The organism is Cryobacterium sp. PH31-O1 (genome assembly GCF_030063455.1).
Classification (GTDB): domain Bacteria; phylum Actinomycetota; class Actinomycetes; order Actinomycetales; family Microbacteriaceae; genus Cryobacterium.
The window spans coordinates 378,927-421,034 of sequence record NZ_JASITB010000003.1 but is presented as its reverse complement, the minus strand read 5'-3'; the positions used below and the strand labels follow the sequence as shown (position 1 = coordinate 421,034).

Below are 42,108 nucleotides of genomic sequence, written 5' to 3'. Positions count from 1 at the left end.
GTCCGTTCTTGAGGATGGCAGCCGCACGAGAAATCTCGGCGCGCGACAGCGGATCGAGGGGGTGTGCGCCGACAACGGTCTGAGTGTCAATACTGATGGTCATGGTTCTCTCCTTCGGTTGTTCTATACGGGTAAGACAGTAAAATTGAGGGTGGTTAGTTGGCCAGCAACCAATCAGACGCCGCTTTGCGGTAGTGGATGATGCCCTTGTACTCGGCCATATCGTTCGGGAGCTCGGCCAGCACACGGCCCATGTTCTCCCGCCAGACCGGTACCCGGGCGATGTCCCTGAGCGGCAACAAATAGCTTCGGATCATGAACAGCACGGCCCCGGAGTGCGGGAGACGAATCATGTGCTGAATTTCTACCCGCAGGTGGAGCCTGTCCGGCAGGGCCGGATCGTCGGCAATGGTGACACGGTCATGGGCCCAGTTGGGGTAGGTCTCGGTGGAGGTATCCAAACGCCGGTCTATGGTCAGGGTCCAGTTGGTTCGGCGATACTTTTCCCCCGGCTGGAGCCGCATCAAGAACTGCTCGGCCCGGCTGGCGATCTTCTCTTCCGTCACCCGGGGAACGGGGTGGTGGACTTCCATGAATTTCATGCCGACGTCGAAGCCGACCGACCAGTCGGCCGCGAAGGTGACCACGCCAGCGTCGAGCCACAACGAATCCTGGCGCTGATCAAGAAAGACCAGATCGTCCTGAATCTGGCTGCCCAAGAACCGCAATGGTCCCATCGGAAGCGAATCGTCGTCGCCGAACGTGAATTCCACGTCGAGGTCTTGCAGGGAGTTCCGCCACCGACAGATGTTTCCTTCCCGGTCGAAAGACATCGTGTCCGGGTATTCCTCGGCCAGGGCGGGCAGCAGGGTGGAGATGGCATCCCATACGGCGGGTCGCATGTGGGGGAGTACCTGGAGACGGGAAGGATCCCGATCCAGCACCTCATCACGATCCTTGAGTTCTGCGAGATAGTGCTCGTCGACGTGGAGCAGCCGGCCACCCCAGGCGCCGGCTTCGGTCGTGACGACCTTGCCGCACGGTTCCACATTGGCGCTGTAGCGGTAGATGTCTCCGGAAAACGGAAAGGGAAAGTGCTTGATCCGTTCGGGAAGCACGTCGGTGTCACGAACTTTGTCATTGACGGCAGTACTCACAGGTCCAGCTCCAATTCTTTGTCCAGGCTGCGTGACACGCAGCACATGATCGTGGTGTTGTCGGCTTTTTCCTGGTCGGTCAGGTACAGATCCCGATGCTGCGGCGCCCCACGAAGCACGGGAGCGGCACATTCGCCGCAAATACCCTTACGGCACATGTTCGGAATGTTCAGCCCGGCACTTTCGAGGGTTTCCAACAGAGAAACACCAGCCGGAACATCCAATTTGACTCCGCTGCGAACCAGGTTCACCGCGAACGGTTGGCCGTCGTCCAGCGCCGCCGCAGAAAACGCTTCGGAATGCAGCAAACCCTTGGGCCAGCCGAGATCACGGGCCTGCTCGAGCACACTGTCCATGAAATCGGTCGGCCCGCAGACGTAGAGGTGAGTTCCGAGTTTCTGCGTCGTGAGTTTCGTGGTGAGAACCTCCCGAAAACTGTTGCGATCTGTACATTCCGTCAGATCAGATCCCAACAGTTCCCGCGCATCCTCGACGTGCGCCCCCGTTCCGGGACGGTGCACGTAGATCAGCGAAGCGGATGCGCCCCATTCGGCAGCGTACCGAGCGTGGGACAGTACCGGTGTGATGCCGATTCCCGCCGCAATGAGCAGATGATGTTTCGCCGTTGCCGCCGGAGCGAAGGCGCTGCGGGGCCGCGAAACCTGCACCCGGTCACCCACGGAGAGTGCGTGCATGGCCAGAGATCCACCAGCACCGTCTTCAACGCGCAGCACGGAGATGGTGTATTCCGTGGGGGCGCTGCCCGCACCGGTAAGCGAATAGGAATTTGCGCCGGTTCCGTACTGCACGACGAGGTGGCTCCCCGGTACATAGCTCGGCAGCTGTTCTCCCAGCGGATGACCAAACGAGATGCTCGTGATCGAATTCGTTTGAGCTCTGACGCTTGTCACCTCTAGCAGAAGGGATCCTTCCAGCGCCGGATGGACTTTGGTCTGGAGGGCCGTCGCGGTCATGCTGCTTCCTCAGCGTGCGCTGAGAATCCCAGGTACCCGCCAACACGGCGGGAGAAGTGGTCAGTGAAGGTCAGGGTGGTGGCGCAACCTTGACAAACCACGTCGGTACCGATCGCGTGATCGGTTGTGGTGGAGGTGTGGCAGTGTCCGCAGAAAATTACACGGGGTCCGACCTCGTCGCACAGGATGGTTATCTCCTCGTCCACCAGGCCGCACACCGCGACAGCGGATGCTGCTGCATGCACGTCGGCCGGTGGGCCGGCGAGCACGAGACGAACTCCGACGCGCGAATGTGCGAGCACTGACCTGAGGTTTGCGAGGGCTTCCGGGTTCGCGGAAGCGAAACGGAGGTCCTGCCTGGAGACGCCGTCGGCGTCGTGATCCGCGCTAGCATCTGCTGCGCCGAACGACACACTGATGACGCCGCGAAATCCGGGTTCGCCGCCGGTGCCTGTTGCCGGCGACTGGGATGCGGTACGCATGGTGGCTTTAGGGCGCGAAGGTGCGGTCGCCGGCGAAGAAGCCGAGGGCGTAGTCGGGTGTTTCGAACTTGACGGTGGTGCCCTTGGGAAAGAAGAGTACGTCGCGCTCGGTGGCGCGTGTTGTTTCTCCGGTGGCCTGGTCGGTGAGGATGAATTCACCCTTGATGACGACCTTCATCTCGTCGTACGTGTAGGTGTAGACGAGGGGCTCTGAGGCCTTGAGCTCGAAGAATCCGGCGCTCATGACCGATCCTTCGGGGTTGGAGAGGGAGTCTCCAATGGCGCCATCGGAGCCGGGTTCGTTCATCTTCGGCAGGTCGAGGTAACCGCCTACGACCTTGTGAATAGCGCCGGCCTTGCTGAGGGTGCCCAATACGGTTTCCATGATCTCTCCTATGAGTTGTGAAAGGTGTCAGAACTGTTCAACGGTGAAACTTTGACGAACCGATTCTCTAATTTCAGAGGTCCAACTGAGCTCTACTCCGAGCTTCAGTGGTGAAAATGTAAGTCGCGCGTTCGCCTCGGATGCCAAGCTACGGCACTTAATTCATATAGTCCAGTCTTTTTTACAAATATCTATATCGCACTGGAGTTTTCGCCGCTAGCGAAGGGGCGGGCAAGAAATATCCAGAAAAAAGCCGGTCGCAACCGATTGAGTTTTCGTGCCTGGGCGACCGGGGCCAGCGCGGGCCAACGGGCCGCAGTCATCCCAATCTTTGTCGCACAGCCCTTGTAATGACGCCTTCTCGCGGCAATACGAGCGCCGCCAACGGATGCTGCGTAGTGCGCGACCAGCGGGCCTGCCAGGTCCATGATCAGCAGGTACGCCGTTGCCTAGAACCGGTGTTCAGCCCGAATGTCACGCAGGGAAGATGGCGGCAAAAGGATCTCGCGGTGGCGCCAGGATGCTCGAGTGCATCTGTCGCGCCTAGCTCAGGCACGCACAATTCATTTAGTTCAGTTCTTTTAGAAATCCTGTCGCAAACCGTCAAGAGGAGCGTATGCGCTCAACAAACCTGGCCGTATGCTCCCACGCGAAGGTGTGGAGGGGCAGGCCACGCTTTGGCCGGCCTGCCCCTGTCTCAGCTGGATACTTCTACTGAGGGTGTGAGCCGATCGTCGCCGTCGGCATCGAGATCTGAAGCAGCCGCAGTGGCTGCCCTGTTTTTCGAGCGACGCGATTCGTGTTGGGAATAGAACCAGATGGGAATATAAAGCGCCAGCACGATGAAGCCGACCCAGGTTGAGGCCCAGCCGATTTCCAGGCTGTTCAGATAGACCACCCCGACGAGACCCAGAGGCACATTGAAGAGCCCAAAAAACATGGCGACTCTCTTCCAGTTCTTCGGCGCTTTGAAGGGGCGTTCCAGGTCAGCGAAGTTCGGGTGTGACTTAGCCCTGACGTAGGCGAACAAGCTGATGCCGTTGGCCAGGGTGTAGCCGATCGCTGAGGCCGCAAGGATTGCGGCGGCATTTCCCATGGAAATCAGTACCAGGTTAAAGATTCCGATGACCAACATGGCCACAAACGGGGTTCCGTGGCGATTGGTCTTGCCGAGAACTCTAGGAAGGTTGCCTTCCGTTGCCATGGAGTGCATGGCGCGGGAAGATCCCAGATATGCCGTTTGGATGATCAGAATCATGGCGAAGATCAACATCATGATGGTGACCAGGGCACCTGCTTCGCCAAAGACGGCCTGGGCGACGGGAATGAGGGGCGAGACAGGCTCGGCTAGTACGCCGTCAACGCCAAGCACACCGATCACGGCAGTTTGAACCAGTACAAACAAGAGAAAGCAGATGATGCCGACGGCAAGCAGTGCTTTGGGCACGTCTTTGGACGGGTTCTTGTATTCCGGGCCGTAGATGGCGGCCGTCTCCCACGCACAGGCACTCCACTGCGCGATCGCGAAGATGCCGAGGAGAATCAAAATGTGGTGCAGATCCCAGGCCCAGTCAGCTGGCAGCCAGTTGCCGGTGATGTTATTCAGGTCAACGTGTCCGGTGGCAAAGGGTGCCACGGTCAGGACGATCAGCGGGATCAGGGCGAGAGCCGCCAGAATGTAGCCCAGCATGGCGCCGTCTTTGAGGCCGAACCAGTTCACCGCGAACACTCCGCTGAAAATCACCACGCCCGAGATCAACGCGAGCTGGTACTCGGTGAATGTCTCACCAAGCACCGGAAACAAACCGTGCAGGTAGCCGCCCACCAGAATCGCGAAGATCGCCAGAATCGGGCTCCAACCAAACCAGTAGCTCCACGCGGTGAAGCCGCCGATCAGCTTGCCTTTGTCGTACTTGCCCTTGTAGTTTTCGTTGCGAAAGATGTGCTGCGCAAAACCTGGCAGACCAGAAACCTTGGGAAAGGTGGTGGCCATTTCGGCATAGGCGGCGCTCTGCATGAAGCCCTGAATGACCGACAGGCCCCAGACCACGATTGCAGCGGCAGACATGTACAGCGGAAGGTAGCCCAGGGAGGGCAGAATCAACAAGGGCACTCCCAGCGCGATGGCCATCCCTTGCTTCCAGTCGATCGACCTTTTCAGATGGCCGACTTCTTCCAAACGATTTTCACTCATAACAATCTCCCTTAACTTCACTGTTGGGGGTTCATGGGCGTCGAGTACCCAGTTCTGTTCAGGAAAGACGCAGTCCGGATTGAACTGGAGGCGCGAAATGGGGGACGACGGGGTGTGTCAAATCGAGGAAGTGCGTTTTCAAAATCGGGGGGTTTTGAAGGACTTCCAACCATTTCGGCATGTCCGGTGAATCAGATAGTTACAGAGGCTACAGGCTTAAAGATGAATTCCGGTAGTTTTTTATTTATCTATTTTTGATGGTCTCGCGCCAAGCCCATGTTGGTAGGGGCATCGAAGAATCTGGCGGCACGCTGACCGAGGTTCGTCGATCATCGTGCCCATACAAACCAGATCGCCGGCGCAGCAGCGTCGCGAAGATCTATCTTCTGCTTCGCGCCTCTAAGACCGGGGAGTGTAGATCAGTGAGAGCCCCAGGTGGGGAACATCCAGCGCCAGTCGATGTTGGTTGGGAGATTCGGACTTGATCCGCTCGCCAACCAGGTACATGCCGGAGTTGCCGAGAATGACACGGTTGCTCGCGTTGATGAGGGCTGCGTGGCTTTGGATGAGACGCAGATTGGGCATGATGAGCGGTTCCAGATCCCTGAGTCGGATGTCGCATCCCGCCACCCCCATGAAGTTTCCATGGACGTAGAACGGTGCCGAGAAGGTCAGAACGTATTCCTCGGTGCCGAGATAGTCGATATATGGCCCCCAGACGGTCTGCTCGCCCGTGGAAGCGGCAGTCGAAAAGAATGGCAGCTTCTCGTAGTCGTAGAAACGATCACTGCCAGGGGTCAGGTCGAACTTGAGCCTGCCGATGGCACCGGATGGGTTGCGGGACCACCATTCCGGAGGCAGGCCGCCCTCCTCAACCGAGTCGGCAGCGAAGAACGTGCCGGCGCCGACGGCGAAAGAGTTCTTCGTTAGGAACTCCCGTGAGAGTCCGTCCAATCCGACCAGGGCAGCCTTGCTGACCTTGAACTTGCCGACAAGACTGCGTTCAAGTACCGTGGCAACGTTTTGGGAGAGTTCCTTGATTTCGGTGGCGACGCCATTGAACCACGGAGTGATCGCATTGGCGGCCTGGACGGTTTCATTCATGGGCATCCTGATTTGATCGGGCGTAACCGAGGGCGAGCTTCGTGTCAATCAGGTGAAAGATGTTTCGCCTGATGTGTTCAAGGACGAGGTGTCCGGCCTTGGCTGGTTGGTCCTGGGCAACGGCCCGAACGAGCTCCAAGTGTTCCGCAGTGGCCGGCTCGGGGTCAAACACAACGGCGAGGGGGGTCCACAGCTGCTGGACTGTTTCCTCCTGAAGCCGTATTTCGGCCCTGGCCAGCCTCGGTGATTGCGCGGATACCGCCAACTCAATGTGGAATCGGCTGTCAGCCAGTGCACGCACTTCAGGGCTCGTGGCCAGAACCAACGCCCGCGCCAGTTCCTCAAGACGATCGACATCGTGAGCTTCCGCACGCTCACAGGCCAAACGGATGATTGCGGCGGCGACAGCGGCATGTTCGTCTCCGATGTCGCGTATTTCCGAAATAGACGTCGCCAGAAACCAATCCCGTATGTTGTCGGTCTGGGTCCGAGGCTGATTTACGACGAAGGTTCCCCCGCTCCGGCCTCGACGGGTCTCGACGATGCCCTGCTCGCGCAGTTCCGCCAGCGCTTCGCGGAGGGTCGCGCCCCCGACCCCAAACATTTCGGAAAGTGCAGCTTCGGGGGGTAGGCGCTCTCCAACTTTGAGTAGCCCGAGGGTGATGGCCTTTGTAATTCGGCCGACGATTGCATCGGCCCTCTCAATTTCAGGCAGTGATCGATATATCTGCGACTGGAAAAGGGTCGGCATGGCCAAAGGTCTGCGCTCCGAAATGGGCTACGGATGGGGTCAGATCACGCATTCCGGGCAGTGCTGGAAGGCTGTGATCCTCTATCAGAGTCTAGGCAATAAAACCTTCAGCACCATTGTTTTGAAGCGCGCATCTCAGCGCAGCGAAAAGGGCGCTATCCGAAGGTGTAGGCAGAACCGTCAGAAAACAGTGTTACCCCCGCCCGTTCGCTTAGTGATTATGAATAACAACAAGAAGGCCAATGCGGCCGCTACCGACCAAGTGACCGAAACGAAGGGGACAATCGTGAATCCGACAGCAAATGCAACACGAACCGGGCACACCACCGCAGATGACATTGCGCGCAACCTGACACTCGTCAGGGACGAGATCGCTGACACAACGGCGAAGATCAACGAACAGCAGGTGGCCGAGCTGGCCAGCCTCCTCAGCCAGCCGGGTCGCATATTCGTCGCCGGTGCTGGTCGAAGCGGCCTGGTTTTGCGCATGGCAGGCATGCGGCTGATGCACCTGGGACTCACGGTCCACATCGCCGGTGACACCACCACCCCGGCCATCAGCGCCGGCGACCTGCTCTTGGTCGCCTCCGGATCGGGAACGACCTCGGGAGTGGTCAAGGCCGCAGAAACAGCGGCGAAGGCTGGAGCGCGCATTGCCGCGTTCACCACCAATGCGGACTCACCGCTCGCTGCGCTCTCCGACGCCCTGGTGATCATTCCCGCCGCCCAGAAGACCGACCACGGCTCCAATGTTTCCCGCCAGTACTCCGGTTCCCTGTTTGAACAGGTGCTCTTCATCGCTACCGAGGCCGTCTTCCAGTCCCTGTGGGATAAAGCCGACGAGCCGGCCGAACAGCTCTGGCTCAGGCACGCCAATCTCGAATAGTCGAGTCCTCAAATTTTCCGACCCCACCGCAATTCCCAACAGAAAGTAGACAACATCATGAAGCTCCAAGTTGCAATGGACCTGCTCACCATCGACGACGCCCTCACGCTTGCCGGCCAGGTTGCCGAGTACGTCGACATCATTGAGCTCGGCACCCCGCTGATCAAGGCCGCCGGCCTTGCCGTCGTCACGGCCGTCAAAAATGCTCACCCGGACAAGCTTGTCTTCGCTGACATGAAGACCATGGACGCTGGAGAGCTCGAGGCCGACATCGCCTTCAAGGCTGGCGCTGACCTCGTTTCCGTGCTCGGCACCGCCGATGACTCCACCATCGCCGGTGCAGTCAAGGCTGCAAAGGCTCACAACAAGGGCATCGTCGTCGACCTCATCGGTGTGGAAGACAAGGTCACCCGCGCCAAGGAAGCCCGCACCCTCGGCGCCAAGTTCGTTGAGATGCACGCTGGCCTCGACGAGCAGGCCAAGCCCGGTTATGACCTGACCGGTCTGCTCCGCGCGGGCGAGGAAGCCCGCGTTCCGTTCTCTGTGGCTGGCGGCGTGAACCTGCGTACCATCGAGGCCGTCCAGCGTGCCGGCGCCGAAGTTGCCGTCGTTGGCGGCTCCATCTACAGCGCAGCCGACCCGGCACAGGCAGCCAAGGACCTCCGCGATGCCATCGCCGGCTCGCTCGCAGCCGTCGGCTAGTCAGCTCATAACGCGTGGCGACTCGTAGCCTCACCGAAACGGGACGCCACCACGGCGCAGCCCCACGCAATTCGGGGGTCGTGCACTTTCCTTACCGTACTGCCCGCGGAGAAACTCTTCGCGGGCAGTACAACAATCACGCGAACAACCCAAGACACAGCACGCCCTCAACGATGAGGGGTTGACATATTCGGGTCCATCGAAACCGGGAAGAAGGCTGTTCATCATGCAAAGTACGACCACCGAGATTTTGGAAGTCTTCGTCACTACCCCGGGCCGACTGGACGAGATGCTCGACCGTGCAGAGGCCGAGCTCCGGCAGATACCCCAACGGTGTGCCGGAATCCTAGTCACCCGTCACGACTTTGTTCGGTACACGCTCGCGCTCAGCGATGCCGTCCCCTTCGGGGAGACCCGCGAGCAGATTCTGTCGGAACCGTCCGACGCGCACCACACTGCCATGTCGAAAGATAGAAACAACGATGTCAACTGCTCCCGTTGAAACGAGTGTGAGGTCCGGGTCCAATCCACTTCGGGATTCACGCGACCGGCGCATGTCCCGGGTGGCGGGTCCATCGTCACTGGTGCTCTTCGGCGTTACCGGGGACTTGGCCCGCAAGAAACTGATGCCCGCCATGTACGACCTCGCAAACAGGGGGCTCCTGCCGCCAAGTTTCGCGTTGGTTGGTTTTGGCCGCCGCCAGTGGAGTCACTCGGACTTCGCCGCCGAGGTCAAGGAAACCGTCAAGGCCTACGCCCGCACTCCCTTCGAGGAGACGGTCTGGAACCAATTCGCCGAGGGCATCCGCTTTGTGCAGGGTGAGTTCGACGACGACGATGCGTTCCAGCGGCTGGGTAAAACCATCGACGAACTCGACGAACAGCGGGGAACGCAGGGCAATCACGCGTTCTACCTGTCCATCCCGCCGAAGGCGTTCGAGCAGGTCTGCCGGCAGCTTTCAAAGCACGGCTTGGCGCAGGCCGAGGGTGATAACTGGCGGCGCGTAGTGATAGAGAAGCCGTTCGGGCATGACCTGGAGTCAGCCCGGCGGCTTAACGACGTTGTGGAGTCCGTCTTTCCGCCGAACGCGGTGTTCCGGATCGACCATTACCTGGGTAAAGAAACGGTGCAGAATATTCTGGCGCTGCGCTTTGCCAACCAGCTGTTTGAACCGCTGTGGAACGCCAACTATGTGGACCACGTGCAGATCACCATGGCCGAGGACATCGGTACGGGCGGCCGGGCCGGGTATTACGACGGTGTAGGAGCAGCACGGGATGTCATCCAGAACCACCTGTTGCAGCTGCTGGCCCTTACGGCGATGGAGGAACCCATCTCTTTTAACGCCGATGACCTGCGCGCGGAGAAAGAAAAGGTTTTGGCGGCGGTCAAATTGCCGGCGGACCTGTCCACCCACTCGGCGCGCGGGCAATTCACCGGCGGCTGGCAGGGCGGTGAAAAGGTGGTCGGCTTCCTTGAAGAGGACGGCATCCCGGCCGGATCCACGACTGAAACCTACGCCGCAGTCCGAGTCGATATCCACACTCGTCGCTGGGCCGGTGTGCCCTTCTACCTGCGGGCGGGAAAGCGGCTGGGGCGCCGTGTCACCGAAATCGCCGTCGTTTTCAAGCGCGCCCCCAACCTCCTGTTCCGCGACCACGGTGAAGACGACTTCTGCCAGAATGCCGTGGTGATCCGGGTGCAGCCCGATGAGGGGGCAACGATCCGGTTCGGTTCGAAGGTTCCGGGAACGCAGATGGAAGTCCGCGACGTGACGATGGACTTCGGCTACGGGCACTCGTTCACCGAATCCAGCCCCGAAGCCTACGAGCGGCTCATCCTCGACGTGCTGCTGGGCGAACCACCGCTGTTCCCGCGGCACCAGGAAGTCGAACACTCTTGGAACATCCTGGACCCATTCGAAAAGTACTGGGCAAGCCTGGGCGAACAGCCCGAGGCCTACGCCCCCGGAAGTTGGGGACCCGCCTCGGCCGATGCAATGCTTGCCCGCGACGGAAGAACCTGGAGAAGGCCATGATCGTAGATCTTCCCGACACCACAACCTCCAAGATTTCCAAGAGGCTCATGTCCCTGCGCGAGCAGGGAGGAGTGATCGCACTGGGCCGCGTGCTCACCCTGGTTGTTGTGACCAAGTCCGGCCTCGAGGAAGAGGCGATCGAAGCGGCCAACGACGCCAGCCGGGAACACCCGTGTCGGATCATCGTTCTCGCCAACGCCGGTGCCGACGCGCCCACCCGGTTGGACGCCCAGATTCGTGTGGGCGGCGACGCGGGCGCGTCCGAAGTGATCGTCCTGCGTGGTTCTGGTGAGCTCTCCGAAGAGAACGAATCTCTGGTGGCCGCGCTACTCCTTCCGGATGCACCCATTGTGGCCTGGTGGCCGTACGGCGCGCCCAAGAATGCGGGTGAGACGTCCATCGGACGAATGGCGCACCGCCGGATCACCGACTCGGCCAACGAGGAAGACCCGCAGCAGGCGCTGGAAAATATTCGAATGACCTACCAGGCGGGGGACACCGACCTGGCGTGGACCCGCCTGACCACTTGGCGGATCCAGCTGGCTGCCGTACTGGACCAGGTAGATTCCTCACCCATCACGGCCGTCACCGTCGAAGGCGCTTCCGATTCCCCCAGCACCCTGCTGCTCGCGGCCTGGCTCGAAGTGTCGCTGAAAGTTTCGGTTCGGCTGGTGGCTACGCGGGCCGGGGGGGGAATTCGCAGTGTGCGGCTCTGCCGTGACGCTGGGGACATTCTGCTGTCTCGGCCCGGTCAGACGGTGGCTGAACTCACCCAACCCGGGCAGCCAGCGCAGCGTATCTCCCTGCCGCGCCGCACCCTGCGACTGTGTCTGGCTGAGGAACTGCGACGTTTGGATCCCGATGAGGTCTTCGGCGAAACAGTTCGGAGTTTGGGTACCTCCACCGCGTACCTAGAACGCCAGGTGGCGTCGACCGGCGGACTGAACCCGACAAGTGACCGTTCAGTACTGATCGCAATTTAGCCTGTCCGGGCGCTGGTCACGCCAGCGCCCCACAGCGCATCCCGAAGGCCTCCATCCGGGAACGCCTGCTGGCGTTTCCTGCTGGCACGGTTGTGCGCACGGAGCACAGTAAGCATCCGCTGCCCCCGCCGACGAATGGCCGTACTCATCTTCTGAGTACGGCCATTCGTCGGCGGGACGTGCTGTGCGTTACCTCGCGGCCAGGACCTCGTCGACAGCGCCGGCCGAACTGGCGTCCACTTCCTGGGAGGGGCCGTTCAAATACCGCTCCATGGAATCATCCATAGCGTTGAGCCAGCGGGTGTGGTGCTTGGTGGCCATGGTGCCGGTGACGACGGATCGGTGCAGCATGTCCCGGTATCCCAAGATGTCTGTTTCCTTGTGGTGCATCCAGTCCTTGAACAACTGGGAAACTGCGTTCAGGTCGAAGGGCGGGTAGTCCGTAGCGGCAATGAGCTCCCGCAGGTACTCCGTCTGAAAGTCGGCTTCAGCATTGTGATCCGGCACAGCAGCCAGACGCTCGATCCAGAGTTGGATGTTCGCTTCGCGCTCCGCCTGGGACGGCAGGGTGATCACTCCGGTCATGGCGTCGCGGGCGTACCACGCTTGAGCGTCAAACATGTTGAAGGTGTAGTACTGGTCCTGCGCTCCCAGATAGAACAGGTTGGTGTTCTGCTGCCAGACCACTCCTTTATATAGGTTGGCCGGATACAGCACGTTTGCCGACTTCAGCGACAGCTCGCTGGGCAGGAACGGGTACTTGTGCTGGTATCCGGTGCAGAGCACGACCGCGTCGAAGTCACCCTGGGTGCCGTCGCTGAAGTACGCGGTGCGGCCCTCGAAGTGGGTGACGAGCGGGCGCTCCACCGTGTTCCCCGGCCAGTCATAGCCCATCGGCATTGAGCGGTAGCTGAACGTGATGGAGGCGGCGCCCATTTTGTGGGCCTGCATGCCAATATCCTCAGCGGAATAGCTGCTGCCGATCATGAGCAGGTTCTTGCCGTCGAAGCGCTCGGCTCCGCGAAAGTCGTGGGCGTGCAAGACCTCGCCCGGGAAGGTCTTAATGCCCTTGAACTCGGGAACTGTCGGTACGGAGAAGTGGCCGGTAGCCACCACGAGCTTGTCGAATACATGGGTCTCGGTGAGGTTGGTTTTGAGGTCCTCAACCGTCAGCGTGAATTCCTGAGTGGCCTCGTTGTAACTGGTGTGGCGGGCAACGCTGTTGAACCGAACGTACTTGCGCACGTCGGACTTCTCTACGCGGCCTTTGATGTAGTCGAAGAGCACCTCGCGAGACGGAAAGGATGAAATGGCACGGCCGAAATGCTCGTCAAAGGAGTAGTCCGAGAACTCGAGGCACTCCTTGGGCCCGTTCGACCACAGGTGGCGATACATGCTCGAATGCACCGGCTCGCCATGGCCATCCAGGCCGATCCGCCAGCCGCTGTTCCACTGCCCGCCCCAGTCGTCCTGCTTCTCAAAGCACATGATCTCGGGGATCGCGGCGCCCTTTTGGCGCGCTGATTCAAACGCTCGTAGTTGTGCCATCCCGCTGGGGCCCGCACCAATGATTCCAACTCGAAGTGTCATGCTGTTCTCCTAATCCGATGGATAGCTGGGTCGCTGGGGCGACGCAATGAGTGACGCTACATATGACGCAAACGACCGATCTGATGCCGCCGTGCGGTAGCGGATGATACTTGTGCAGCTGGCCCAGACACCGTCGATGCGGCGGAAAATGGGTCAGCGATTGTAGGCAAGAGTGAGCGTCCAGTCGGCGCGTCAAGGCGCCGCCGTCCGGCTCGACCGGTGGCGCCGCCGGTGACGGGCGCAGAAGGCCGAGTGTCGAAAGTCTGGGTGTCGAGAGTCGGGGTGTCGAAAGCCTGGGCGCGCCTTAGCGACGCAGCGGGGCCAAACGAACCCGATCCAGCGGGGCGCATCCGTGCTTAGAAAAGCTGGGATGCGCTCCGCTTGGTGGGGTTAGGGCGCGAAGGTGCGGTCGCCGGTGAAGAAGCCGAGGGCGTAGTCGGGTGTTTCGAACTTGACGGTGGTGCCCTTGGGAAAGAAGAGTACGTCGCGCTCGGTGGCGCGTGTCGTTTCTCCGGTGGCCTGGTCGGTGAGGATGAATTCACCCTTGATGACGACCTTCATCTCGTCGTACGTGTAGGTGTAGACGAGGGGCTCTGAGGCCTTGAGCTCGAAGAATCCGGCGCTCATGACCGATCCTTCGGGGTTGGAGAGGGAGTCTCCAATGGCGCCATCGGAGCCGGGTTCGTTCATCTTCGGCAGGTCGAGGTAACCGCCTACGACCTTGTGAATAGCGCCGGCCTTGCTGAGGGTGCCCAATACGGTTTCCATGGTGTCTCCTATGACTTGTGGTGTGAAGATGGTTCAGATCTGGCCATCTTTTAGGTTCTCTGACATTGCGCTCGAGAACGCGTGAGAGACCCGGCTGGGAGCTCCGGGAGAAAACGACGGCAACCTGACATTCCCTGATTCTTCAGGGCCAGTAGAGCTCTGCTCCGAGCTCCACTGGCGAAGTGAACGTCACCAACCTTCGTTGCACACACTTTTACATGAACAACTGTTCAAGTCAATGGTTTAAATTGAATAGCCCAAGAATTCTCAGCCTCATCCGCTGGGCGCTCAAGCCTAAACGCCAGCTTTGATCAGAAGAGCGTCCACCATCATGAAGAACAGGCTGCGGTGATCGGTGGCTGTCGGATCGGTCATATATTGAATCGCTGCTCCGTCGTAGATCATGAGAAAACACCTGACCAGGGCCGAGATGCTCATGAGGCATTGATCGCCGTTGCTCTCGGCTGCCGGCGCCAACATGTGTCCCAGCTCGACTTCGTAGGCAGGATATATTTTCGCGGCCAGCGGGCTGGTGTCGGCATTGCGGGTTGCCCACATGATGAGTTCGATCTCAGCGAGCAGGCTTGCGGGCTCTTCTTCCAGCGAACGCCAGTAACCGTCGGCCACGTGTTCCACGGCCTTGCGCAGGCCCAAGTGAACCGGAACATCGCGAGAAAAGCGGTTCAGGTTCTTCAACCAGGCCTCGGCGGCCGCGTCCATGAGCTCGTCTTTATTGCTGAAGCAATAGTGTGCGGTGGCCAGGGGGGCATTGGCTTCCTTGGCAATAGTTCGCATCGTCACCGATTGAACGCCCTCACGTCTCATGAGTTCCACGGTCGCTGCAATCAGCTGAATTTTTCGTTCTTCTGCGGGTATCCGCATGGTGCATGCTCCAGCTTCTACCGCCCCGGTTTGAGAGAGACGGTGGGAAAAGACTATTCGTTTGGACACTCGAAACGAGCGAGTTCTTCAACGTGAACCATTGACTTGAACTTTTGTCCGTGAAAGTGTCTTCACAGCAAAGTCGCCCGCGACACGATCTTGCCATGTCGCTGAGATACTCCACAGCACGCCCCAAGCAGATTTTTCACTGACGAAAAGGGTTACCGACAATGACGCCAACTACCCCTCAACCTCCGACGCTGCCCACGCTCGACTACTGGCCGACCAAGCTCATGACGCCGATGAAGGACGAATGGCCGCGATTGCGCTGCCGGTTCATTAACGCTGATCCTGTCGGCGCGTGGGACGACGTCCTCCTCTCGGAGTGGGAGCTGGAGGCCTGCGGATGGGAAGACTTCCACCCGCACACCGAGACGAACTTCCTGCTGCAAGGTGAACTCCACATTCAGACCGATGGCAAGACTGTCATCCTCAAGCCGGGCGACTCAGCACGCGTCAATCCCGGACGAACCGGTCGATACTGGGCCCCCGTCTACGCACACATGTTCACCATTTACGGCCCCAACCCCCAGGGCTTGGAATCCCACTCGTTCAGGTACTTCGAAATCTGAGTTTGCTTCGTCAAGTTCACCGCTCGGCCGACTACTAGCCGGAGCGCTGCATTTTCACGGCCATTTTAGATACTCCAGAAATACGTTGCGTGACTAAAAAATCAGAGACCTAAAGATTGCTAAGGGAGATTGTCATGACTGAACACCGTTCGGATGAAGTCGATCATCTGAAAAGATCGATCGATTGGAAGCAGGGGATGGCCATCGCGCTGGGGGTGCCCTTGCTGATTCTGCCCTCTCTGGGCTATCTTCCGCTGTGGACCTCCGCCGCAGCGATCGTTATCTGGGGCCTATCGGTCATCCAGGGGTTCATGCAAAACGCTGCCTACGCCGAGATGGCAACCACCTTTCCCAAGGCCTCAGGTCTTCCAGGTTTCGCGCAGCACGTCTTCCGCACCGAGAACTTCACCGGCAAGTACGACAAGGGAAAGCTGCTCGGCGGCTTCAGCGCCTGGAGCTACTGGTTTGCCTGGAACCCGGTACTGGCAATCTTCGCCATTTTGATCGGCGGCTACCTGCACGGCCTGTTCCCGATCCTGGGCGAGACCTTCACCGAGTATCAGCTCTCGTTGCTGTCAGGCCTGGTGATCTTTACCGGACTGTCCGTCGTGAACTGGTTCGGCCTCAAGGACGGCGCCATCCTGGGCTACATACTGGGCGCGCTTTCCCTGATCCCGCTGATTGTCTTGACCGTGGCACCCTTCGCGACCGGACACGTCGATCTGGCCAATATCACCGGCAATTGGTTGCCGGCTGACTGGACCTGGGACATGAACCATATCCTGATCCTGCTCGGCATCTTTGCCATCGCCCAATGGAGCGCCTGTGGTTGGGAAACCGCCGCCATCTACGGCCCGGAATACAAGAACCCGTCCAAGGACGTCCCCAAGGCGCTGTTTGCCGTTGGCCTGATCTGCTTCCTCTCTTATGTGCTGGTGCAAACTGCAGTGATCGGTGTGCTCGGTGTTGACGGTGTCGTTGCCGAGCCGGTGTCGCCACTGATTCCAGTCGCCCAGGCGATCTTCGGTGAATCCGGTTCCTTGCTCACCATCATCATGTTGATCGTCGCCATGATCTTGATCATTCAAACGGCTTACCTGGGCGCGTCCCGCGCCATGCACTCCATGGCCACGGAAGGCAACCTCCCCAAGTTCTTTGGCAAAACCAATCGTCACGGAACTCCGTTCGTAGCTTTGCTCGTCACCGCAGCGTTCAACATGGTGCTGATCTCCGTCGGATCCATGGCTGCAATTCTTGCGGCTGCTGCGATCGGGTACACCTTTGCCAACGGAATCAGCCTGTTCGCCTACGTCAAGGCTAAGAAGCACCCGTCCTTTGCAAATCTGGAACGACCCTTCAAGGCACCCAAAGGCTGGAAACATGTCGCCATGCTCTTCGGACTGTTCAATCTGCCCCTGTGTCTGGTGGGTGTGATCTACCTGAACAGTTTGGAAATCGGCTGGGGCGCGACCTGGGTCGGCTTCATCGTCTTGTCCCTGTACATACCCATCTGGTTCTACTCCCAGCACGAATTGAGTAAACACCAGAAAGCAGCAGAAGCCGCAGCCACCGCTCGCGCGCTCGATCTCGATCTCGATCCAGGAAACCCGGAGTTAGTTCCAGACCCGGTTCGGTGATCGCGTAGATAGAGCGAAGGGAATGTCTCGGAAGCTATTCCGAGACATTCCCTTCTTGGTTCTGCCTTGCTGCTCCGGCAGGCGGCATCCGTTAACGAAGTCCGTGGCTGTGGGCCAGGGCGATAGCCTCGGTGCGGGAGCCCACGTCAAGCTTTCGGAACAGGTTTCGCACATGAAACTTGACCGTATTCTCGCTGATGCCCAGGGTTGTGGCGATGGTTCGGTTGCGTTCCCCCGCGGCCAGGTGCTGCAGCACTTCGAGTTCACGGGTGGCCAGATTCCATTCGGCCACATCCTCGGCTGGGCGCGCCGGCAGGTCGAGCGGCAACGCCACAAAGATGTCGGCACCCCAGCCCGGCATGACATCCATCCGCAGCTGACCGTTGAGAGCCTGCACACGACGGTCGAGCCGTGCGATGCTCGGTGCGTCGGCGTCGAGTGAACCGCGACCATCGTCTCGCACGTTGATCAGCAGATTCTCGCCGTCACAGTCCCACTGCGTGCGCACCCGGCTGACGTGGGGTTCCTCCATCATGGCCAGCACGAGTCCGCGCACGATAGCCCGGGCGGCGTGCGCAACTTCCCCGGGCAGGGCACGTCCATGCAGCGGCGGTTCGATAAATTCAACTTCGATGCCGCTGAAGCGAGTGAGCGGACGCAGGTCATCCCGCAGACGTTCGAATGCTCTGGCGACGGGCTCCTTCACCGAGTCCGTCGTGCGGTCGCTGAGGGTTCGCAGCTCAACCATGGCCTTGGCGGTGAGGCCTGTGACGGTGGCGCGGGCTGCTGCATCGTCGAGGGAGGATGATCGCAGGGCCGCCAGAAGAATTTCCAGCGTCGTGGAGTGTAGATCGGTCAGCTCCGCCGTCACGCGAACGCGTTCAGCCGAGGCCGCGCGCGACTCCAACAGATAGGACGGCGGCGCATCGGTCACTTTCTCCTGAATCCGCCGCGCAGCGAGACGCCACAGATACTTCACCATGTCCAGTCCGGAGTCGTGCGCGGTACTGGTGGGGTGGGGGTCGGTGAGCACGAGGATGGCATTGCTGGGGGAGTATTTCACAACGAGTACGGGGCGGTTCGCGCCGGCGAGTTCGGCTTCCCCGAACCAGGGCGTCTCATCCGTGAGGAGAGCGCGCAGCGTCTCAAGTTCGGTGATGGAGACGCGAGAAATGATTTCTTCCGCGCCCGCCTTCTTCTGTGGCCGCCCGGTGCAGTCTTCGGTGAAGATAACCAGCGCGCTGCTTGCCAGATAAGGGAGCGTCGCGTCGCGGAGCCGCTCCGCTATCTGTGCCAGAGATGCATCGGCAACTGCAGCCACGGCCTCGAGAAGCGGCCACGGCAGGTCCGGAAGAACAAGGACGGAGTCCTTCAGGGACTGATTAGCGACGGCGCTCATGCGGATAGCCTACCGCCGGCGAATGATTAACGCCCGACCAGTCCGAAAGTGTAGTTAGAACCGTCAGAAAACAGTGTTACCCCTACCCGTTCGTTTGGTGAAGATAGACACTAACCACAGACCATCCATGCGGCCGCTACCGGCCGATGACCCAACTAAGGGGACGAACCGTGAATCCGACAGCAAACGTGACGCTTGCCAGCGCTACAGGTTCAGAGTCAACCACTGAATTCGCACCACTGAACTGGACGGCCGACGACCAGCGTGCCGTCGACACGATCAAAGTTCTCGCCGCTGACGCCGTCGAAAAGGTTGGCAACGGTCACCCCGGTACGGCCATGAGCCTGGCACCGGCCGCGTACCTTCTCTTTCAGAAGCTGATGCGCCATGACCCGAAGAACCCGGACTGGCTGGGACGTGACCGTTTCATCCTGTCACCCGGCCACTCCTCCCTGACTCTCTACATTCAGTTGTTCCTCTCCGGCTACGGCCTGGAGTTGAAGGACCTCCAGGAGCTGCGCACCTGGGGTTCGCTGACGCCGGGACACCCGGAGTACAAGCACACCGCCGGTGTGGAGATCACCACTGGCCCGCTGGGCCAGGGACTCGCATCCTCGGTGGGCTTCGCTTACTCCCAGCGCCGCATGCGCGGCCTCTTCGACGCCGACGCTGCCGCCGGCACGTCCCCGTTCGACCACACCATCTGGGTCATCGCGTCCGATGGTGACCTGCAAGAGGGCGTGACCTCCGAGGCATCCTCTCTGGCCGGGCACCAAGAGCTGGGCAACCTCGTGGTGATTTACGATGAGAACCACATCTCTATCGAGGACGACACCGACATCGCCTTCACCGAAGACGTCCTGAAGCGCTACGAGGCGTACGGCTGGCACGTGCAGCGGGTGGACTGGACCGAGACCGGCGAATACATCGAAGATGTGCAAGAGCTCTACTCCGCACTCCTCGCGGCGAAGGCCGAGACCTCGAAGCCCTCTATTGTTTCGCTGCGCACCATCATCGGTTATCCCTCGCCGAAGAAGCAGAATTCCGGCAAGATTCACGGTTCCGCCCTCGGCGCTGACGAGGTTGCCGGGCTGAAGACGGTTCTGGGCTTTGACCCGGCCAAGTCCTTCGAGGTGGATGCAGACGTTCTGGCCCACGCTCGCGCTGTCGTCGAACGCGGTGCCGTCGCCCACAACGAATGGCAGACTTCGTTCGAAGCGTGGCAGACGGGTAACCCCGAGGGTGCTGCCCTGTTGGAGCGCATCGAAGCCAAGAAGCTTCCTGCCGGCGTCGATGCCGCTCTTCCGGCTTTCGAAGCGGGTAAAGACGTGTCCACCCGCGCGGCTTCGGGCAAGGTGCTCAGCGCGCTCGGCCCGGTACTCCCAGAGCTGTGGGGCGGTTCGGCCGACCTCGCCGATTCAAACAACACCACGATCGAAGGGAACGCGTCGTTCATCCCCACGTCTCGCTCCACCGATTCGTGGAAGGGCAACCCCTACGGTCGGGTACTGCACTTCGGCATCCGAGAGCACGCCGCCGCGTCGATCGTGAACGGCATCTCCCTGCACGGTCGCACCCGGGCGTTCTCGGGTACGTTCCTGATTTTCAGTGACTACCAGCGCCCGGCTATCCGCCTATCCGCACTCATGGGCGTTCCGTCCATCTATGTGTGGTCGCACGATTCCATCGGACTTGGCGAGGACGGCCCGACGCACCAGCCGGTGGAGCAACTCTCGACCCTGCGTGCCATCCCCGGCCTCGACGTCGTTCGTCCTGGCGATGCCAACGAGGTTCCCGTTGCCTGGAAGGCGATGCTGCAGAACCACGAAAACCCGGCTGGCATCGTGCTGACCCGTCAGAACATCCCGACCTACGCCCGCGGCGACGGCAAGGCTCAGGGCGACACCTTCGGTTCCGCCGCCGGCGTAGCCAGGGGCGGCTACGTTTTGGCCGAGGCATCCAAGAACGGCGCCACCGTGCCGGCGCAGGTGCTGCTGATCGCAACCGGATCCGAGGTGCAGCTGGCCGTTGAGGCCCGCGAAGCACTGCAAGCCGAAGGCATCGCCACCCGAGTCATCTCAGTACCGTGCGTTGAGTGGTTCAACAAGCAGGATGCCGCCTACCGCGAGTCGGTGCTGCCCGCCGCCGTGAAGGCTAGGGTCTCCGTCGAGGCCGGGTTGGCGCTGGGCTGGAAGGAATTCGTCGGCGATGCCGGCCGTTCCATCAGCCTCGAGCACTACGGCGCCTCGGCAGACTACAAGCGCCTGTTTCAGGAGTTCGGAATCACCACGGCAGCCGTCACCGCCGCGGCGAAGGACTCCCTCGCCGCAGCAGGTAACTAACCCTAAGCACCACCGCGGCCGGCGTCGCGGACTGCCCCGCCAAGGGGCGTTCCGCGACGCCGGCCGCAAGCTCCCGAGTGTCCATCATTTTTTCAAGGAAGAAGCAAAAGATGACCAATGCAACCCCCACCGCACAGCTTTCCGACGCCGGCGTCTCTATCTGGCTCGATGACCTCTCCCGCGAACGGCTCTCCAGCGGCAGCCTGCAGAAGCTCATCGACACTAAAAACGTCGTCGGCGTGACCACCAACCCGTCTATCTTCCAGGCCGCGATCACCTCCGGCACGGACTACGACGCGAAGATTGCCGAACTTGCCGCACAGGGCGCGAGCCTCGATGAGACCATCTTCGAGATCACCACGGCCGACGTCGCCGATGCCTGCGACCTCTTCGCGCCGGTCGCCGCCGCCACCGGAGGCGTCGACGGCCGTGTCTCCATCGAGGTCGACCCCCGCCTCGCCTGGGACACCGCCGGCACGATCGCCGAGGCCCAGAAGCTCTATAGGAAGGTCGGCAAGAATAACGTCCTCATTAAGATTCCGGCAACCGCCGAAGGCCTCCCCGCCATCACGGCAACCCTCGCAGCGGGCATCAGCGTCAATGTGACCCTGATCTTCTCGCTGGAGCGATACCGGGCGGTCATCAACGCCTTCCAGCTGGGGTTGAAACAGGCCAAGCAAAACGGCCACGACCTGGCAACGATCCACTCCGTTGCTTCCTTCTTCATCTCCCGGGTGGACTCAGAAATCGACAAGCGCCTCGACTCCATCGGCACCGCTGAAGCCAAGGCGCTCAAGGGCAAGGCAGGCCTGGCCAACGCTCGCCTCGCCTACCAGGTTTACGAAGAGCTCTTCTCAACCGAACGCTGGGCGGCATTGGCTGGCGTCGGCGCGCTCCCGCAGCGTCCACTCTGGGCGTCGACCGGCGTCAAAGACCCGGCCTACCCCGACACCCTCTACGTCACCGAACTCGTTGCTCCCGGCATCGTGAACACCATGCCCGAAAAGACCCTGGACGCCACTTTCGACCACGGCGTCGTCACCGGCGACACGATCACTGGAAACTATTCCCAGGCCAATGTCACCCTGGCAGCGCTCAAGCGGGTGGGCATTTCCTACGCCGAGGTCGTCGCACTACTCGAATCTGAGGGCCTGGACAAGTTCGTGACCAGCTGGAAGGAACTCCTCTCCGACGTCGACGGTGCCCTTTCCGCCGCACGCACGGTACTCACCCGCTGAGCCCTCACGCTCCGTGAGCCCTGACCGCTACCGAAAGGCAGAAATCATGTCCCAGTCACACCTGCAGTGTTGCATCAATCCCAGCATCCTCTCGGCCGACTTCGTCAACCTCGAAGCCGAGCTGGCGCGCATCAGCAATGCCGATGCCGTGCACGTGGATGTCATGGACAACCATTTCGTGCCGAATCTGACGATCGGTCTGCCCGTCGTGGAACGGCTGCAAAAGGTCAGTCCCGTTCCGTTGGACGTGCACCTGATGATTTCCGATGTCGACCGCTGGGCGCCGTCGTTCGCCGACGCTGGCATGAGCTCGGTGACATTCCACGTCGAGGCGTCGAACGCCCCCGTTAAGCTCGCTCGCGAGCTTCGCGCTCGCGGAGCCAAGGCGGGCCTGGCGCTGCGCCCCGCCACCCCGGTGGAACCGTACCTGGACATGCTCTCAGAAATCGACATGCTGTTGATCATGACGGTGGAGCCGGGCTTTGGCGGTCAGGAGTTTCTGGACATCATGTTGCCCAAGATTCGCCGTGCCCGCGCGGCGGTCGACGGTTCAGGGGCCAACGTCGCCATCCAGGTTGACGGCGGCATCACCCAAGACACCATTGTGCGCGCCGCGGAGGCCGGAGCCAATGTCTTTGTAGCCGGATCGGCCGTCTACGGCAGGCCATCGCCCGCCGACGCGATTGAGTCGTTGCGCGCGAACGGGCAACTCGCTTTCGGGTACGCATCCGTTCACTGAGGCGGTTTGTGCCAGAGCTACACCCCAATCACAGATTGAAGGACCACTAATGCGCGTTCACATTGCCACCGACCACGCCGGTATGGAGCTCAGCTCCCACCTCATCACCGTACTGTCAGCCAACGGTTACGAGATGGTCGACCACGGGCCTGCCTCCTACGACGCCGAAGACGATTACCCCGAATTCTGCATTAAAGCTGCGGCCGCCGTCGTGGCCGATCAGGCTGCCGGCGTTGACGCCCTCGGGATCGTTCTTGGCGGCTCGGGTAACGGTGAGCAGATCTCGGCGAACAAGGTGCCAGGTGTGCGCGCGGCGCTGGCCTGGAATCTCGACACAGCCAAACTGGCCCGCGAACACAACGACGCCAACGTGGTGGCCGTGGGCGGGCGCCAGCACACCGTTGCGGAGGCCACCGAACTGATCGAGGCATTCCTGCAAGAACCATTCAGCAACGCCGAACGCCACTCGCGCCGCATCGGCCAGATCGCCAGCTACGAAACCTCCGGCGAGGTATTTGACTAAGCCAGCACCAAGACGCCAGAAGAGCCAGCATTCGACCGACAATATTTAGGAGTTATATGTCAGCACACATCGGTGTCACCGGCCTTGCGGTGATGGGGGCCAACCTCGCCCGAAACCTAGCCCGAAACGGCTTCACCGTTGCCCTGCATAATCGGTCCGTCGAAAAGACCGACGCCTTGCTTGCCCGCCACGGCCAAGACGGCGATTTCATTCGCACGGAAACCCTGCAGCAGCTCGTCGACTCCCTGCAGAAGCCGCGCCGCGTGCTGATTATGGTCAAGGCCGGCAAACCGGTCGACTCCGTGATCGAGCAGCTTGAGCCGCTTTTGGAACCGGGCGACATTATCATCGACGCCGGTAACTCTCACTACGAGGACACCCGCCGCCGCGAAGCCGCGCTCGCCAAGAACAATCTGCACTTCGTGGGCATCGGCGTCTCCGGTGGCGAAGAAGGAGCCCTCAACGGTCCCTCGATCATGCCCGGCGGTTCGAAAGAATCCTATGACGCGCTCGGTCCGCTGCTCGAAAAGATAGCGGCCCGCGTCGACGGCAAGCCGTGCTGCGCCTGGATCGGCACCGACGGTGCCGGCCACTTCGTCAAGATGGTGCATAACGGCATCGAGTACGCCGACATGCAGGTCATCGGCGAAGCCTTCGACCTGCTGCGCTCGGCAGCTGGCATTGAACCGGCCGAGCAGGCCAAGATCTTCCGAGAGTGGAACAAGACCGACCTCGCCTCGTTCTTGATCGAGATCACCGCCGAGGTGCTCGGCCACGTCGACGCGAAGACCGGCAAGCCGTTCGTAGACGTCGTCGTTGATGCCGCCGGGCAGAAGGGTACCGGCCGCTGGACCGTCATCTCGGCGCTCGAGCTGGGTTCGCCGACGTCGGGAATTGCCGAATCGGTCTTCGCCCGTGCGTTATCGTCCCAGACGGAACAGCGCGACCTGGCCCAGAAACTGCTCGCCGGCGCCGAAGCTGACGTCGAGATTTCGGAGAGCTTCGTCGAGGACGTTCGCCAGGCCCTCTACGCCTCCAAACTGGTCTCCTATGCCCAAGGGTTGGACATGCTGACCTCGGCCGCCCAGGAATACGGCTGGGACCTGCAACTCGACGAGATTGCTTCGCTGTGGCGCGGCGGCTGCATTATCCGCGCCGAACTACTCACGGAGATTACGAAAGCGTACGCAGCCGCCGAGAAGCCGGCCAATCTGCTGTTCGCCCCGATCTTCACTCAGGCAATCGCCGACGTACTCCCGGCCTGGCGCAGGGTGGTCTCGACCGCGGTGCAGCTCGGCATCCCGGTGCCGGTGTTCTCCTCCTCGCTGGCTTACTACGACGGACTGCGCCGAAAGCGCCTGCCGGCCGCAGTGATCCAAGGCCAGCGCGACCTTTTCGGCGCGCACACCTACGGCCGCGTCGACGCCGAAGGGAGCTTCCACACGCTCTGGGGCGAGGACAAAAGCGAAGTCGAGGCAGTCGAGACTCACTAGCGGCAGGGCTGCCTACCCAAACGAGTCGTTTAAACCGTCCCGATCAGCGTTTCCCCTACCCGCAGATGATAGGACGATGGATGTCAGGCCTCCCGGAGGAAAACAAGTAGAACCCGACCGTTGAATAGAAAGGCAGTCCGATGTTACAAACCACAGATGCTTGTCTTGAAGCGTGGACGGTCAGGGAGTCTCTCGCCGAGGCCATGATCCCGCTGATCGGCCGGCTGTACCGCGAGAACAACGTGGTGACCAGCATCCACGGCCGAAGCTTGATCAGCAAGTCCGCCATCGACATTCTCAAGGCGCACCGATTCGCGCGTCGAGTCAGTACGCAGGAATTGCGCCTGGAGGAAACTGCCCCGCTGCTGACCGCCCTGGCGAAGCTGGAGCTCGGTTCGGCTGCGATCGACATCGCGCTTCTGAACCAGAAATTCAAGGCACAAGGCAGTCACGCCAGTCTGGACGATTTTTTGCGCGCCGAGCTCGCTGGGATCGTTGGCAAGCGCGGCGGCGATTACCGTGCCAGCACCGACGTCGTTCTGTACGGCTTCGGCCGGATCGGACGCCTTCTGGCCCGTCTCCTGGTCGAAGAGGCAGGCGGCGGGCACGGACTGCGCCTGCGTGCCATCGTGGTGCGACGCAGCTCCGACAATGACCTTTCCAAACGCGCCAGCTTGCTGCGCCGTGACTCGGTGCACGGCTCCTTCAACGGCACCATCCGGATTGATGAGGCTGCCAACACCATCACGGCCAACGGGGTGCAGATCCAGGTCATTTACTCGAACGACCCGGCCACGATCGACTACACCGCCTACGGCATCCACAAGGCTCTCGTGGTTGACAACACTGGTCGTTGGCGCGATGTCGAAGGACTGTCCCGGCACCTGCAGAGCAAGGGGGTTGCTCGCGTTCTGCTGACGGCTCCGGGCGAGGGTGATCTGAAAAACATCGTGTACGGCATCAACCACGGCACTATCGAAGACACTGACCAGATCGTGTCAGCGGCGTCCTGCACCACGAATGCCATCACGCCGGTACTGAAAGCGATCAATAACAAATTCGGCGTTGTGCACGGCCACGTTGAGACCGTGCACTCCTTTACCAACGACCAGAACCTGATCGACAATTTTCACAAGGCCGACCGCCGCGGGCGCTCCGCCGCCCTGAACATGGTCATCACCGAAACCGGCGCCGCCCAGGCTGCTACCAAAGCGCTCCCTGAACTACGGGGCAAGCTCACGGGAAGTTCCATCCGCGTTCCTACCCCCGACGTTTCCCTGGCCATCCTGAACCTCACCCTGGAGAACGGCACCAGCAAGGGCGAGATCAACAGCTACCTCCGTGAGATGTCCCTTCATTCGGATCTGCGTCAGCAGATCGATTACTCCGACTCACCCGAGGTGGTTTCCGCCGATTTCGTCGGGTCCCGCCGTACCGGCATCGTTGACGGCCTCGCCACCATTTCAGACGAGAAGAACCTGGTCGTCTATGTCTGGTACGACAACGAATTTGGCTACAGCTGCCAAGTTATCCGTGTGATGGAAGAAATGGCCGGCGTGAACCGGCCGTCCTTCCCCTCCTCGGATGTCGTTGAAGAGGCGCTGTCGTTGCTTGCCGCCCTGGCCTAAGTTCAACCGCTGCTTATCTAGCTGCGGCCACCACCACCAGCCCGTCGAAGAGAGTTCGGCGAGCCGCATCAGAAAGGTACTTTGATATGAGCATCACCTTCAAGCCCAGTGAACTCTTTGCGGGGGAGCTCGACGAGTCTCTTCTGGGCCAGCCCTTCGCCGAGGTTCTCGGCGACGATATTGCGGTGAGAATGTCCGTTCCGTACGTCAGCGACGACTCGCGCATCTTGAGCGGAATCTGGGAAGCCGAGCCAGGCCTCTCGCGGTGGGAGTTCTTGGATCGCGGTGAGGCGATCCACGTGCTTGAGGGCCGCATGGTGGTCACTGAGGATGGCGGCGAAGCCATCACGGTGGAGGCCGGAACTGCCGCCGTCTTCCCCATTGGGTGGCAAGGCACGTGGGACATTCAGAAACGGATCAGAAAGTTCTTCGTAATTTTCAATTCTTGACCCGTTAGCTTTGCCACTTCAGGCCCGGGGTTCACCCCGGGCCTGACTTGTCCCCTACGATATGAGCCGAAACATGAAAATTGGAATTCTCACCAGTGGTGGCGACTGCCCCGGGTTGAACGCTGTGATCCGCGGTGCCGTATTAAAAGGAATCGCCAGCCACGGTCATGAATTCGTGGGTTTCCTTGACGGCTGGCGCGGTGTCGTTGAGGGTGACATCATCGACATCCCCCGTGCCCTGGTGCGGGGTATCGCCAAGCAGGGTGGCACCATCCTCGGCACCTCGCGCACCAACCCCTTCGACAATGGCGGCAGCCCCGAGGTCATTCGAGCGCACATGCGCCGGTTGGGCATCGACGCGATCATCGCGATCGGCGGTGAGGGAACCCTGGCGGCAGCTAAACGTTTGACCGACGCCGGGCTGAAGATCGTGGGCGTGCCCAAAACAGTTGACAACGATCTTGACGCCACGGATTACACCTTTGGGTTCGACACTGCGGTGCAGATCGCCACCGAGGCGATCGACCGGCTGCGCACGACCGGTGAATCGCACCACCGATGCATTATCGCCGAAGTGATGGGGCGTCACGTGGGTTGGATCGCGTTGCACGCCGGCATGGCCGCCGGTGCCCATGCCATCCTCATTCCCGAACAGAAGACCAGCATTGAGCAAATCACCCAATGGGTGCAAGACGCCAATGCCCGGGGGCGCGCACCGCTGGTGGTGGTGGCAGAAGGTTTTGTTCCGGAGCATCTGGACTCTGCCCACTCCGAGCGCGGCCTGGACACGTCCGGCCGTCCGCGGCTCGGCGGAATCGCCGACCAGCTGGCTCCGACGCTGGAAGCCCGCACCGGCATCGAAACCCGGGCCACTATTCTTGGCCATATCCAGCGCGGCGGCGTGCCGTCAGCCTTCGACCGGGTGCTGGCCACCCGGCTCGGCATGGCGGCCATCGACTCGGTGGTGGACGGCGCGTGGGGCACCATGGTTGCGCTCAAGGGCACGGAGATAGCACGGGTGCGATTTGAGCAGGCCCTGGGCCGGCTGAAGACGGTTCCGCAGAGCCGCTACGACGAAGCCGCGGTTCTGTTCGGTTGAGCATGTCGTTGGTCGAGCGAAGCCAAGCACCCGGCTTCAAATTCGCCCTGGCGAACAATGCCCGACACCGAACTGGGCGTGCCCAGTCGTCGGTGCCTCAGCGATTGAGCGGATGACGTGGCCAGCCGGCCGTCACGCCTGTTCGTCTTCCTCTGGTTCGAAGCTCGAAGCGGTGCCGGTGTGGCCTTCGGCTATCCCTCCGGGGTGATTGGGGATGGTGCCGTCTTTGCCGAGACCGTTCGGCTCCTTGGATTCGGTGTGGGTTTCCACGTCGGGGCCTTCGAACGAGTTGTCGTCGGCGTTGTCGGGCATGCTCGTGTTGGCGGAGGGCATTCTGGTTTCCTTCGTTCGTTCAGGTCGAATCTAGTGAGAGTAGACCCCTCTGACCATCTCGGGAAGGGCGCATCGGCCCAGGTAATTTACGCGACGGGGGAGAACCAGTACCGTGCGAGCCATTCCAGAAGCGCCTGCGCCTGATCGGTGCCCCGTTCCAGATGCACCTCGCCGGTACTCCCATCAAAGATGTCGTCGTATCCTGCCAAGTGTTTCACCGCAGGATCGGAGAGGGGGCGAAAGCCCATGGTCCATTGCGGAAATTGACGTTCTGTTATCGATTCTTCGCTGACCATGTGGATGCTGCGATGGCGCGGGTCGGCGGTGATGGCCCGCAACCGTGAGCGAACCTCCTGCTCGGGCCCCTCGAGGATTTGAATGAATTTGCGATCGTGATAGATGAGGGCACCGGTGAGCTGGTGCGCAACATTGTTCGCTCGCGCCTGCACCAGGATTGCGGCGATATCGTCGTCCGACATCGCGGTCGCCGCGGCACTTACATAGGCAATGGACAGCACGTTGTTCCCCCCGAACGTTTGTTAAGGTCTACTTTTCTCCTTGCCAAAGTACCTGTCCAGCCCCCAAGGGAGGGGGTCGCGCCCTACGCGGGGCGGGTCTGGTCGGCGAGCAACTCGAGCAGGTGCCGGTAGGGCTCCTCGGTGGCCCGGGTCATGCCGAGCTCACAGGTGCGGTTGCACGAGGCGTGCGCGGTCGCGCCCATCGCAGCAACCTCGGCGGCCTGCACCCGAGTTGCCGACGCCGTCAGCTCGGGGTGCAGCATGCCCCGGTCCCCGGCAAAGCCGCAGCATCCCCAGTTCTCCGGAATATCCACCCGGTCGGCGACGGCATCAGCCACACTCTGCAGCGCATCGTTGATTCCCATGCGCGTTGACGAGCAGGTCGGGTGCAGGGCCAGCGAGTCGAGCTTCGCGTAGGCGGGCAGCGAGGGCAAAATGTTCAGGGCAGCAAACTCCACCGCGTCCATAACGGTCAGCCGGTTCTTGCTCGTGTCGCTCTCAATGGTCTGCCGCAGCCCCTCGGTGCACGAGGAGGCATCGCAGATAATCGTGAGCTCGCCGTCGTTGGTGGCAGCGTGCAGCGCCGCCAGGGTGCGGGCGCGCATGCTGGCCTGTCCGGCCGCCATACCCTTCGACGCCCACGGGGTTCCGCAACACAGGCTGTCGATGGCCGGCGGCACGAGCAGGGTGATGTTCGCACGGTCGCAGAGCTCCTCGAAGCTCAGTTGCACGCCGGAGGTGGCGGCATCCGCTGCCCCAAACATGGTGCTGACGCAGGCTGGAAAGTACACAACGGATGCCGCAGAAACCGGAACAGCGCGCGCCCGCGACACCCCGCCGGCCGGCAGCTCGCCCGAGTAGAGGGGCACCGTGTCGGCCCCGAGCATCGCGCGGGCGAGCTTGTTCGGCCCGAGCACGAGCGGAGTCGGCACCTTTTTCACGACGGTGAGGGCCAGGCCGGCGCCGCGGGTGACGGTGCCCCAGTTCTGGGCGGCAGCGTTCCAGACCGCGCCGGCCACCGGATTCGCATCCGCTGCCCGCAGGCTCTTTACGAGCAGGCCGGTGTCGATGTTCACCGGGCAGGCCGTTTGGCACATTCCGTCGACCGCGCAGGTTTGCACGGCGTTGTAGTCGTAGTCCTTGGTGAGTGAAGCTGCCAAAGCAGTGTTGCCGTCGAGGCGCGCTTGCTCAATGGCGCGCAGGGTGACGATGCGTTGCCGGGGCGTCAGCGTGATCTCGCGGCTCGGGCAGACCGGTTCGCAGTAGCCGCACGACACGCAGCGGTCCACTTGTTCGGCCACGGCCGGGGTGCTCTTGATGTCGCGCAGGTGCACCTCGGCGTCATCGTTCATGAGCACGCCGGGGTTGAGCAGGCCGGCGGGGTCGCAGAGCAGTTTGATCTGCCGCATCACGTCGTAGAGTTCGTCGCCGTACTGCCGGCGCACGTAGGGCGCCATCACGCGGCCGGTGCCGTGTTCGGCCTTCAGCGATCCGCCCTCGCCGAGCACCAGCGACACCATGTCTTCGGTGAAATCGCGGTAGCGGTCCAGAGAGGCAGCCTCGGCAAAGCTGTCGGTGAGCATGAAGTGAATGTTGCCGTCTTTGGCATGTCCAAAGATCACGCTGTCGCGGTAGGAATACTTGTCGAACAAAGAGATCAGCTCGATGCAGGTGCGTCCCAGCGCGGGAACCGGCACCACCACGTCTTCGAGCAGCGCGGTGGTTCCCCGCGGCCGCGCCCCGGCCACGGCGGCGTAAAGGCCCTTGCGCAGATGCCACATCTGGGTGCGCGCGGCCGCGTCGGTGCTGAACCGTGCCGGGCTCGAGAGCCCCAGCCCGGCAGCGAGCTGCGAGCCCGTGCCCTGCAGCTCGGCCAGTAGCTCGGCGCTGTCGGCGTGATATTCCACCAGCAGTGCCGCGTGCGAGCGCACGGCCAAATCAGCAATTATCGGCGGGGCATCTGGCAGGCCCTGCCCTACCTTCAGCGACAGGGCGTCCATCAGTTCGAGGGTGGCCGCGCCGGTAGAAACGAGCGCGGGCAGGGCGGCGTTGGCGGCTTCGAGGTCGTCAAAGACCATGAGGCTGGTCGTTACGTGGGCGAGCTTCGGAACGGTGCGAAACACGGCGTCGGCCACAAAACCCAGCGTGCCCTCGCTGCCCACTATGAGGTGCGCGAGAATATCGACCGGCCGCTCATGGTCGAGCAGGCTGTTCACGCCGTAACCCATGGTGTTCTTCATCGAAAACTGGTGCTTAATCGTGGCGACGGATGCCGGGTTGCCGCGCACACGCTGCCTCAGCCGCACGAGCCCCGCGTGCAGTGCGGGTTCGAGCGCGCGAAGCCGCTCGTCGGCATCCGCTGCCCCGGTGTCGATCACCGTGCCGCTCGGCAACACCACGGTGAGCGATTCGAGGGTTTGGTAGGTGTTGTCTGTGGTGCCGCAGGCCATGCCCGAGGAGTTGTTGGCGATGACGCCGCCCACGGTGCAGGCTATTTCGCTGGCCGGGTCGGGCCCAAACTTGCGGCCGTAGCGGGCCAGCCGGTTGTTGAGCGCACGCACGGTGACGCCGGGCTGCACGCGCACGCGGGCTCCGCCATCGAGCACCTCGATCTTCTTAAAGTTGCGGCGCACGTCTACCAGTACGCCGTCGGTGAGGGCCTGGCCGCTGAGGCTGGTACCTCCCGAGCGAAAGGTGAGTGGAACACCCTGCGCGGCGCTCGCCGCCAGCAGCTGGCCCACTTCGTGCGCGTCACCGGCCACCACGACCGCCTGCGGAATGAGCAGAAAGTGCGAGGCATCGTGCGCATTGGCGTGCAGGTCAATATCCCGGGTCAATACCCGGGTCGGGTCGGCCACGGACGTCTGCAGCTCGCGCACGAGCGGCACGTTCAACTGCGGCGAAGCGGATGCCGCGCGCCGCGCCAGGGTGTCAGACATTTACGGAACCATCCAGCCGAGAATGGGCGTTGACTGCAGCACGATCAAAGCGGTGATGAGTACCAGCAGGCCCAGGCTCCAGCCGATCAGTTTGCGAAACAGCGTGCCTTCTTCGCCGGCCATGCCCACGGCTGCGGCGGCCACGGCCAGGTTCTGCACGCTGAGCATCTTGCCGAGAACACCGGCCGAGGAGTTGGCGGCGGCCATCAGCACCGGCGAAAGGCCGGTCTGGGTCGCGGCGGCGACCTGCAGCTGGCCAAACAGTGAGTTCGATGAGGTGTCGCTGCCGGTAAGCGCCACGCCGAGCCAGCCAATGACGGGGGAGAGCACGGCAAAGAACACGCCGGTGGTGGCGAGTGCAACGCCGAGGCTGTTGGTCTGACCCGAAAGGTTCATGACGAACGAGAGACTGAGCACGCTCGTGACGGTGACAATGGTCCAGCGCAGCTGCACGAGCGTCTGCCAGTAAATGGCGAGGCCGCGGCGAATCGACATGCGATACATGATCATGGTGACGATGCCCGAGAGCATCAGCAGGGTACCGGTGGCCTTGATGTGGTCAAGCTTAAAGCTCTGGGCGGCAACGGGGTCTCCGGCGGCGGTGACCACGTCGAGCCCGGGCCAGGCGAAGGTCACGCTGCCCACGGCGCCCAGCCAGGCCTTGACGGCGGGAATCTGGGCGATCGAGAAGATGCCCATAATGATCAGGTACGGCGCGATGGCCTTCCACACCTGACGGGCCGGGGGGCGGGTGGTTTTCTCCATAACGGCAGTCGAGCCGGTCACCGGGGCGGTAGAGGTGACGGACGAGGCTGAGACGGATGCCGTGCGACGGCCGGTCGGACCGGCGGAAGCAACGGCGGAATCGTGGCTGGCAGCATCCGTCACACCGATGATCTCTCTGGGCTGCCAGAACCGCAGCATGGTGAGTACCGCGGCAACGGTAACGACGGCGGCCACAACGTCGGTGAGTTCAACGGCAAGGTAGTTTGAGGTGACGAACTGGGCCAGGCCAAACACCAGCCCGGCCACGAGGGCTACCGGCCAGGTCTGTTTGAGGCCGCGCTTGCCGTCAACCATGAACACCAGAATGAGCGGAACGAGCACGGCAATGAACGGCGTCTGGCGGCCGGCCATCTGGGCGAGGTCGTGAATGGGTAGGCCGGTGACGCCGTTGAGGGCAATGATCGGTGCTGCCATAGCGCCGAAGGCCACCGGGGCGGTGTTGGCGAGCAGGGAGACGAGCGCCGACTTCAGCGGTTTCATGCCGGCGGCCATGAGCATGGCGGCCGAGATGGCCACCGGGGCGCCAAAGCCGGCGAGCGATTCGAGCAGGGCGCCGAAGCAGAACGCAATGAGAATAGAGAGAATGCGCAGGTCATTGGTGATGGAGCGAATGGTGCGGCCCAGCACCTCAAACCACGGCGTGGCCACGGTGAGCTTGTAGATCCACAGCGCGTTGACCAAAATCCAGAGGATGGGGAACAGGCCGTAGAAGGCTCCGGCCGCGGCGGCGCTGAGAGCCTGGCCCACCGGCATCTGCCAGCCCACGATGGCCAGCACGATCGAGAGCAGCAGGCTGGCGAGAGCGGCCTTATGCGCCTTCATGCGAAACACGCCGAGCAGCACAAACAACAGCACGAGGGGGAGGGCGGCGCACAGGGCCGACAACAGCAGATTGCCAAAGATGGGGTCGGTGATCTGCACAAAGAGGTCTGAACGGGGTAACAACATTGGTCTCCACACTGAGAACGCGTCACAGGCGCAACGACTAGTCGATTGTCTAACAAGTGTTCAAGTAAGTCAACATTACGGGTTGTACGGTCTGGGATGATATAGGCACCCCCGTTGAAAGGTGAGCCCACGTGCCCATCCCCGTTGCAGCGATCTCCATCGTCGACGCCATCACCACCGATCTGCGCACACGCCTGTTCGCCGGCAAGCTCACCCCAGACGCGGCGCTCACCGAAACCGACATTGCCGCCAGCTACGACGTGGCGCGGCCCACCGCCAAGGCTGCGATCGAGCGTCTCGTTGCCGAGGGGCTTCTGGTGCGCGGGCCGCATAAAACCGCCCGGGTGGCGGTGCTCGGTCCCGAGGCAGTGCGCGACATCTACCTGGCGCGCGCCTACCTCGAGAGCGAAATTTTGCGCCGGTTAGCTGCCCAAAAACTGGTGCCAGCGCAGGCCGTGGCGGCCAACCAAGAAATTGCCCACCTCACGGCGGGCTCACCGATGGATCTCATTGAGCCCGACATGCGCTTTCACCTCGGCCTCATTGAGGCCATCGGCAACGAGAGGGTGACCAAAATGTATCGCTCGCTCATGAGTGAGGTGCGCCTCTGCATGACCCGAGTGCAATCCCTCAATTTGCTCGCCCCCGGCCTCATCCATGCCGAACACCAGCGCATTCTCGAACTGCTCGAGGCCGGCGACGGCGAGGCCGCCGCCCAGTTGCTCGACGACCACCTGGGCCGAGCCCGCGAGCGCCTGGTCGCCGCCCTGGGCGGTGAGGCCGGCCCCCAGGCGACGATCGCCACCCCGCTCCTGCCCTAACAGTGGCATTTATGCCTCGTCGTCGAGGTAGGCGGCGAGACCGTGTGCGGCGTGCCGGTCGAGGTTTCCACGGTTGCGGTCGTAACGCACGGTCATTCGAGGGTCGGCATGCCGAGCAAAGATCTGCGCGTCGCGCAACGTGGCCCCGCCGTCGAGCGCAGCGGTAATCGCACTGTGTCGCAGCGTATGCGGGTGCAGTCCGGCGGGTAAACCGGCCAGCTTGCCGAGAGATTTGATGCGCCTATAGGCCGATCCACGCTCCATGGCCGTGCCGATGTTCGTGACGAGAAGCTGGCCGACCGTGCGGTCTCCCGCGCAGTTCTCAAGGGCCTGTAATACGGGCGGCGGGAGGGGGATCGTGGCCGGCTTCCCGCCTTTGCCCATGACTCGAAGCACTCGATGTCCGCTCTTTGTCTCAGCAAAATCTTCAATCTGTACGCTGCAGGCCTCGCTCACGCGAAGGCCCAGCATGCCCATGAGAATAACGAGCGCGGCGTCGGTGGTCGACTTCGTTCGAGCCGTTTGAATAAGCTGCCTCAGCTGTGAGCGGTCAAGGCCCATTGCCGCATTTTCGTCCCAGACTACCTTCGGCATGCGCACGAACGTCATGGGCGAGTGGCTGATGCGGCCGTCGGCCTCCGCTATGCGGTAGAAGCCCTTGATGACCGACAATCGGCGAAAGGTGGCCGCGGCACCATTGCCGCGCACTTCCTCCAGGTAGCGAGCGAAGAATTCGATATGCACCCGCTCAGCCCCGAGGGGCCGGATTCCGTTCACCGCGCACCATTCGAAGAAGATGCGTAGATCGCCCAGGTACAGCACCCGGGTGGCGCCTTTGTACCTGGCGAGAAATGCCGTGGCGGCCATCTCTTCGGCGGTCATCTGGGCGTTGAACATGGGCTCGATCGGGCCGGGCCTCAACATAGTCGACCTCCAGATGCCAAGAGAAGGGTGGCTCCTGCCGGCACGACGCGACGGGGTCATCGCACTGTGCGGTATTAGAAGGCTATGCACCTGCCCCAACGCGCTGCCGCAGCAAGCGGAAAAAGTGTGGACAACGTCAATACTCCTGGCTGTGGAGAAGGCGGGCGAGGTAAGTGCTGTCGAGCACAGGTGACAAATAGATCGGCGGGGCGTATTCCGCCCCCTTGCCTACCCAGATCCGGGTTGGTCAACTAAACTTGGTCAACATGAGCGAGCAGGTGAATGTTCAGGATGCGAAAACGCGGCTCTCCGAGTTGTTGGCGCGGGTCGAGCGCGGTGAAGAGATAATCATTGCGCGCGGGGGAAGCCCGATCGCACGCCTCTCAGCCTTGCAGGCCGCCCCGATGCGTGAATTGGGTTTTGTGCCTGGAGGCTCGATCCCTGCATCGTTCTCTGACCCCCTCTCCGCTGACGAGCTGGCTTTGTGGGGCGGGGCGTGAGGCTCCTCCTCGACACGCATGCGCTGCTCTGGGCGCTCCGTGACCCGGCCCAGTTGTCCGCCGAGGCCACCGCGCTAATTCGCGATCCCTCCAACGAACTCATCGTGTCAGCGGCGACGGCGTGGGAGATTGCGACCAAGCACCGAATCGGAAAGCTGCCGGATGCCTCGCCGATACTGATCGCCTATGCCGAGTACCTGCAGCGCCTGGGGGCCGTGGAATTAGCGATCACATCGCGGCACGCACTCGCTGCCGGTCAACTGGACTGGCACCACCGTGACCCTTTTGACCGCATTCTGGCGGCGCAAAGCATGTTGGAATCGCTCACCCTGGTAACGGCGGATGCCACGTTCCAATCCCTGAGCGGCGTGCACACATTTGCCGCGAACTGACCCGGCAGGAGCCAAATCTACTCGCCCCCGGCAGTCCGCCGCCCCAATACAAGCGGATGCCACCCGCTCCTGACGCGCCGACGGCCGACCCAATGAGAGATACGTACTACGCAACGTACGTGCCCTAATCGAGAAATCTAGTAATATCTACGTCACTCTAGCTTTGAGGTAGAGTCAGCTAGATTTCACTAGATATGAGGCGCTCTATGGCCGACGATGGCGATAGCGGCAGCTCGTCGGGCGAAATTGCCGTGCGCATGCGCCGCTCGCCGGCAAGTCTCGGTCCAAATCGTGCCAACCTGATATCTAAGGGACTGATCTATGCACCGGAGCACGGTGTCGTTGCATGCACAGTGCCCGGCATGGCCGCATTCATCCTCCGTCAGCCCCAGTAGTCGTCGTTAAACCATCCGCCGAACACCCAGCCTGACGCGGTCGGCGTCGGGGCTACGGCCAGAGTCCGCAGGGCCAATCGCTGCCTGTCAGCCCTTCCGTGCCCGCCCAGGTCGAACGACATGACCGAATCGACCACTGTCTTATACCCCAACCAGGTGGGCGAGGTGACGCCCGCATCCAGCCCGAATTCCGTCAGTTTGGTGCATTTGTCGAGGTTGTCTTATCAGGGTGTCGCGGCAACCGACACGACAACAGCCGACCCGCTCTAAGCCGAGGAATGCAACCAACTTCCACGATTGATGACAGTCAGAACAGCGCAGTCGACGCAAATCCCGGCCGCACAATCGTGGCATTTAGTGCTCCACAACGGATGCAGCGGACCTGGGACTTCCTGGCGTCCCTGTCTACCTGTTGCAGGCACAGCCCTACGCGAGTGGGTTCCTATGCCGCGTACGTCTTCCAGGTATCGAGTCACGATTTTGATGTGAATATTGGCCGACCCGAAGGCGATCGTGGATGGCGTCGATCGGACGACCAGGTCATACGCCGATTCCGGCTTCAACCCGGAACTCGACAAGGTCACGGTCCAGCCGGCGGCAGTATTGTTCCCGGTCAGGCCGAGTTCCAACGTCAAGCTCCGCGCAGAATCTCCAGGCTTCACGACATGAGCGACATCAGTCCACATCGCCTTCACGGTCACGTCGGCGGTCGACGAAACGCACCCCGATGCCGCTCGTTGACTAGGTCACGGTCAACGCACCGCTGCGCCCTACTCGGCCGGATACCCCTCCGCCTTCAGCATCCGGGCCAAATGCGCGGCGTTCCGGGCGAGGCGGGCATTGGCCGTTGCGATAGCCTCCGGCACCTCGTCGAGGTCTTGGAAGTCGACGGTCTGCATGGCCTCGCCCACCCAGTAGGTGCCGCCCTGCGCGGGGATGCTGAAGCCGATGTCATTCATCGCCTGCATCATGTCTGCGATGGCCTTGTGGGCGCCGTCTTCGTTGCCGACGACGGCCACCGTGGCCACCTTGTCGTACATGATCGGGCGGCCCTGGGCATCCGTTTCGGCGAGGTCGGCGTCGAGGCGTTCCATCACTTGCTGGGCCACGCTGCAGGGGTGTCCCATCCAGATGGGAGTGCTGAGCACAATGATGTCGGCCGCGAGAATGCGCTCCCGCAGGGCCGGCCATTCGTCGCCGTTGCCCATATCGGCGAGCACGCCGCGTTTCACATCGTGGTCGACCACGCGCACCGAGGAGGTCTCGACACCGTGTTTCTCGAGCTCGTCGAGAATGAGTCGCGCCAGCAACTCACTGCTCGACGGTGCGGGGGAGGGGGTCAGCGTGCACACCAGGGCAAGAGCGGTGAGAGCAGGCACAGGAGGGTTCCTTTCGTCAGGGCGGAATGCGTCACGGCCGGTCACAGCAGCGCGGCGCAGAGTCTGGTCGAAAGAGTTCTACACCCGCTGTGGCGCCCTGGGCCGCCGGTCCCGAGAGTCCCAGTACATTGCCCGGTTCGCGCCGTGGCGCCTTCTCGAGCGGATGCCCGCGCTCACCCTCCCAGCGCCGCCTCGAATACGGCCGTCACACTGCCTAGCAAACCTACGACAACATCTTGACACTCTACTGCGTGGTGTTAAACGTTTAGCAGAACTTGCTCTACATGCGCCGAATAGCCGTCATGAACGACGTGCCCGAGGGAATGCCTGCGGGTCGGGAGCGCCCGGTCAGGAGATGCTCAACCGGGCGGCGAGGAGACGCTCAACCGGTCTACGAGGAGACTCCTCGTGAGTCGCTCGGGCGCCGAGTCGTAAGTCAGGTGAGCGACCGGTCGTCGTCGAAACACCACAGCGGATGCCGTCGGCACAATGGTGCCAGCTTCAGAGCCAATATGACCGAGCCCGACTGACGGACCGCTACGGCGAATAATATGTGTTGAAACAGAATGCCATATCTCTGCAGTGTCACTCGTTCTTCAATGAGGCTGAGCACACCCAAATAGGAAAGCGCGGAGCGGTTTCTCTACAAAGAGAGCGGACACGTGTCGTAATTCGTGAATGAAACTGGCGCGGGTTCGGCTACGCTCAGCGGCAGGGGGACTTATGATTACCAGACACAACGGAATACCCAGGCCACGGATCTCCAGCATTCAAAGCATGCGAGGCGTGGCAGCGACTCTGGTCCTAGCCACCCACGCCATCGGCATCGCAGCCGATACGTCTACGGGTTGGTTCACTCTGCGCGATGTATTCAACTTCGATGAATTCGGGGCCATCGGCGTCGACCTGTTCTTCATAATCAGCGGATTCGTCATGGCTTACGCAGTTGCTGACAGGTCGGGAGTAGGGCCAGCTGCTGGCTTTCTTGGCATGCGGTGGGTCCGCGTGGCCCCGCCCTACATAATCGCAAGTTTGATAATGTTGCCAATCGCCATATTTCAGAACATGCCGCCGACAGGACTCGCGCTCTTCAACGCTATTTCGTTCGTCCCATGGCTAGATTCAGCCGAGTACAGCGTTCCCGTCTTATATCTCGGCTGGACGCTATCATTTGAGGTTTCGTTTTACCTACTTGTAGCCATAACAGTTTCTTCTGGCTTGTCTCGGAAAATCGGATGGCTTGGTGTGGCGATGGTCGTCATGGTTGCCTTAGGTCAACTCTTCACAGGGGCACCGTTCTTGGTCCGGTGGTTTACAAACCCAATCCTCTTAGAGTTCACGCTAGGAATCCTCGCTTACGTGATTTGGAAGCGTGGGCTCCTAATCCAATACAAATGGTTTTGGGCTTGTGCCGGGGTCGTGAGCATAGCGGCGTTGATTCCGGTGGCCGTGTCTGGGGACATTCCTATGGCAAAGATGGAATCTATAATGGATGGCTCCATGAGCCTTGATCGAGTCATTCTTTGGGGCGTACCGACGTTCTTCATCTTTGCCGCGGTTCTTGCATTCGATTGGCAGCGGGCTGGGCGGTTCTCAAGGCTCTGTGCCAGTCTGGGTGACGCTTCATATTCCGTCTATCTAATTCACGTCCCGGCTTTAGCTTGCGTAACTTTTTTGTTGAGGCGGCTTCCGTATAACGTACCGGCAGACGTGATCTTTCTTGCGTGCATGGTAGTTGGGCTGGCGTCAGGTTTCTTGTTTTTTCGACTCCTTGAGCGTCCTCTCACAGCATTTCTTCGAGGTCGGGCTGCCAAATTGGCGGTGCGCATAAGTGCCGTGCTGCGCTCGGCCGACTAGTCGGCCCATGTCCAGACATGACCCAGTTTGGAAGCGAGTGTGGCCAAAGGACTTCAGATGGACCGACGTGAAACATTCGGCGTAACCCGAAGACGTGACGTCTAGGGTCCGGGAGAAGTCATCTCAACGGTTGGGCGCTCACCTGGAATTTTTGACCTAAGATACTGGAGGGGGTCAGGAAAAATCAAAGTTTCAGGATTGCAGGATTGATGCAAATCGATCAGCTTCGAACCATGAAGACAACCAATAGGGGGGCGAAACTGGAGCGATTCCAAACACGTCGCACAGGGCCCTTTATCCTCGGCCTTCTTTCAGCCTTCTACATCCCTGTCTTTGGACAGCTCTATTTGGCGGAAATCGTCGTTATCGTCCTGTTCGTTTCGGTTTTGCTTACACGAAATAGGTTCTGTTCGAAAGAACTTCGACTCACGACATTGCTTATCATTTTATGGGGCTTCGGGCTGATGCTCAGTTCCCTATGGAATCAAGCAGACATTTCATCATTCGTAACCGACTTTTCTGCTGTACTATTCTTACTTCTAAGCATTCAATTCATCTTAAATCTGTGCGCCTCAGAATCGGATTTCCGCAACCTGTTTATGGGCGTTGCCCTTGGATATCTGCTTGCATGTATTGTCCAACCAGGAATATTTTTTAGCGCATCCCCTTGGAAGTTCGGCTACGCAGTCCCAGTGACACTTCTAGCGGTCTGGATTGCATCGCGGCTGCGGAACTTCCTTTTGCGGTGGGTTGTCCTCGCCGTCCTGGCAGCGATCAACATCCTTGGTGACTTTCGATCCATGGCCCTGATAGTAGTCATTGTTCTCTGCGTTGACATTGCTCGCTTAGCTTTTCAGAAAAGACTTCGATCGCGCAGTGACCGGACACGCTTCCTAATCACTGTGATAATCATCGCTGTTTCCGTCGGGACCCTGCTGTCGATGGTGTATACAGGGCTTGCAAATGCTGGAATTCTCGGAGCATCAGCGGAAGTTCGATCTCGCATGCAGGGTGGAGGATCAGCCCTAGTCATGTTGTTGGGGGGTAGAAACGAGATCTTCTACAGCATTCCCGCTGCACTGAACAGTCCATTGTTGGGCTACGGCCCCGCTGCGGAGATATCCAGACAAATATCTGACCAAGCAAGAATGAGTCTCGCGAGTATTGGCTTGAGCGAACTTGCAACGCAGGAGCGGGCGGAAGGCAACCTGCCCGTTCACTCCACGATCATGGGCGCATGGATAAGTGCTGGCGTTCTGGGACTGGCAGTATGGATATACATCTCGCAGGTGATAATTCGCGGATTCTCAGTAGTGGTGGCGTCTCTAGAGCATAAATGGGTTCTGCCAGGGTTCCTCACGTTGATGCTCCTCTGGAATATGGCGTTCTCTCCGTTCGGTGGGTCGGCTCGCTTTTTAACTGCGGCAACGATCGCATGGTCCATCTACTCGATACAGAGGTCTCTTCCGGTTCAATCTGCCAGATTCATCGAGGCGTCAGCGATGAGAAGACCAATACGTTAGCACCAAGGAAGTAAATCAATTTCTGGAGTTCAAAGAACCGCAATCCACGGGTCCACCGGTGTTTTGCATGAACAAACCTATGGAGAAACTCGTGAACGTGGCTATTTCTATTCTTATGCCGTCCTACAATCCAGGCCAGTACGGAATTCAGGCAGTTGAAAGTGTCCTCCAGCAACTTGGCCCGGCGGATGAGATAGTTATCCAAGATGGGAATTCGACTGATGGTTGGCTAGCTGACGTTATGAAGCTTGATGACTCCCGGGTGAAAATCGTAAGCGAGCCGGACGAAGGGCAGGCAGACGCGCTGAATAAAGCACTTCTTCGCGCAAGCAACGACTGGGTCGGATGGCTCAACGCCGATGATGTGTATTTTGATGGGGCGTTGAACTCAATCCGAAGCGCAGCTGATTCAGACGCCGGCATGAACGCACTATATGGCAATTTCAGCGTAATTGATGCCGAAGGCTCGGTCATCTACCGTAAGAATGTGCCGGAAATATCTCTCAAGACCCTGGCTCTGAAAGGTTGTGGGGTTTTTAGCGGTTCATTCTTTGTTCGTCGATGTGACCTCAATCGTGCCGGAGGATTTTCAAAAGAATACCAGTATTGCATGGACTACGAATTGTACCTGAGGTTATGGAGTATGGAAAGCTTTCGCGGTACTCGTATGACGTGTCAAATTGGGGCTTTACGAATTCATCCGGGAACAAAAACTTC

39 protein-coding genes (1 of these 39 cut by a window edge) are annotated in these 42,108 nt (G+C 60.9%); 22 read left to right on the top strand and 17 right to left on the bottom strand.

What is annotated here, in order from left to right; translation table 11 throughout:
* Positions 1–155 precede the first annotated feature (155 nt).
* The 7 genes from QMK31_RS09215 to QMK31_RS09185 all read right to left on the bottom strand — a co-directional run bounded on the left by QMK31_RS09215 (position 156) and on the right by QMK31_RS09185 (position 7,047).
* Entirely contained in the window at positions 156–1,157 is a 1,002-nt protein-coding gene (locus QMK31_RS09215) for a heme-dependent oxidative N-demethylase family protein (protein ID WP_283500647.1), read from the bottom strand.
* Positions 1,154–2,131 carry a PDR/VanB family oxidoreductase gene (locus QMK31_RS09210; protein WP_283500646.1) on the bottom strand — a complete coding sequence of 326 codons (978 nt, stop codon included), beginning with the start codon at positions 2,129–2,131 and terminating at the stop codon, positions 1,154–1,156. The genes QMK31_RS09215 and QMK31_RS09210 overlap by 4 nt, the downstream gene beginning before the upstream one ends.
* Positions 2,128–2,613 carry a dimethylamine monooxygenase subunit DmmA family protein gene (locus tag QMK31_RS09205; protein ID WP_283500645.1) on the bottom strand — a complete coding sequence of 162 codons (486 nt, stop codon included), beginning with the start codon at positions 2,611–2,613 and terminating at the stop codon, positions 2,128–2,130. Before QMK31_RS09205 ends, QMK31_RS09210 begins: the two co-directional genes overlap by 4 nt.
* Positions 2,614–2,620: 7 nt before the next feature.
* Complete coding sequence (locus tag QMK31_RS09200; protein WP_283500644.1) at positions 2,621–2,998, bottom strand: cupin domain-containing protein; 378 nt, start codon at positions 2,996–2,998, stop codon at positions 2,621–2,623.
* 697 nt (positions 2,999–3,695) lie between these two features.
* Positions 3,696–5,192, bottom strand: coding sequence for an APC family permease (locus QMK31_RS09195; RefSeq protein ID WP_283500643.1), 1,497 nt, complete (start codon positions 5,190–5,192; stop codon positions 3,696–3,698).
* Between the two features lie 399 nt (positions 5,193–5,591).
* Complete coding sequence (locus QMK31_RS09190) at positions 5,592–6,296, bottom strand: cache domain-containing protein (RefSeq protein WP_283500642.1); 705 nt, start codon at positions 6,294–6,296, stop codon at positions 5,592–5,594.
* Positions 6,289–7,047, bottom strand: a complete 759-nt coding sequence (locus QMK31_RS09185; protein ID WP_283500659.1) for a FadR/GntR family transcriptional regulator — start codon at positions 7,045–7,047, stop codon at positions 6,289–6,291. Before QMK31_RS09185 ends, QMK31_RS09190 begins: the two co-directional genes overlap by 8 nt.
* 286 nt (positions 7,048–7,333) lie before the next feature.
* Between QMK31_RS09185 and hxlB the strand changes: the two genes are divergently transcribed.
* The 5 genes from hxlB (at position 7,334) to QMK31_RS09160 (ending at position 11,657) form a co-directional block, all read left to right on the top strand.
* Entirely contained in the window at positions 7,334–7,933 is a 600-nt protein-coding gene (gene hxlB, locus QMK31_RS09180; RefSeq protein ID WP_283500641.1) for a 6-phospho-3-hexuloisomerase, read from the top strand.
* A 57-nt stretch (positions 7,934–7,990) separates the two neighbouring features.
* Complete coding sequence (hxlA, locus tag QMK31_RS09175) at positions 7,991–8,635, top strand: 3-hexulose-6-phosphate synthase (protein WP_283500640.1); 645 nt, start codon at positions 7,991–7,993, stop codon at positions 8,633–8,635.
* Positions 8,636–8,861: 226 nt separating this feature from the next.
* Entirely contained in the window at positions 8,862–9,137 is a 276-nt protein-coding gene (locus QMK31_RS09170; RefSeq protein ID WP_283500639.1) for a hypothetical protein, read from the top strand.
* Complete coding sequence (gene zwf, locus QMK31_RS09165) at positions 9,118–10,674, top strand: glucose-6-phosphate dehydrogenase (RefSeq protein WP_283500638.1); 1,557 nt, start codon at positions 9,118–9,120, stop codon at positions 10,672–10,674. The genes QMK31_RS09170 and zwf overlap by 20 nt, the downstream gene beginning before the upstream one ends.
* On the top strand, positions 10,671–11,657 hold the full coding sequence (locus tag QMK31_RS09160; RefSeq protein WP_283500637.1) for a glucose-6-phosphate dehydrogenase assembly protein OpcA: 987 nt from the start codon (positions 10,671–10,673) through the stop codon (positions 11,655–11,657). Before zwf ends, QMK31_RS09160 begins: the two co-directional genes overlap by 4 nt.
* A gap of 189 nt (positions 11,658–11,846) precedes the next feature.
* Here QMK31_RS09160 and QMK31_RS09155 read toward each other — a convergent pair whose 3' ends face one another.
* The 3 genes from QMK31_RS09155 to QMK31_RS09145 all read right to left on the bottom strand — a co-directional run bounded on the left by QMK31_RS09155 (position 11,847) and on the right by QMK31_RS09145 (position 14,897).
* Positions 11,847–13,247, bottom strand: a complete 1,401-nt coding sequence (locus QMK31_RS09155; protein WP_283500636.1) for a trimethylamine monooxygenase — start codon at positions 13,245–13,247, stop codon at positions 11,847–11,849.
* A gap of 390 nt (positions 13,248–13,637) precedes the next feature.
* On the bottom strand, positions 13,638–14,015 hold the full coding sequence (locus QMK31_RS09150; protein ID WP_283500635.1) for a cupin domain-containing protein: 378 nt from the start codon (positions 14,013–14,015) through the stop codon (positions 13,638–13,640).
* Positions 14,016–14,309: 294 nt separating this feature from the next.
* On the bottom strand, positions 14,310–14,897 hold the full coding sequence (locus QMK31_RS09145) for a TetR/AcrR family transcriptional regulator (protein WP_283500634.1): 588 nt from the start codon (positions 14,895–14,897) through the stop codon (positions 14,310–14,312).
* 230 nt (positions 14,898–15,127) lie between these two features.
* Between QMK31_RS09145 and QMK31_RS09140 the strand changes: the two genes are divergently transcribed.
* Entirely contained in the window at positions 15,128–15,529 is a 402-nt protein-coding gene (locus QMK31_RS09140; RefSeq protein ID WP_283500633.1) for a cupin domain-containing protein, read from the top strand.
* Between the two features lie 134 nt (positions 15,530–15,663).
* On the top strand, positions 15,664–17,166 hold the full coding sequence (locus QMK31_RS09135) for an APC family permease (protein WP_283500632.1): 1,503 nt from the start codon (positions 15,664–15,666) through the stop codon (positions 17,164–17,166).
* Between the two features lie 91 nt (positions 17,167–17,257).
* Here the strand turns inward: QMK31_RS09135 and QMK31_RS09130 are convergent, their stop codons facing one another.
* The gene (locus QMK31_RS09130) at positions 17,258–18,565 is read right to left on the bottom strand and encodes a helix-turn-helix transcriptional regulator (RefSeq protein ID WP_283500631.1); all 1,308 of its coding nucleotides are present in this window, start codon (positions 18,563–18,565) and stop codon (positions 17,258–17,260) included.
* A gap of 188 nt (positions 18,566–18,753) precedes the next feature.
* On the opposite strand from QMK31_RS09130, the gene tkt reads away from it, so the two are divergent.
* The 8 genes from tkt (at position 18,754) to QMK31_RS09090 (ending at position 28,076) form a co-directional block, all read left to right on the top strand.
* The gene (gene tkt / locus QMK31_RS09125) at positions 18,754–20,907 is read left to right on the top strand and encodes a transketolase (RefSeq protein WP_502852843.1); all 2,154 of its coding nucleotides are present in this window, start codon (positions 18,754–18,756) and stop codon (positions 20,905–20,907) included.
* A 110-nt stretch (positions 20,908–21,017) separates the two neighbouring features.
* Complete coding sequence (gene tal, locus QMK31_RS09120; protein WP_283500630.1) at positions 21,018–22,145, top strand: transaldolase; 1,128 nt, start codon at positions 21,018–21,020, stop codon at positions 22,143–22,145.
* Positions 22,146–22,191: 46 nt separating this feature from the next.
* On the top strand, positions 22,192–22,884 hold the full coding sequence (gene rpe / locus QMK31_RS09115; protein WP_283500629.1) for a ribulose-phosphate 3-epimerase: 693 nt from the start codon (positions 22,192–22,194) through the stop codon (positions 22,882–22,884).
* A 49-nt stretch (positions 22,885–22,933) separates the two neighbouring features.
* Positions 22,934–23,407, top strand: a complete 474-nt coding sequence (locus QMK31_RS09110) for a ribose-5-phosphate isomerase (RefSeq protein WP_283500628.1) — start codon at positions 22,934–22,936, stop codon at positions 23,405–23,407.
* Between the two features lie 56 nt (positions 23,408–23,463).
* On the top strand, positions 23,464–24,900 hold the full coding sequence (gnd, locus tag QMK31_RS09105) for an NADP-dependent phosphogluconate dehydrogenase (protein ID WP_283500627.1): 1,437 nt from the start codon (positions 23,464–23,466) through the stop codon (positions 24,898–24,900).
* Positions 24,901–25,040: 140 nt separating this feature from the next.
* Complete coding sequence (locus tag QMK31_RS09100; RefSeq protein WP_283500626.1) at positions 25,041–26,528, top strand: glyceraldehyde-3-phosphate dehydrogenase; 1,488 nt, start codon at positions 25,041–25,043, stop codon at positions 26,526–26,528.
* An 86-nt stretch (positions 26,529–26,614) separates the two neighbouring features.
* Positions 26,615–26,977, top strand: a complete 363-nt coding sequence (locus QMK31_RS09095; RefSeq protein WP_283500625.1) for a cupin domain-containing protein — start codon at positions 26,615–26,617, stop codon at positions 26,975–26,977.
* Positions 26,978–27,050: 73 nt separating this feature from the next.
* A complete protein-coding gene (locus tag QMK31_RS09090) occupies positions 27,051–28,076 on the top strand; it encodes an ATP-dependent 6-phosphofructokinase (RefSeq protein ID WP_283500624.1) in 1,026 nt (341 codons plus the stop codon).
* Between the two features lie 132 nt (positions 28,077–28,208).
* On the opposite strand, the gene QMK31_RS09085 is transcribed toward QMK31_RS09090, so the two are convergent.
* The 4 genes from QMK31_RS09085 to QMK31_RS09070 all read right to left on the bottom strand — a co-directional run bounded on the left by QMK31_RS09085 (position 28,209) and on the right by QMK31_RS09070 (position 33,600).
* Entirely contained in the window at positions 28,209–28,409 is a 201-nt protein-coding gene (locus tag QMK31_RS09085; protein WP_283500623.1) for a hypothetical protein, read from the bottom strand.
* Between the two features lie 86 nt (positions 28,410–28,495).
* Entirely contained in the window at positions 28,496–28,927 is a 432-nt protein-coding gene (locus QMK31_RS09080) for a BLUF domain-containing protein (RefSeq protein WP_283500622.1), read from the bottom strand.
* An 83-nt stretch (positions 28,928–29,010) separates the two neighbouring features.
* Positions 29,011–31,866, bottom strand: a complete 2,856-nt coding sequence (locus tag QMK31_RS09075) for an FAD-binding and (Fe-S)-binding domain-containing protein (protein ID WP_283500621.1) — start codon at positions 31,864–31,866, stop codon at positions 29,011–29,013.
* Positions 31,867–33,600: an L-lactate permease gene (locus QMK31_RS09070; protein ID WP_283500620.1), complete on the bottom strand. Its 1,734-nt coding sequence runs from the start codon at positions 33,598–33,600 to the stop codon at positions 31,867–31,869. It lies immediately after the preceding gene.
* Positions 33,601–33,731: 131 nt separating this feature from the next.
* Between QMK31_RS09070 and QMK31_RS09065 the strand changes: the two genes are divergently transcribed.
* Positions 33,732–34,421 (top strand): GntR family transcriptional regulator, encoded by a 690-nt coding sequence (locus QMK31_RS09065; protein ID WP_283500619.1) that lies wholly within the window; start codon positions 33,732–33,734, stop codon positions 34,419–34,421.
* A 9-nt stretch (positions 34,422–34,430) separates the two neighbouring features.
* Here the strand turns inward: QMK31_RS09065 and QMK31_RS09060 are convergent, their stop codons facing one another.
* Positions 34,431–35,345, bottom strand: a complete 915-nt coding sequence (locus tag QMK31_RS09060; protein WP_283500618.1) for a tyrosine-type recombinase/integrase — start codon at positions 35,343–35,345, stop codon at positions 34,431–34,433.
* Positions 35,346–35,611: 266 nt separating this feature from the next.
* Here QMK31_RS09060 and QMK31_RS09055 point away from each other — a divergent pair, with 266 nt between their 5' ends.
* From QMK31_RS09055 to QMK31_RS17350, 3 genes are all read left to right on the top strand, one after another.
* Positions 35,612–35,845 carry a type II toxin-antitoxin system Phd/YefM family antitoxin gene (locus tag QMK31_RS09055; RefSeq protein WP_283500617.1) on the top strand — a complete coding sequence of 78 codons (234 nt, stop codon included), beginning with the start codon at positions 35,612–35,614 and terminating at the stop codon, positions 35,843–35,845.
* Positions 35,842–36,237: a type II toxin-antitoxin system VapC family toxin gene (locus QMK31_RS09050; RefSeq protein ID WP_283500616.1), complete on the top strand. Its 396-nt coding sequence runs from the start codon at positions 35,842–35,844 to the stop codon at positions 36,235–36,237. Before QMK31_RS09055 ends, QMK31_RS09050 begins: the two co-directional genes overlap by 4 nt.
* Before the next feature lie 194 nt (positions 36,238–36,431).
* Positions 36,432–36,632, top strand: a complete 201-nt coding sequence (locus QMK31_RS17350) for a DUF8462 domain-containing protein (RefSeq protein ID WP_502852821.1) — start codon at positions 36,432–36,434, stop codon at positions 36,630–36,632.
* A gap of 770 nt (positions 36,633–37,402) precedes the next feature.
* Here QMK31_RS17350 and QMK31_RS09045 read toward each other — a convergent pair.
* On the bottom strand, positions 37,403–38,011 hold the full coding sequence (locus QMK31_RS09045; RefSeq protein ID WP_283500615.1) for a flavodoxin family protein: 609 nt from the start codon (positions 38,009–38,011) through the stop codon (positions 37,403–37,405).
* Positions 38,012–38,689: 678 nt separating this feature from the next.
* On the opposite strand from QMK31_RS09045, the gene QMK31_RS09040 reads away from it, so the two are divergent.
* The 3 genes from QMK31_RS09040 to QMK31_RS09030 all read left to right on the top strand — a co-directional run.
* Entirely contained in the window at positions 38,690–39,868 is a 1,179-nt protein-coding gene (locus QMK31_RS09040; RefSeq protein WP_349361553.1) for an acyltransferase family protein, read from the top strand.
* A 233-nt stretch (positions 39,869–40,101) separates the two neighbouring features.
* Positions 40,102–41,391: a hypothetical protein gene (locus QMK31_RS09035; RefSeq protein WP_283500614.1), complete on the top strand. Its 1,290-nt coding sequence runs from the start codon at positions 40,102–40,104 to the stop codon at positions 41,389–41,391.
* A 91-nt stretch (positions 41,392–41,482) separates the two neighbouring features.
* A protein-coding gene (locus QMK31_RS09030) for a glycosyltransferase (protein WP_283500613.1) crosses the window boundary here: on the top strand, positions 41,483–42,108 show its 5' portion. 181 nt of this gene lie beyond the right edge of the window; the window shows 626 of its 807 coding nt (coding positions 1–626); it begins with the start codon at positions 41,483–41,485; its stop codon lies beyond the right edge, outside the window.

Bases quoted from the DNA above. Each gene is read 5' to 3' on its own strand.
- QMK31_RS09210 (WP_283500646.1), bottom strand. From the start codon at position 2,131: ATGACCGCGACGGCCCTCCAGACCAAAGTCCATCCGGCGCTGGAAGGA.
- QMK31_RS09205 (WP_283500645.1), bottom strand. From the start codon at position 2,613: ATGCGTACCGCATCCCAGTCGCCGGCAACAGGCACCGGCGGCGAACCC.
- QMK31_RS09200 (WP_283500644.1), bottom strand. From the start codon at position 2,998: ATGGAAACCGTATTGGGCACCCTCAGCAAGGCCGGCGCTATTCACAAG.
- QMK31_RS09195 (WP_283500643.1), bottom strand. From the start codon at position 5,192: ATGAGTGAAAATCGTTTGGAAGAAGTCGGCCATCTGAAAAGGTCGATC.
- QMK31_RS09190 (WP_283500642.1), bottom strand. From the start codon at position 6,296: ATGAATGAAACCGTCCAGGCCGCCAATGCGATCACTCCGTGGTTCAAT.
- QMK31_RS09185 (WP_283500659.1), bottom strand. From the start codon at position 7,047: ATGCCGACCCTTTTCCAGTCGCAGATATATCGATCACTGCCTGAAATT.
- hxlA (WP_283500640.1), top strand. From the start codon at position 7,991: ATGAAGCTCCAAGTTGCAATGGACCTGCTCACCATCGACGACGCCCTC.
- QMK31_RS09170 (WP_283500639.1), top strand. From the start codon at position 8,862: ATGCAAAGTACGACCACCGAGATTTTGGAAGTCTTCGTCACTACCCCG.
- zwf (WP_283500638.1), top strand. From the start codon at position 9,118: ATGTCAACTGCTCCCGTTGAAACGAGTGTGAGGTCCGGGTCCAATCCA.
- QMK31_RS09160 (WP_283500637.1), top strand. From the start codon at position 10,671: ATGATCGTAGATCTTCCCGACACCACAACCTCCAAGATTTCCAAGAGG.
- QMK31_RS09155 (WP_283500636.1), bottom strand. From the start codon at position 13,247: ATGACACTTCGAGTTGGAATCATTGGTGCGGGCCCCAGCGGGATGGCA.
- QMK31_RS09150 (WP_283500635.1), bottom strand. From the start codon at position 14,015: ATGGAAACCGTATTGGGCACCCTCAGCAAGGCCGGCGCTATTCACAAG.
- QMK31_RS09145 (WP_283500634.1), bottom strand. From the start codon at position 14,897: ATGCGGATACCCGCAGAAGAACGAAAAATTCAGCTGATTGCAGCGACC.
- QMK31_RS09140 (WP_283500633.1), top strand. From the start codon at position 15,128: ATGACGCCAACTACCCCTCAACCTCCGACGCTGCCCACGCTCGACTAC.
- QMK31_RS09135 (WP_283500632.1), top strand. From the start codon at position 15,664: ATGACTGAACACCGTTCGGATGAAGTCGATCATCTGAAAAGATCGATC.
- QMK31_RS09130 (WP_283500631.1), bottom strand. From the start codon at position 18,565: ATGAGCGCCGTCGCTAATCAGTCCCTGAAGGACTCCGTCCTTGTTCTT.
- tal (WP_283500630.1), top strand. From the start codon at position 21,018: ATGACCAATGCAACCCCCACCGCACAGCTTTCCGACGCCGGCGTCTCT.
- rpe (WP_283500629.1), top strand. From the start codon at position 22,192: ATGTCCCAGTCACACCTGCAGTGTTGCATCAATCCCAGCATCCTCTCG.
- QMK31_RS09110 (WP_283500628.1), top strand. From the start codon at position 22,934: ATGCGCGTTCACATTGCCACCGACCACGCCGGTATGGAGCTCAGCTCC.
- gnd (WP_283500627.1), top strand. From the start codon at position 23,464: ATGTCAGCACACATCGGTGTCACCGGCCTTGCGGTGATGGGGGCCAAC.
- QMK31_RS09100 (WP_283500626.1), top strand. From the start codon at position 25,041: ATGTTACAAACCACAGATGCTTGTCTTGAAGCGTGGACGGTCAGGGAG.
- QMK31_RS09095 (WP_283500625.1), top strand. From the start codon at position 26,615: ATGAGCATCACCTTCAAGCCCAGTGAACTCTTTGCGGGGGAGCTCGAC.
- QMK31_RS09090 (WP_283500624.1), top strand. From the start codon at position 27,051: ATGAAAATTGGAATTCTCACCAGTGGTGGCGACTGCCCCGGGTTGAAC.
- QMK31_RS09085 (WP_283500623.1), bottom strand. From the start codon at position 28,409: ATGCCCTCCGCCAACACGAGCATGCCCGACAACGCCGACGACAACTCG.
- QMK31_RS09075 (WP_283500621.1), bottom strand. From the start codon at position 31,866: ATGTCTGACACCCTGGCGCGGCGCGCGGCATCCGCTTCGCCGCAGTTG.
- QMK31_RS09070 (WP_283500620.1), bottom strand. From the start codon at position 33,600: ATGTTGTTACCCCGTTCAGACCTCTTTGTGCAGATCACCGACCCCATC.
- QMK31_RS09060 (WP_283500618.1), bottom strand. From the start codon at position 35,345: ATGTTGAGGCCCGGCCCGATCGAGCCCATGTTCAACGCCCAGATGACC.
- QMK31_RS09055 (WP_283500617.1), top strand. From the start codon at position 35,612: ATGAGCGAGCAGGTGAATGTTCAGGATGCGAAAACGCGGCTCTCCGAG.
- QMK31_RS17350 (WP_502852821.1), top strand. From the start codon at position 36,432: ATGAGGCGCTCTATGGCCGACGATGGCGATAGCGGCAGCTCGTCGGGC.
- QMK31_RS09040 (WP_349361553.1), top strand. From the start codon at position 38,690: ATGAAACTGGCGCGGGTTCGGCTACGCTCAGCGGCAGGGGGACTTATG.
- QMK31_RS09035 (WP_283500614.1), top strand. From the start codon at position 40,102: ATGAAGACAACCAATAGGGGGGCGAAACTGGAGCGATTCCAAACACGT.